The 57,671-nt window shown below is 31.1% G+C and carries 56 protein-coding genes, 1 other RNA gene and 1 riboswitch (1 of these 58 cut by a window edge); of the genes, 43 read left to right on the forward strand and 14 right to left on the reverse strand.

What is annotated here, in order from left to right; all coding sequences use genetic code 11:
• A protein-coding gene (hypF, locus tag bsdE14_RS18230) for a carbamoyltransferase HypF (RefSeq protein WP_264851424.1) crosses the window boundary here: on the reverse strand, nucleotides 1-932 show its beginning. It extends 1,375 nt beyond the left edge of the window; 932 of the gene's 2,307 nt are visible here — the first part of the coding sequence; it begins with the start codon at nucleotides 930-932; its stop codon lies beyond the left edge, outside the window.
• A 141-nt stretch (nucleotides 933-1,073) separates the two neighbouring features.
• Between hypF and bsdE14_RS18235 the strand changes: the two genes are divergently transcribed.
• Together bsdE14_RS18235 and bsdE14_RS18240 are read left to right on the forward strand one after the other, a co-directional pair.
• Nucleotides 1,074-1,973, forward strand: coding sequence for a DMT family transporter (locus tag bsdE14_RS18235; protein ID WP_264851425.1), 900 nt, complete (start codon nucleotides 1,074-1,076; stop codon nucleotides 1,971-1,973).
• Between the two features lie 117 nt (nucleotides 1,974-2,090).
• Nucleotides 2,091-3,218, forward strand: coding sequence for an aminopeptidase (locus bsdE14_RS18240; RefSeq protein ID WP_264851426.1), 1,128 nt, complete (start codon nucleotides 2,091-2,093; stop codon nucleotides 3,216-3,218).
• Between the two features lie 17 nt (nucleotides 3,219-3,235).
• Here bsdE14_RS18240 and bsdE14_RS18245 read toward each other — a convergent pair whose 3' ends face one another.
• A complete protein-coding gene (locus tag bsdE14_RS18245; RefSeq protein ID WP_264851427.1) occupies nucleotides 3,236-4,477 on the reverse strand; it encodes a D-alanyl-D-alanine carboxypeptidase family protein in 1,242 nt (413 codons plus the stop codon).
• Between the two features lie 142 nt (nucleotides 4,478-4,619).
• On the opposite strand from bsdE14_RS18245, the gene bsdE14_RS18250 reads away from it, so the two are divergent.
• On the forward strand, nucleotides 4,620-5,228 hold the full coding sequence (locus tag bsdE14_RS18250) for an NUDIX hydrolase (RefSeq protein ID WP_264851428.1): 609 nt from the start codon (nucleotides 4,620-4,622) through the stop codon (nucleotides 5,226-5,228).
• Here the strand turns inward: bsdE14_RS18250 and bsdE14_RS18255 are convergent.
• Complete coding sequence (locus bsdE14_RS18255; protein WP_264851429.1) at nucleotides 5,225-5,572, reverse strand: hypothetical protein; 348 nt, start codon at nucleotides 5,570-5,572, stop codon at nucleotides 5,225-5,227. The two genes, bsdE14_RS18250 and bsdE14_RS18255, sit on opposite strands and share 4 nt — an antisense overlap.
• Nucleotides 5,573-5,677: 105 nt before the next feature.
• Nucleotides 5,678-5,856: riboswitch (cobalamin riboswitch) on the forward strand.
• A 74-nt stretch (nucleotides 5,857-5,930) separates the two neighbouring features.
• Here bsdE14_RS18255 and bsdE14_RS18260 point away from each other — a divergent pair.
• From bsdE14_RS18260 to ndk, 7 genes are all read left to right on the forward strand, one after another.
• Nucleotides 5,931-6,797 carry an energy-coupling factor transporter transmembrane component T gene (locus tag bsdE14_RS18260; RefSeq protein ID WP_264851430.1) on the forward strand — a complete coding sequence of 289 codons (867 nt, stop codon included), beginning with the start codon at nucleotides 5,931-5,933 and terminating at the stop codon, nucleotides 6,795-6,797.
• Nucleotides 6,785-8,398, forward strand: coding sequence for an ABC transporter ATP-binding protein (locus tag bsdE14_RS18265; protein WP_264851431.1), 1,614 nt, complete (start codon nucleotides 6,785-6,787; stop codon nucleotides 8,396-8,398). The genes bsdE14_RS18260 and bsdE14_RS18265 overlap by 13 nt, the downstream gene beginning before the upstream one ends.
• Before the next feature lie 20 nt (nucleotides 8,399-8,418).
• Complete coding sequence (locus bsdE14_RS18270) at nucleotides 8,419-9,102, forward strand: ECF transporter S component (RefSeq protein ID WP_264851432.1); 684 nt, start codon at nucleotides 8,419-8,421, stop codon at nucleotides 9,100-9,102.
• A gap of 47 nt (nucleotides 9,103-9,149) precedes the next feature.
• Nucleotides 9,150-10,991 (forward strand): DUF4430 domain-containing protein, encoded by a 1,842-nt coding sequence (locus tag bsdE14_RS18275; protein WP_264851433.1) that lies wholly within the window; start codon nucleotides 9,150-9,152, stop codon nucleotides 10,989-10,991.
• 119 nt (nucleotides 10,992-11,110) lie between these two features.
• Nucleotides 11,111-11,839 (forward strand): DUF4430 domain-containing protein, encoded by a 729-nt coding sequence (locus bsdE14_RS18280; protein ID WP_264851434.1) that lies wholly within the window; start codon nucleotides 11,111-11,113, stop codon nucleotides 11,837-11,839.
• Nucleotides 11,840-12,027: 188 nt separating this feature from the next.
• Nucleotides 12,028-12,267 (forward strand): hypothetical protein, encoded by a 240-nt coding sequence (locus bsdE14_RS18285; protein WP_264851435.1) that lies wholly within the window; start codon nucleotides 12,028-12,030, stop codon nucleotides 12,265-12,267.
• 109 nt (nucleotides 12,268-12,376) lie between these two features.
• Nucleotides 12,377-12,793: a nucleoside-diphosphate kinase gene (gene ndk, locus bsdE14_RS18290; protein WP_264851436.1), complete on the forward strand. Its 417-nt coding sequence runs from the start codon at nucleotides 12,377-12,379 to the stop codon at nucleotides 12,791-12,793.
• 37 nt (nucleotides 12,794-12,830) lie between these two features.
• Here the strand turns inward: ndk and bsdE14_RS18295 are convergent, their stop codons facing one another.
• Nucleotides 12,831-13,235, reverse strand: coding sequence for a hypothetical protein (locus bsdE14_RS18295; protein ID WP_264851437.1), 405 nt, complete (start codon nucleotides 13,233-13,235; stop codon nucleotides 12,831-12,833).
• Nucleotides 13,235-14,725: a nicotinate phosphoribosyltransferase gene (locus bsdE14_RS18300; RefSeq protein ID WP_264851438.1), complete on the reverse strand. Its 1,491-nt coding sequence runs from the start codon at nucleotides 14,723-14,725 to the stop codon at nucleotides 13,235-13,237. The genes bsdE14_RS18295 and bsdE14_RS18300 overlap by 1 nt, the downstream gene beginning before the upstream one ends.
• Nucleotides 14,726-14,907: 182 nt before the next feature.
• On the opposite strand from bsdE14_RS18300, the gene bsdE14_RS18305 reads away from it, so the two are divergent.
• The 5 genes from bsdE14_RS18305 to bsdE14_RS18325 all read left to right on the forward strand — a co-directional run bounded on the left by bsdE14_RS18305 (nucleotide 14,908) and on the right by bsdE14_RS18325 (nucleotide 23,253).
• Nucleotides 14,908-17,103, forward strand: coding sequence for an ATP-dependent helicase (locus bsdE14_RS18305; protein ID WP_264851439.1), 2,196 nt, complete (start codon nucleotides 14,908-14,910; stop codon nucleotides 17,101-17,103).
• A gap of 153 nt (nucleotides 17,104-17,256) precedes the next feature.
• Entirely contained in the window at nucleotides 17,257-19,335 is a 2,079-nt protein-coding gene (locus tag bsdE14_RS18310; protein ID WP_264851440.1) for a cell division protein FtsA, read from the forward strand.
• Nucleotides 19,336-19,345: 10 nt separating this feature from the next.
• Nucleotides 19,346-20,515 carry a M20 metallopeptidase family protein gene (locus bsdE14_RS18315; RefSeq protein ID WP_264851441.1) on the forward strand — a complete coding sequence of 390 codons (1,170 nt, stop codon included), beginning with the start codon at nucleotides 19,346-19,348 and terminating at the stop codon, nucleotides 20,513-20,515.
• Nucleotides 20,516-20,623: 108 nt separating this feature from the next.
• On the forward strand, nucleotides 20,624-21,583 hold the full coding sequence (locus bsdE14_RS18320) for an RluA family pseudouridine synthase (protein WP_264851442.1): 960 nt from the start codon (nucleotides 20,624-20,626) through the stop codon (nucleotides 21,581-21,583).
• Nucleotides 21,584-21,639: 56 nt separating this feature from the next.
• A complete protein-coding gene (locus bsdE14_RS18325) occupies nucleotides 21,640-23,253 on the forward strand; it encodes a putative polysaccharide biosynthesis protein (protein ID WP_264851443.1) in 1,614 nt (537 codons plus the stop codon).
• Between the two features lie 14 nt (nucleotides 23,254-23,267).
• Here the strand turns inward: bsdE14_RS18325 and spoVB are convergent, their stop codons facing one another.
• The gene (spoVB, locus tag bsdE14_RS18330) at nucleotides 23,268-24,776 is read right to left on the reverse strand and encodes a stage V sporulation protein B (RefSeq protein WP_264851444.1); all 1,509 of its coding nucleotides are present in this window, start codon (nucleotides 24,774-24,776) and stop codon (nucleotides 23,268-23,270) included.
• Between the two features lie 76 nt (nucleotides 24,777-24,852).
• Entirely contained in the window at nucleotides 24,853-25,968 is a 1,116-nt protein-coding gene (locus bsdE14_RS18335; protein WP_264851445.1) for an aminopeptidase, read from the reverse strand.
• A gap of 368 nt (nucleotides 25,969-26,336) precedes the next feature.
• On the opposite strand from bsdE14_RS18335, the gene bsdE14_RS18340 reads away from it, so the two are divergent.
• The 7 genes from bsdE14_RS18340 (at nucleotide 26,337) to bsdE14_RS18370 (ending at nucleotide 32,641) form a co-directional block, all read left to right on the forward strand.
• Nucleotides 26,337-26,867: a ferritin-like domain-containing protein gene (locus bsdE14_RS18340; protein WP_264851446.1), complete on the forward strand. Its 531-nt coding sequence runs from the start codon at nucleotides 26,337-26,339 to the stop codon at nucleotides 26,865-26,867.
• A gap of 72 nt (nucleotides 26,868-26,939) precedes the next feature.
• Nucleotides 26,940-28,247: a PQQ-dependent sugar dehydrogenase gene (locus tag bsdE14_RS18345; protein ID WP_264851447.1), complete on the forward strand. Its 1,308-nt coding sequence runs from the start codon at nucleotides 26,940-26,942 to the stop codon at nucleotides 28,245-28,247.
• 38 nt (nucleotides 28,248-28,285) lie between these two features.
• Entirely contained in the window at nucleotides 28,286-29,011 is a 726-nt protein-coding gene (locus bsdE14_RS18350) for a zinc dependent phospholipase C family protein (RefSeq protein ID WP_264851448.1), read from the forward strand.
• Between the two features lie 86 nt (nucleotides 29,012-29,097).
• Nucleotides 29,098-29,667, forward strand: a complete 570-nt coding sequence (locus bsdE14_RS18355) for a class I SAM-dependent methyltransferase (RefSeq protein ID WP_264851449.1) — start codon at nucleotides 29,098-29,100, stop codon at nucleotides 29,665-29,667.
• Nucleotides 29,636-31,324 carry a B12-binding domain-containing radical SAM protein gene (locus tag bsdE14_RS18360; RefSeq protein ID WP_264851450.1) on the forward strand — a complete coding sequence of 563 codons (1,689 nt, stop codon included), beginning with the start codon at nucleotides 29,636-29,638 and terminating at the stop codon, nucleotides 31,322-31,324. Before bsdE14_RS18355 ends, bsdE14_RS18360 begins: the two co-directional genes overlap by 32 nt.
• Before the next feature lie 89 nt (nucleotides 31,325-31,413).
• The gene (gene def / locus bsdE14_RS18365) at nucleotides 31,414-31,881 is read left to right on the forward strand and encodes a peptide deformylase (protein ID WP_264851451.1); all 468 of its coding nucleotides are present in this window, start codon (nucleotides 31,414-31,416) and stop codon (nucleotides 31,879-31,881) included.
• Between the two features lie 229 nt (nucleotides 31,882-32,110).
• Nucleotides 32,111-32,641 (forward strand): ECF transporter S component, encoded by a 531-nt coding sequence (locus bsdE14_RS18370; RefSeq protein ID WP_264851452.1) that lies wholly within the window; start codon nucleotides 32,111-32,113, stop codon nucleotides 32,639-32,641.
• Between the two features lie 130 nt (nucleotides 32,642-32,771).
• Here the strand turns inward: bsdE14_RS18370 and bsdE14_RS18375 are convergent, their stop codons facing one another.
• Complete coding sequence (locus tag bsdE14_RS18375) at nucleotides 32,772-33,911, reverse strand: aldo/keto reductase (protein ID WP_264851453.1); 1,140 nt, start codon at nucleotides 33,909-33,911, stop codon at nucleotides 32,772-32,774.
• Between the two features lie 209 nt (nucleotides 33,912-34,120).
• Here bsdE14_RS18375 and bsdE14_RS18380 point away from each other — a divergent pair, with 209 nt between their 5' ends.
• The 4 genes from bsdE14_RS18380 to ssrS all read left to right on the forward strand — a co-directional run bounded on the left by bsdE14_RS18380 (nucleotide 34,121) and on the right by ssrS (nucleotide 36,405).
• Nucleotides 34,121-35,296: an FprA family A-type flavoprotein gene (locus tag bsdE14_RS18380; RefSeq protein WP_264851454.1), complete on the forward strand. Its 1,176-nt coding sequence runs from the start codon at nucleotides 34,121-34,123 to the stop codon at nucleotides 35,294-35,296.
• Nucleotides 35,297-35,366: 70 nt separating this feature from the next.
• Nucleotides 35,367-35,618, forward strand: a complete 252-nt coding sequence (locus bsdE14_RS18385; RefSeq protein ID WP_264851455.1) for a DUF1292 domain-containing protein — start codon at nucleotides 35,367-35,369, stop codon at nucleotides 35,616-35,618.
• 65 nt (nucleotides 35,619-35,683) lie between these two features.
• Nucleotides 35,684-36,082, forward strand: coding sequence for a hypothetical protein (locus tag bsdE14_RS18390; RefSeq protein ID WP_264851456.1), 399 nt, complete (start codon nucleotides 35,684-35,686; stop codon nucleotides 36,080-36,082).
• A gap of 129 nt (nucleotides 36,083-36,211) precedes the next feature.
• A non-coding RNA gene (gene ssrS / locus bsdE14_RS18395) (6S RNA) lies at nucleotides 36,212-36,405 on the forward strand.
• A gap of 146 nt (nucleotides 36,406-36,551) precedes the next feature.
• Here the strand turns inward: ssrS and bsdE14_RS18400 are convergent.
• Nucleotides 36,552-36,737: an aspartyl-phosphate phosphatase Spo0E family protein gene (locus bsdE14_RS18400; protein WP_264851457.1), complete on the reverse strand. Its 186-nt coding sequence runs from the start codon at nucleotides 36,735-36,737 to the stop codon at nucleotides 36,552-36,554.
• A 312-nt stretch (nucleotides 36,738-37,049) separates the two neighbouring features.
• Here bsdE14_RS18400 and bsdE14_RS18405 point away from each other — a divergent pair, with 312 nt between their 5' ends.
• The 5 genes from bsdE14_RS18405 to bsdE14_RS18425 all read left to right on the forward strand — a co-directional run bounded on the left by bsdE14_RS18405 (nucleotide 37,050) and on the right by bsdE14_RS18425 (nucleotide 41,198).
• Nucleotides 37,050-37,235, forward strand: coding sequence for a DUF896 domain-containing protein (locus tag bsdE14_RS18405; protein ID WP_264851458.1), 186 nt, complete (start codon nucleotides 37,050-37,052; stop codon nucleotides 37,233-37,235).
• Nucleotides 37,236-37,247: 12 nt separating this feature from the next.
• A complete protein-coding gene (hprK, locus tag bsdE14_RS18410) occupies nucleotides 37,248-38,150 on the forward strand; it encodes an HPr(Ser) kinase/phosphatase (protein WP_264851459.1) in 903 nt (300 codons plus the stop codon).
• On the forward strand, nucleotides 38,151-38,705 hold the full coding sequence (locus bsdE14_RS18415) for a 5-formyltetrahydrofolate cyclo-ligase (RefSeq protein WP_264851460.1): 555 nt from the start codon (nucleotides 38,151-38,153) through the stop codon (nucleotides 38,703-38,705).
• Between the two features lie 36 nt (nucleotides 38,706-38,741).
• Nucleotides 38,742-39,680, forward strand: a complete 939-nt coding sequence (locus bsdE14_RS18420) for a magnesium transporter CorA family protein (RefSeq protein ID WP_264851461.1) — start codon at nucleotides 38,742-38,744, stop codon at nucleotides 39,678-39,680.
• Nucleotides 39,681-39,791: 111 nt separating this feature from the next.
• Complete coding sequence (locus tag bsdE14_RS18425) at nucleotides 39,792-41,198, forward strand: aminopeptidase (protein ID WP_264851462.1); 1,407 nt, start codon at nucleotides 39,792-39,794, stop codon at nucleotides 41,196-41,198.
• A 24-nt stretch (nucleotides 41,199-41,222) separates the two neighbouring features.
• Here the strand turns inward: bsdE14_RS18425 and bsdE14_RS18430 are convergent, their stop codons facing one another.
• The 4 genes from bsdE14_RS18430 to bsdE14_RS18445 form a co-directional block, all read right to left on the reverse strand.
• A complete protein-coding gene (locus bsdE14_RS18430) occupies nucleotides 41,223-42,056 on the reverse strand; it encodes a PHP domain-containing protein (protein ID WP_264851463.1) in 834 nt (277 codons plus the stop codon).
• A gap of 144 nt (nucleotides 42,057-42,200) precedes the next feature.
• Nucleotides 42,201-43,442, reverse strand: coding sequence for a lactate/malate family dehydrogenase (locus bsdE14_RS18435; RefSeq protein WP_264851464.1), 1,242 nt, complete (start codon nucleotides 43,440-43,442; stop codon nucleotides 42,201-42,203).
• 14 nt (nucleotides 43,443-43,456) lie between these two features.
• Nucleotides 43,457-48,334 (reverse strand): cytidyltransferase, encoded by a 4,878-nt coding sequence (locus bsdE14_RS18440; protein ID WP_264851465.1) that lies wholly within the window; start codon nucleotides 48,332-48,334, stop codon nucleotides 43,457-43,459.
• A gap of 80 nt (nucleotides 48,335-48,414) precedes the next feature.
• On the reverse strand, nucleotides 48,415-48,924 hold the full coding sequence (locus bsdE14_RS18445) for a DUF4883 family protein (RefSeq protein ID WP_435382559.1): 510 nt from the start codon (nucleotides 48,922-48,924) through the stop codon (nucleotides 48,415-48,417).
• A 184-nt stretch (nucleotides 48,925-49,108) separates the two neighbouring features.
• Here bsdE14_RS18445 and bsdE14_RS18450 point away from each other — a divergent pair, with 184 nt between their 5' ends.
• Genes bsdE14_RS18450 through bsdE14_RS18460 form a run of 3 tightly spaced genes read left to right on the forward strand, consistent with a single transcriptional unit; the run spans nucleotide 49,109 to nucleotide 52,050 of the window.
• Entirely contained in the window at nucleotides 49,109-49,999 is an 891-nt protein-coding gene (locus bsdE14_RS18450) for an acyl-CoA dehydratase activase-related protein (protein WP_264851467.1), read from the forward strand.
• Between the two features lies 1 nt (nucleotide 50,000).
• Nucleotides 50,001-51,098, forward strand: coding sequence for a 2-hydroxyglutaryl-CoA dehydratase (locus tag bsdE14_RS18455; protein ID WP_264851468.1), 1,098 nt, complete (start codon nucleotides 50,001-50,003; stop codon nucleotides 51,096-51,098).
• Nucleotides 51,079-52,050 carry an acyl-CoA dehydratase activase gene (locus bsdE14_RS18460; protein ID WP_264851469.1) on the forward strand — a complete coding sequence of 324 codons (972 nt, stop codon included), beginning with the start codon at nucleotides 51,079-51,081 and terminating at the stop codon, nucleotides 52,048-52,050. Before bsdE14_RS18455 ends, bsdE14_RS18460 begins: the two co-directional genes overlap by 20 nt.
• Nucleotides 52,051-52,106: 56 nt before the next feature.
• Here the strand turns inward: bsdE14_RS18460 and bsdE14_RS18465 are convergent, their stop codons facing one another.
• Nucleotides 52,107-52,712, reverse strand: coding sequence for a hypothetical protein (locus tag bsdE14_RS18465; protein WP_264851470.1), 606 nt, complete (start codon nucleotides 52,710-52,712; stop codon nucleotides 52,107-52,109).
• A 248-nt stretch (nucleotides 52,713-52,960) separates the two neighbouring features.
• Between bsdE14_RS18465 and hydF the strand changes: the two genes are divergently transcribed.
• The 9 genes from hydF to bsdE14_RS18510 all read left to right on the forward strand — a co-directional run bounded on the left by hydF (nucleotide 52,961) and on the right by bsdE14_RS18510 (nucleotide 57,582).
• A complete protein-coding gene (gene hydF / locus bsdE14_RS18470; RefSeq protein ID WP_264851471.1) occupies nucleotides 52,961-54,160 on the forward strand; it encodes a [FeFe] hydrogenase H-cluster maturation GTPase HydF in 1,200 nt (399 codons plus the stop codon).
• Between the two features lie 109 nt (nucleotides 54,161-54,269).
• Nucleotides 54,270-54,419 (forward strand): polynucleotide phosphorylase, encoded by a 150-nt coding sequence (locus bsdE14_RS18475; protein WP_264851472.1) that lies wholly within the window; start codon nucleotides 54,270-54,272, stop codon nucleotides 54,417-54,419.
• Nucleotides 54,420-54,562: 143 nt separating this feature from the next.
• Nucleotides 54,563-54,976 carry a putative ABC transporter permease gene (locus bsdE14_RS18480; protein WP_264851473.1) on the forward strand — a complete coding sequence of 138 codons (414 nt, stop codon included), beginning with the start codon at nucleotides 54,563-54,565 and terminating at the stop codon, nucleotides 54,974-54,976.
• A 121-nt stretch (nucleotides 54,977-55,097) separates the two neighbouring features.
• Nucleotides 55,098-55,262: a hypothetical protein gene (locus bsdE14_RS18485; protein ID WP_264851474.1), complete on the forward strand. Its 165-nt coding sequence runs from the start codon at nucleotides 55,098-55,100 to the stop codon at nucleotides 55,260-55,262.
• Between the two features lie 17 nt (nucleotides 55,263-55,279).
• Nucleotides 55,280-55,417, forward strand: a complete 138-nt coding sequence (locus tag bsdE14_RS18490; RefSeq protein ID WP_264851475.1) for a hypothetical protein — start codon at nucleotides 55,280-55,282, stop codon at nucleotides 55,415-55,417.
• Between the two features lie 111 nt (nucleotides 55,418-55,528).
• Nucleotides 55,529-56,746: an MFS transporter gene (locus bsdE14_RS18495; protein WP_264851476.1), complete on the forward strand. Its 1,218-nt coding sequence runs from the start codon at nucleotides 55,529-55,531 to the stop codon at nucleotides 56,744-56,746.
• Nucleotides 56,747-56,855: 109 nt separating this feature from the next.
• Nucleotides 56,856-56,984 (forward strand): CPC_1213 family protein, encoded by a 129-nt coding sequence (locus bsdE14_RS18500; protein ID WP_435382613.1) that lies wholly within the window; start codon nucleotides 56,856-56,858, stop codon nucleotides 56,982-56,984.
• Nucleotides 56,985-57,085: 101 nt separating this feature from the next.
• A complete protein-coding gene (locus bsdE14_RS18505) occupies nucleotides 57,086-57,223 on the forward strand; it encodes a hypothetical protein (protein ID WP_264851478.1) in 138 nt (45 codons plus the stop codon).
• Between the two features lie 146 nt (nucleotides 57,224-57,369).
• The gene (locus bsdE14_RS18510; protein WP_264851479.1) at nucleotides 57,370-57,582 is read left to right on the forward strand and encodes a hypothetical protein; all 213 of its coding nucleotides are present in this window, start codon (nucleotides 57,370-57,372) and stop codon (nucleotides 57,580-57,582) included.
• Nucleotides 57,583-57,671 lie beyond the last annotated feature (89 nt).

The raw sequence follows: 57,671 nt of genomic DNA on the forward strand, positions 1-57,671 counted from the left end.
CCCAATGTATTTTGGTTAGGAGCGACGGCTTCTGGAAGGGTATAGCCTGAATTTCTTTCTAGAAGAACAATGGGCTTACGTATTCCGGTAAGAAGCTCTAATTCCTTTTGATTCACGTTACAATACTTTTTAACAGTATTGATGTCTTTCATCATTACTGCAAAGGGCTTGTGTGGTCTCCTTTTTCTTTCTCTTAGTTCACTTACTGCTTTGAAATTTGAAGCATCACAACAGAGATGAAAACCTGTTAGACCCTTAATAGCAAATATATTGCCAGCTCGTAGAAAACTTTGAGTTTGCTTTATCACAGCATACTCATTGCAGTGAGGAGAATCTTCTTTTATCACATTCCCATTGTGGTCTGCTAACCAAATATGAGGTCCACAATCCTTGCAAGCATTGGGCTGAGCATGAAATCTCCTATTAGTAGGATTTGTATATTCTTCGTTACAGATTCTGCACATAGGGAATTTCTTCATTGTTGTTTTATCCCTATCATACGGAATAGACTTTATTATGGAAAACCTTGGACCGCAGTTTGTGCAATTGGTAAATGGATATCCATATCTTCTATTATTAGGGTCAAGAATATCCGCTTTACAATCATCGCACATAGCTACATCAGGTGAAATTAAAGTAATGCTCTGTTCTACTTTCTCGCTTTCTTTAATAGAAAAATCTGTATAATCAAGCAGCTGCTTTTCTTCGATTTCAATATTATCTATATAAGAAAGAGTTGGGGGATTATTTTTTAAGTTGTAGATGAATCTCTCAAGGTCAGCCTCAGATCCCTGCAAATCTATATAAACTCCTTCTGAATTGTTGTTTACCCATCCTTTAAGTTTAAGAGAGGTTGCTAAGTTATAGACAAAAGGTCTAAAGCCGACCCCTTGAACAATTCCAGATACTTTAATAAAAATTCTTTTGTTCATAATTTATCCTCGCTTTAAAGTGTCAAATAGTATTTCAAGTACTATTATAATTAATTATGATAAAAACTTAAAGTATACCTGTATACTAATTTAGTATATAATTAAATGAATGATTAACTTAGTTGTAAAGGAGCATTAACAATGGGGGAAAAGAAACTTGCACATATTTTGGCTGTTATAATAATGCTTATTTGGGGGGTGTCTTATCTAAGTATTAAGGTTGTTGTTGCAGAGATAAATCCGGTATTGACTGCTTTTTATAGATTTTTAATAGCTTCCATAATCTTGTTTATTGTTATGAAGATAAGATATCCTGAGGAAAAGATATTGAAAGAGGATAGACTAAAGATGGCACTAGGAGGACTTACTGGAGTTGCCTTGTATTTTTTCTTTGAAAATTATTCAGTACTTTTTACATCAGCATCTAATGTAGCTATATTATTATCTTCCATTCCTGTTTTTACACTATTTGCACAGAAAATAGTTTTTAAGGAAAAGATGACTATACCAAAGGTTTTAGGAGCTGCACTAAGTTTTGTAGGAATAGTAATAATAATTGTGTCAAAAGAAAAAATAAGTTTATTTTCAAAGGGTACTATTGGTGACTTAATGGCATTGGCAGCTGCATTAACTTGGGTTGTTTATAATATAATAACTAGTAAATTTAAAGGAACATACAAGAGTATAACTATTACTACATATCAAGGCATATGGGGATGCGTATTTTTAGCACCATCTTTACTATTTAGCAAGTTTACAATTCCATCAACTAAAGCTTCTTTAAATTTGATTTTTTTAGCTATATTTTGCTCTTGTATTGCTTATGCGATGTATATATACTGTTTGGAGCATTTAGGCGCTACAGTTATCACTACATATATAAATCTTCAACCAATTGTAAGCTTAATTTCAGCAAAACTTTTAATTAATGAAATTATTTCGGTATGGCAGGTGGTTGGAAGTGCAATAATAATACTAGGTGTTTTTCTAGTGGGATTTGGTGAAAGGTTTAATCTAAAGAAGTTTGAGGATTTAGTTTAGTGAGAAAATTAAAACTTTTATTTCATTAGGGTGTAAATATTGAAATAAATATGTTGTATGAAATTTAAAAGTTTGATAAGATAACAGTGTACTAGTAAAATTTAGGAGGATACAATCATGGGGGATAGTAGATTAAATAAACTTGCAAAACTATTAGTAAATTACTCTACAGAAGTAAAACCAGGTGAATTTGTTTTTGTTATGAGTGACGAAGTTGCAACACCATGGATGGTAGAGGTAGTAAAAGAAGCAGTTAAAGCTGGAGCACATGTAGAAACAATGTTAAATTCCGGCGATGTAGCTGAAGTTAAATTAAAATATAGCACAGCTGAACAACTTCAGCAGGAAAACTTCATAATGAAAAACACCTTAGAAAAAGCTGATGTTTGGCTTTCAGCTTGGGGCTCAAGAAATACTAAGTCAAATTCAAATATACCATCTGAGAAGTTGCAATTAAATGCAAAAGGCGCAACTAGCTGGAGAACAATATACTCCTCAAAGATGGGAGACGGAAGCTTAAGATGGTGTGGAACTCAATACCCAACTTATGCAGATGCACAAGAAGCTTCAATGAGCTTTAGTGAATATGAAGATTTTGTTTATGGAGCAGGATTATTGGATGCTGAAGACCCAGTAGCAGAATGGAAGAGAGTAAGCGCAGAGCAAGAAAGATGGGTTAAATATCTTGATACAAAAAAAGAATTGCACTTTATATCAGAAGGGACAGATATAAAGGTTAACGTATCAGGGAGAAAGTGGATTAATTGTGATGGTAAGGTTAATTTTCCAGATGGGGAAGTATTTACTTCACCTGTAGAAGATGGTATTAATGGATATATAACCTTTAGCTTCCCAGGAATTTATGCTGGAAAAGAAATTGAAGGCATAAGACTAGAAATAGAAAAAGGTAAAGTTGTTAAAGCCACAGCAAAGAAGGGTGAAGATTTACTATTAGCTCTTTTAGCTACTGATGAAGGGTCCAGCAATTTTGGAGAAGTAGCTATTGGTACAAACTACGGAATTAAGAATTTCACAAGGAATATGCTGTTCGATGAAAAAATAGGTGGAACAATACATATGGCTATAGGTGATTCTATGCCTGAAGCAGGTGGATTAAATAGATCATCAATTCATTGGGATATGCTTTGCGACATGAGAAATGGCGGTAAAATTTATGCCGATGGAGAATTGTTCTACGAAAATGGACATTTTATAGAAGGAATTCTAGAAAAATATAATTTATAATATAAAAGAAGGACGTCTTATTTAGAGGTCCTTCTTTTTCTTTTAATAGCTAAAGCTAAAATAATTAAAAGCACAAATGAAATAATAGATATAGATGAAATAATAATAAATTTATTTATATAGCTTTTATCAAAGTTCTTTGTAGGGTATATATTGTATGAATATGTAGTATCTCTATCCCTAACTTCTAATTTTCCCACAGGTGTATTCACATCTAATTTTCTTGGATCAAATTTATTAATTTCAAAGGATGTCTCATATTCAACATCGTTTTTGTATCTTAGTATATCTTCTTTTACCGTAAAATCAATTTGTATTTTCTTAGACAGTTTATTAAACGGGCTTATGTTAAATTTTGTATCACTGTTTAAGAAAGGAATAATACAGTATTCAGTGTCGAGAGTCTTTATAATGGAATTCTTTTTTATAATCGGTTCTTTTGAAGCAGCATAACTCCAGCTAATTATTTTTTCCATATCTTTAAAAACTACGGTATCATTTTTATCATATTCAGATTTTAAAACCACACCTAAAATTCTTCTTCCATTTCTTTCATAAAGAGCAAGAAGACATCTTCCGGCATCTGAGGTATAACCGGTTTTTCCGCCAATACAACCATCTTTTCCAAGCAGTTTATTGGTATTTTTAATAGTAATTTCTTGGTTAGTCTCAGTTGTAAAAGTGCTGTTGCTCTTCTTTATTGTATCCATTATCCAAGGATAATTATATACTTCTCTGCCTATAACGGATAAATCGTAGGCAGTCGTATAGTGATTTGGATCATGAAGCCCGTTGGGAGTTACAAAATTTGTATTTTTTAAATTTAGGTTTTTTACTTTATCATTCATAAGAATGGAAAAGTTATTAATATTGCCACTGATGTTTTCTGCTATCATATATGCTATATCATTGGCTGAATATAAGAGCATAGCGTCCATAGCATTTTTGGCAGTGAGTTTATCCAAAGCAGGCAGATCTAAAGAAGATGGTTCCTGCATTTTAGCTTTTTCTGAATATGTAAGGATATCACCAGGCTTTTTATTCTCTGAAAGCAGCATAGCGGTTACTAGCTTAGTTATACTTGCGGGGTAAAGTCTAGTATCAATATTTTTTGAATAAATTATCTCTTTAGTATCTACATCAACAGTGATTGCGGAGGTGCCTATTATACTTGGCTCTGTTTGGGCGGCAACTGCATTTTCACAGAAAAGACACATTATTAATAATAAAAAAACAATTATTTTTTTCTTCAAAACCATCTCTCCAAATTATATATTTTTCATATATACAAAGTATATTATTAAATGGTAAAATTTACAATAAAAAAATTATTTTATTAGTTCTTTATTTAATATATATTATAAATGTAGGAGATACAATAACATTTTAGAGGTGATATTATTGAGTATTGACATAAATAAGATATTTAAGAACAGAAAAGCAGGAATCATAGGAAATTATAAAAAAAGTTCAGTGATGATTTTGATATATGAAGAAGAGGGAAAGGAATATTTAGTTTTTGAAGTCAGATCAAAACAACTGAAGAGTCAGCCAGGCGATATATGCTTGCCAGGAGGAAGGATAGAAGCAAATGAGGCTGCAAGGGATGCAGCGATTAGGGAAACAATGGAAGAACTTAATGTTGAAGAAAAGGATTTAGAATACATTGGTGAAATGGATTATTTTATAAGTCCCTATGGCTCTATTATGTATCCTTTTATAGCTAAGCTTAAAAGGATACCTGAAGAGCCAAGTAGGGACGAAGTTGATCATATTTTTAAAGTGCCCTTGGAGTTTTTTATAAATAATGAGCCCTTATTATATGAATTAGAAATAGGTCCAAATTTAAAAGATGATTTTCCTTACAACTATATTCAGGGGGGGAAGAATTATAAGTTTAGTAAGGGAAAATTAAAGCAGTATTTTTATAAGTATCAAGAATATATTATATGGGGATTTACGGCAATGATAGTTAAAAGCTTTATAGATATATTAAAAAATGAGCTTTAACTTGTTGCCTTTTTCCTTCCAATGCCAAAAAGTATCAAGGATAGAGCTACTGCAAATAAATATACAATTAAATAGATTATTGATATTAACCTTGAAGCCATAAAAAATTTAAGATATATGAAGGCTGCTAGTGAGACAATGGTCCAAAATAGAGATACATAGGACATTTTATTGTTTCTGCTTCTCCAAGCATCTGGATCTTTCATATTACCAATTATTTTGTCTCTGCTTTCATTTTCTTTTGAGGTTTTTATTACTAAAGTCTTAAAGTAAAATAAAAAGGCTAGGGCAATAATTGATACTCCTAGAAAATAATAAGATAAAGATAAACTTGTTATAGTCATATTAGTTACCTCCGTTTAAATTACTTGTTTATTTATTAATAGTATAACCATATATAAACTTAATATTTTTTATACAGGGTTAACTATTGAAAAAAGCAGTTAATAATGTTATGCTAGTATTGAAAATGAAATAAAAATTGCATGAGGGAATGTGGTTTGAATCCACAACAGCCCCCGCTACTGTAATCATAGACAAATGGTATATAACCACTTGATTTTATCAGGGAAGGTTACCAGGAGGATGAAATGTGAGTCAGGATATCTTATGCAATTTGTGTATAATCCACCTTCGGAGGGAAGGCTAGGTAATTTATTGCCGGGCTTTTTCTAGTTCGGTTTTTTATTTTTCGGAGGAAATATGAAAAAAGAAAACACTCTACATATATTAACTGTTGCTGTTATATGTTTCTCGCTGCTGATATTAACATTTTTAACTAATAATCCAGTGATTTTAGGAGCTGTTCTAATAACTTGTTTTATTATATTTTATTCTTGGAAAAGCATAGACAAGTTTAAGCTTGGAATTATTTACTTTATACCCTTCTTTATTGTTACGGTATCAATTAACTTTATTTTTGTAGATGAAGGAAAAAGTAAGCTTTTTTCAATTGGTAACAAAAGTTTTACTTTAGAAGCATTGATATATGGAAGTATACTAGCTTTTAAGCTGTTGCTTATTATCTACATTTTTATGATAATTTCAATTTTACTTAATTCCGATAGAGCTGTGTCTTATTTTTCAAGTAAAGTTCCAAAATCTACATTGATTTTAATGATATCCTTTAAGCTTTTTGCCATAATGAGACAGAGAATTAACAGCATTAAAGAAATTTATAGCTTAAGAGGAGTAAATTATGAAGGAAAGAGTTTAAAAGATAAAGTGAAAAGCTATGTTCCTATACTTTCTATACTTTTGGAAAGTTCATTAGATGGATCTTTTGATATAGGTGAGGCTGCATATATTAGAGGCTTTTTAAGTTCAAAAAGAAGCGTATATGAAAGACAAAAGTTTTTTCATAATGACTACTTTTTAATTGGCAATAGCCTATTACTTGTAGCATTATATTTGATTTTCGATATTCTTGGAAAAGTTAAGTATGATGTATATACGAATATGTCAATGTATAACGCATTAAGCATTTCAGCAGTATTTATAGCTGCACTTACAGTTTTAATTTCAATACAGCTTTTAATAAAATCAAGGAGTAAAAGATGGCATATATAGATATTGAAGGATTAAGTTATAAATATCCTGAAAGCAATAAAAATGTTTTAGATAGTATTAATTTATCTATTGAAAAAGGTGATGTTTTACTGTTATTAGGTAGTTCTGGTTCAGGAAAATCAACACTTGCTAAGTGTTTATGTGGTTCAATTCCAAATTTTTATGGTGGTACTATATCTGGCAAAGTATCTCTTGATAATACTGAGGTTGATAAAATAGAGCATAAAGACAGAGCTAAAGAAATAACTATGGTTTTTCAGGATCCTGAAAAACAACTAGTAATGAACACTGTACATAGAGAAATAGCTTTTGGACTTGAAAATGTTTCAGTACCAGAAGAACAGATAAAGAGAAGAGTTTGGGAATCGCTTCAATTTTCAAATATACTAGACTTAGCATATACAAAAATTAATACCCTTTCTGGGGGTCAAAAGCAAAAGGTATCAATAACTTCTGCAGTTGCATATATGCCTAAATGTATTATTTTAGATGAACCAACCTCTCAGCTTGATCCAGCTGCAGCTGAGGAAGTAGCTGCACTAATAAAAAAAATTAATGAAGAGCTTGGAATAACATTGATTATTATTGAACAGCGAATTGATAGATGGTTTGATTTGGCGGATAAAATAGCAGTTATTAAAGAAGGTAAAATCTCTTTTGCTGGTTCAAAGGAAGAAATGTACAACAGTAAGGATGAGTATCTATTAAGATTTCTTCCTGGATATTTAAAATTATTTAAGCATTTAAACATAGATAGGATGCCTAAGAGCTTTAAAGAGGCAAGAAAGGAGCTTAAGGCTGCAAATATAAAGATTAACCAACAGCAGAGCATAAGCTCAAATAATAAAGCCGTCATTAATATTAATAATCTTAACTGTGGTTATGAAGGAAATAATGTTTTAAGGGATACAGATTTAGAAATTAAAGAAGGAGAGTTTTTGGGTATATTAGGTGCTAATGGCGCTGGAAAAAGTACACTTCTAAAAGCGATTACAGGACTTTTAAAGTATTCAGGTAGCATAAAACTCTATGATAAGGAAGTTAAAAAAATGAAACTAAAGCAGGTTTCACAAACTATTGGCTATGTTTCACAAAACCCAAATGATTATTTATATAAAGATACTGTTTATGAAGAATTGAAGTTTACACTGGATAATCATGAGATTAAGGATTTATCTGTCATTGAAGAAACTTTAAATGCATTAGGGATTACTGAACTTAAAGACAGAAATCCTAGGGATTTAAGTGGCGGAGAAAAGCAGCGCGTTGCTATAGCAGCAATGTTAGTATTAAGGCCAAAAGTTTTATTATTAGATGAACCAACAAGAGGCTTGGATAGCGAAGTTAAGAAACTACTAGGAACGATTCTAAAGGATTTAAACAAAAATGGAACTACAATAATCCTTGTAACACACGATATGGAGTTTGCTTCACAATACTGTAATAGCTTTTGCCTTATGTTTAATGGAGAAATAGTTTCTAAGGGAAGTAAATACGATATATTTAAAGATGGAATATATTATACAACAACAATAAATAAATTGGTTAGGGATATTAACCCGGACTTATTTAATCTCAGCGATATATCGCAAATTTTATAGAATCAGTAAAGGAAATGATTATGAAAAAATTATATATTTATTTTACTTTCTTAGCATCACTGATTTTAATGATTTTGGCAATTAAGCTTGGAGGGAGTGAAAAATTTTCTCTTATAATAACAGTCTTTGTAATTATTATTCTAGCCGCTAGTTATTTTTATTTTGAAAATAGTAGTATGGGTACAAAAGAAATTGCAGTAATTGCAACCCTTAGTACTTTTGCTGCAGTTGCTAGAGCAGCATTTGCAGCTTTTCCCAATATAAAGCCAACTACATTTTTAGTGGCATTATCAGGGTTAGTTTTCGGACCTTATGAAGGTTTTTTAATTGGAAGTACTGCAGGATTCATTTCTAATATTTTTCTTGGCCAAGGACCATGGACGCCATGGCAGATGTTTGCCTGGGGGCTAGTTGGAGCAATATCAGGCTTAATAGGAAAAGGAAAAAAGCCTTCTGCTGAAAAATTTTCAGTAATTTGCTTTCTATATGGCTTCATGTTTGATTGGATAATGAACTTATGGCATGTGATTGGCTTTATAAGACCACTTAATATTAAAACCATTGCACTAGCTTATGCTACGGGTTTAACTTTTGATATAATGCATGCAGTCAGCAGCTTTATATTTTGTATTATATTCTACGACAGCTTCTATAAGGTAATGGACAGATTTAAAAAGAGACTTAAAGTTACATATTTGAAATAAAAGCTACTTTTATATAAATTATTATTACTTTTAAAGGGGGAAATATAATGAAAACAAAGAAAATATTTTTAAATAGTATTTTCACAATTACAATGGTTATTCTAATTACAGCTATGCAGCTTATGGGTGCTGGATTAAGAGTTAAAGCTGTAGAAAATCCAACAGCGCACTTAAGAATAGAAGGCTTAACATCAACTATGGTTTCTGGTGATATTAAGGGTTCCAACGCCTTTGAAATGGTGAAGACACTTCTTCAAAATAATAATATAAAGATGGAAACAGATCCTAAATATCCAACTTATATCACTACTATTGGAGATTTAACTGCCAAGTATCCAAGCGGATGGAACTATTATGTAAAAAATTCTACTAAGATAATAACACCAAATGTAGGTATGGACCAATATATTCCACAGGAAGGTGACTATATTGTTTTATATTATGGAACATATGAAACTCCATATATTAATAATATAAAGTTTACACCTAATATAGTTAAAGAAAATGAAAATATTACTATTACTTTTAGCTATGATTATGTAAAATACGATCCTGTAACTTATGTAGGTACTAATACAAATATGCCAATAGCAAATGCTGTTGTGGTTATAGATGACTTGCTTCCAATGGCAACTAATAATAAAGGTGAAATAAACTTACCTTTTGGACTTTCAAAGGGGCAGCATACATATAAGATAAGTGGGTATAGAACTAATGATATACCAACTGTTGTTATGGATAAAGGTACATTTACTATTGATGGAGTTAATTCACCAAGCATGAACTATTCTGATGCTGCTTATGCAAACAAAGTAGTAGAAATAGATAACACAAAGGTTGTAAAAAGCATTGATACTGAAACAGCTGCAACTTCAAATTATATAAAAAATACTTCTGATGCTTGGAGTGCTATAAGCTTAAGCAAGCTTGGTATTAAGCCAAATGAGCAATTTATTCAAGATTCAATGAAGGATATAAAAGAAAATGGAATAAAAGATTTATACAATACTGATGTTGAAAAGCTGATTATGGGTCTTGTTGCCTGTGGGTATAGTCCATATAATTTTGCTGGGCATGATTTAGTTGCAGAATTATTCAATAAGGATAAAAGCGAATTTTTCAGCAATGATATAATTTTTGGGTTAATAACAATGAACTACTTAAATATTGATGGCAAGAATTATAAGATAAACAGAGATACATTAGTAAAACAAATTTTAAGCAGCAAGTTAAGCTACAACATTGGAACAACTCCAGTTGTAGGATGGACATATTATGGAAGCACTATAGATCCAGATTTAACGGGTATAACCTTAAGTGCACTGGCACCTTATTATTCAACTAATAGTGATGTAAAAGCCACAGTTGATAATGTAGTAAAAACACTATCAGCTTTGCAAAATATAAGTGGCTATATTCCAAGCCAATACGGAAATGCTAGTGAGAGTATATCCTTTGTAATTATAGGACTAACTTCCTTAGGAATTAATCCTGAAGATGGCATGTTTAAAAAAGAAAAGGGCGATTTAGTTTCAGCATTACTATCTTTTAAAGGAACTGATGGGCAATATAAACATGAGTTAACTGGTACAAATAATAAAATTGCCACTGAAGAGGCTTTTAGAGCACTAGTATCTTTAGAGGAATTTAAAAAGTCAGGAAAGTTTAACTTATATTCTACTAATGTGGATTTATCAACTCTAAAGGTATATGGAACAGAGCAGACAACAGTAAATACAACTGCATCAAATACAGCACAAAATTCTTCTTCAAAAGAACTTCCACAAACAGGAACTTTTGTAGATTTTAATATTGAATTAACTTTTGGATTTATCTTAATAGCATTTGGAGCTTTTGGAGTGCTATTTAGAAATAAAAAGACTAACTAAGGATATAGGGCTGCCTGAGCAGATAGAGCTTAAGGCATTGCCCTATTCACTTATATTTTTAAAATAGTTACGTATAATTGAAGTTTAAAACTTCTTAGTAATATTATTTAGGAGGTAGTATGTTGAAGAAAAAAGGTATATTAATTTTTGTAGTTTTACTAATATCTGTAGCAGCAATATTCTTTGCAAATGAAATGCAAAAAAAGCTAGTTAGTAACGAAGTAGCAAGTAAAACTGGGTCAACAGTATTACAAGGTGATTTAAAAGAAAATACAAATGAAGATTCTAAAAAAGATGCTAATGCCAATACACAAAATACAGACAAAGCTAGTAATAATGAAGCTAAAAACGAAGAAACGAAAGATGCCAGCAAAACTACTCAGCAGAATAGTTCGGATAAAGTTAATGAAACTAGTAAGCAAAGTACATCAAAAACCGTAGCACCAAAGAGCAGCAATACAAATACTGCAGCAAGCACAAATAGTTCTACAAGTACAAATGCTTCACAAACTTCGAATGGTGGCACTAATTCAAATCAAAGCCCAAACTTTATTGTTATGGATGAAGTTAATAATAAAGTTATTTGTTCAACAAGAGTTAATTTTCAAGGAAGAAATGTAGCAGATATAACTAAAGATACTTTGACTAAATTTAATATTAATTATTCTTATGTATCAGGATATTTTAGATCAATTAATGGAATTAGAGAAAGATCTTTAAACCCAAGTACTGATGGATGGTGTTATTATATAAAAGATAAAAAACCATCTATAGGCTCCAGTGATTTTACTCCAGAAGACAATGCTACAATTACGTGGAAGTATGTTAAGGATGGAACAAAACCATAACTATATCGAAGAATAAAAATGGTAAATTTATTTTTATTACAAAAGTATAGATTATTAAAAAATTGGACAAATAATTAGTTTAATTTAAAAGAATAATTAAAAATTAGTAAACAATTGAAAATACTCTTTATTTTCCATTAAATGTAGTATATAATATTACCTATACTGCCGGGGGAGAGGGTGTTGAGATGTCATTATGTACTTTTTTATCAAGCAATGATAATGAAGTTCAATGCTTCGAGGAATGTGTTTTCTTTAATTGGGAAGAAAATGGAGGAATATGTCCATTTAAAACACTTACTGGTCATAGGAGAGCTAAAACTGAAGAGTTTTATAAATATGATGACTATGAAGAAGAAGAAGAGAAATATGACTCTATTGATAAAACCTATGTAAATTATGATTATATTAAGTCAAGTGATATTTAAACTTTAAGGGACATTCTCTTAAAGTTTTATTTTTATTCAATATTATTGTTTACAACATAAAATATTGAATATAATACTAATATTAGAAAAGTGGAAGAGGAGGTCAATCTTGGAAAATACATTAGTACTAATAAAACCTGATGGTGTTAAAAGAAAATTAGTAGGAGATATAATTAATTGCTATGAAGAAAAGGCTTTAAATATTGAAGCCCTAGAACTTATCATGCCATCTCGCGAACTTGCTGAAGCACATTATGAAGAACATAAGGGAAGACCATATTTTGAAGAACTGATTAAGTATATAACAGAAGGACCAATTTGTGCTATGGTACTTAGCGGAAAAGATGCTGTAGCTATAGTTCGAAGATTAAATGGAGATAAGGATCCTGAAAAGGCAGAACTGGGGAGCATAAGAGGCAGATTTGCTTTTGATAAAACAAGAAACTTAGTTCATGCCTCAGATAGTATAGAACATGCTGAGAGAGAAATTAAAATATGGTTTAAGAATTATAAAACCAATAGATAAAAGTTTAAAAACATCGCAAGTAAACTTGCGATGTTTTTTAGAATTTCGAGCATCCTTTACAATTTTTCTCGCTGCCGCAATTATTTCCATTACCATGACAGGAACCGCTGTTATTTCCGCAGCCTTTAGTACAGGTGCTACAATTTTTGTACAAAGGCTTAATAGGCTCAGTCTTTATCATAAAATTACCTTCTCTATATACTAAGGTTATTTCTTTTATATTTTCACTTACTTCACTATCATAAATAACTGGAAGTTCATCAATCATACATATTGTATCTTTAGGTGCAGCATTATCAAGATACAATTCAATCTTATTACTTCCGCAGCAGCCATCTTTGTATGAAAAGCGAAGATGGGAAAATTCTTTTACTTCATCTAGTATTTCAATTGCTCTAACATAGGCTTCTTCTGAGATTTTAATTTTAACTTTTGTATTCATCATTTTTCATCCGATTCTTCAAATATATCTGTGTACTGGTGAAGTAAGTTTTGCTTTAAGTTCCACAGGTTTGTTGATAAATCAACATAATAAGTATGAGGATTTTCAAGTCTTAAAACCTCTGGCCACAGCTTTTCTACTTCCTGTTTTGCATAATCTCTTATTTCCATAACTTCAGGACTTTCATACACTGGTACTCCGTTATCAAATATTTTAACCATTAATTCCTTTGCATAAAAGTTTTTAACCCTTTTTCTCTTCCAGGTATATACTGGATTAAATAGTTCAAGGGATTTTGATTCATTTATATTTTCATCATTAAGTGTAATTAGGTCTGCTATTGCTTTATCTGAATTTTTATCAAATATTCTATAAATCTTTTTAAAGCCAGGATTAGTGATTTTTTCTTCATTCTCACTTATTTTAATTTTAGGAATAATTTCGTTATCATCTTCGATTGCTACAAGCTTATAAACACCACCAAAAACAGGCTCTGATTTAGCAGTAATAAGCCTTTCACCTACACCAAAGGCATCAATTTTAGCTCCTTGAGATAATACATCTCTTATTATATACTCATCTAGTGAATTTGATATAACAATATTAACATCTTCATAGCCAGCAGCATCCAACATTTCTCTACATTTTTTAGTAAGATAAGTAATATCGCCGCTGTCTATTCTCACACCCTTTGGTCTGTGACCTAAGGGTTTAAGAATTTCATCAAAAACTTTTATCGCATTAGGTAGTCCAGATTTAAGTACATTATAAGTATCTATTAGTAATGTACAATTATCTGGGTAGGTTTTTGCCCAAGCTGCGAAGGCTTCATATTCATTTGGGAATAATTGAACCCAACTGTGTGCCATAGTTCCTGCAGCTGGTATACCAAACATCTCTTCCGCAATTGTACAAGCAGAAGAAGAACAGCCTCCAATCATTGCAGCTCTTGCACCATATATTGCACCATCATAACCCTGGGCCCTTCTTGAACCAAATTCCATAACAGGCTTTCCTTCGGCTGAACGGCATATTCTATTAGCTTTAGTTGCAATAAGAGTTTGATGATTTATTGTAAGAAGTATCATGGTTTCAACAAATTGTGCTTGAATAATAGGCCCACGAACTATTACTAGAGGTTCATTTGGCAACACGGGATTACCTTCAGGAATTGCCCAAACATCGCAAGTAAACTTAAAGTTTTCTAGGTAGTTTAAGAACTTTTCAGAAAATGAATTTTTACTTCTTAAATACTCTATATCATCTTCTGTAAAGGTTAATGAGGATAAATATTCTATAAGCTGTTGAACTCCCGCCATAATGCAGTATCCACCGCCATCAGGAACTCTTCTAAAGAACATATCAAAATAGGCGATTTTTTCACCTACATTGTTATCTAAATAACCATTTGCCATGGTTAATTCATAAAAATCTACCAACATGGTAAGATTTCTTCCATTTCTTATATTGAAATTTTTATTATATTCCATGTTCGTCTCTCCTAAACCTGTAATATTTTTTATCATCTTTATTTTAAACCTGGATGCTAATTATTACAACCATTTTTATTATATGAATATCAACAGATAATAATTATTTTAACATTAAAATTTTGATTAGATATTTGTTTTGATGGTATAATGTTTTAATGTGAAACAGAGGTGAGCAGCAGATGTCCAAAGGACTTTTAAAAAGTGAATTTTGTGAACTTAGAGATAAAATAATTGAATCTAAATTTAAACATTTAAATAATGAGCAGAGAACTGCTGTGTTAACAAGCAGTAGAAATTTATTATTAATTGCGTGTCCTGGGTCTGGCAAAACCACTGTATTAGTGAATAGACTTCTGTACCTTACTAAATTTGGAGAAGTTTATAATAAGAATGAGGCACCAGAAAATTTAACTATAGACGATATAAAACTGTTAAAGGCTTTTATAAGGGATAATAGGGGCAGCGCAAATATAACAGGAAGATTGCAGCAGCTTCTTGAATATAGAGCAGTAAATCCTGGCAACATAATTGTAATTACATTTACTAAAGCTGCAGCGCTGAATATGAAACAAAGGTATGAAAAGATGAATAGCAACAATAGATTACCTTTCTTTGGTACCTTTCATGGATTATTTTACAAAATATTGTTGAAAGGCTTTGGTGAAATTAAGATATTGGAACCATCAGAAGCCTATAGGCTAATCTTTAATACACTTACAGAATATTTAGATGATATTAGTGAAGAAAAGGTTAAGGAAGTGCTAAACAATATTTCACTAATAAAAAGTAGTGGTACTCCTATAGAAAATTTTGATTCAGGAATGGATAAAAACATTTTTATTGGTTGCTATAATAATTATGAAAGCTACAAGACAGAAAAAGGGCTTATGGATTTTGATGATCTTCAAATAAATTGTAAAAAGTTATTCATAGAAAATCCAGAGGTTTTAGACTTTTATAGAAGAGGCTTTAAATACATGCTTGTAGATGAATTCCAAGATTGTGATATACTTCAAATCCAGCTGTTAAGGCTTTTAAATGAAAAAAATTCTATTTTTGCAGTAGGTGACGAGGATCAGTGCATATACGGGTTTAGAGGTTCCAGACCAGATTGTATGGTGGATTTCAATTATTATTTTAAAGATAGCAATAAACTAGAGCTTTCAACAAATTATAGAAGTCATGAAAATGTTATTACTAGTGCTCTAAATTTAATTGAAAATAATAAGATTCGATATAAAAAAAGTATGGTAGCTAGTAAAAATAATTCTAAACTTATTAGAGTTTCAGGCTGCAGTGATGAAAGCAGTGAGAGTGATGAAATTGCCTTGGAAATACAAAAACTCAAGGAAATAGGAAGTTATAATTATAGCGATAGTGCAGTGCTTTACAGAACTAATATGGAAAGCAGAAGTATAATTGATGCATTTATTAGAAAAAAGGTACCTTTTAAGCTGCTTGATAAAGAATATAATTTTTTTGAACATTTCATAAGTAAAGATATTATAGCTTATTTGAAACTAAGCATTGATAAAACAGATAGAGATAGCTTTATGAAAATTATTAATAAACCCTTTAGATATGTTAGTAAGATTACACTGGATAAGCTAAAAGCTTGTACAGTACAAGAAGATTGCTTTGAGTTTATAAAAGGTTTAGAATCAACACCTGTATTTCAAATTAAAAGTTTGGATACCTTAAGAAAGGATATTCATAATTTAAATAAAATGTCACTTGCAGGGGCTATTAATTATATAATTACTGATTTGGGATATCATGATTATATAGTTCAGTATTGCTCAAAATTTAAAACTGATGTATCTGAACTTGAGGAAATTTTAGAAGAATTTAAACAGGCGGCATCAGAATTTAATACAATAATAACGTTCCTTGTACATGTAGATAAGGTAAAAGAGGAACTACAAAAAAATAAGAAAAAGCATAATGAAGATAGTGTTATTTTAAGCACAATTCATGGTGTAAAAGGAATGGAATTCAAAAATGTTTTTATAATAAATTGTAACGAAGAAAACATACCTCATGCTAATAGTATTCCGGATAATGAAGAAGAGGAGAGAAGGTTGTTTTATGTTGGAATCACAAGAACAATTGATAACTTGTTCTTGTTTGCTCCAAGAATGGTTAGAGGTAAGCTCAAAGAGCCTTCTAGATTTATTGGTGAATGTAAATTTCAGCTTCACACACTGAAACATGAGTTTGGGATAGGAGATAAGGTAATTCATAATACATTTGGTGAAGGTGAAGTAATTAATATTAATAATAAAGAAATAGATATAAAGTTTAGTGATGATATTATAAGAAAGTTTGATATATATGTAGTCTATAATAATAGACTTTTAAAAAAGGTAGGATAAATGTGGGATATTCTCATAAAATATCGTGTTTTGTTGAATCTTAGGATGTAATAATATATAATTTATTATATAGCTCATATTCTAAGAATATGGGCTTTTGAAATATTTGTAGTAGAGAGTCAATTGCTTTTATATATAAAAGGGGGAATAAATGTGGAACTAACAAATATTAATCTTCAAGATGTAATATTTGCTTTAGATATTGGAACTAGAAGTGTAATAGGAACCTTAGGAATAGTTAAAGATAAAAAGTTTGTAGTTATTTCTGAAAGCTACGTTGAGCATCAGGAAAGATCAATGATAGATGGTCAGATACACGATATCTCTTTGGTGGCTTCTGCTGTTATGCAAGTAAAAAAAGAACTTGAAGCAGATACAGGAATTAAGTTGAAAAATGTGTCAATTGCAGCAGCTGGAAGGTTCTTAAGGACTACAGTGGCTAAGGTTGAAATAGACTTAGATAAGAATAGAGAAATCGACAAAGAAGTGATAAGAAGTATTGAGTTAACTGCTGTTAAGAAAGCTGAAGAACAAATTAACAAACAGACAGAGGGAAAACTTTACTGTGTAGGATACAGCGTAAAAAATTACTATCTTAATGAATATGTTATATCAAATCTACAATCTCATAAAGGTGAAAGCGCAGGGGTGGAAATAATTGCAACCTTTCTACCAAGATCCGTTGTGGATAGTCTTTATGCAGTAATAGATAAGGTAAATCTTTCAGTAATTAATCTAACTCTAGAGCCAATAGCAGCTATGGAGGCAGCCATACCACAAAGTCTTAGACTGCTTAATTTAGCCTTAGTGGATATTGGAGCTGGAACTTCTGATATAGCTATAAGCAGTAAGGATAGTATAAGCGCATATGGAATGGTGCCAATAGCTGGAGATGAAGTAACAGAAGCTATTGCTCAAGGCTATTTGGTGGATTTTAATACTGCTGAAAAAATAAAAAGAGAATGTTCATTAAAGGAAACTGTTGTGTATACTGATGTATTAGGGTTTGAAAATGAGATTTCCTCTGAAGAAATAATTAAAGTAATATTACCTATAGTTGAAAAAATTTCAGCAGAGGTAAGTTCACGTATAATAGAGCTCAATGGAGGTAAGGCTCCTAATGCTGTTTTTTTGGTTGGAGGTGGAGCACATACACCTAAGCTAAAAGAATTTATAGGTGAAAAGCTTAATTTACCTGCACAAAGGCTTGCTATAAAAGGCAGGGATGCAGTTCAGGATTGTGTCTGTCTTGATAATGAGCTTGGAAGCACTGGTGTAACAGTACTTGGTATTGCTCTTACTAGTATTAAAAAATTAGGACACGATTTCATTGATGTAAATTTAAATGGCAGCGTTATAAGCCTATTTAATTCACATAAGCATACTGTAATGGATGTTATGGTTCAAGGTGGAATAAATCCAAAAATTCTTCTAGGGAAGAACGGCAAAAATATCAAGTTTGTATTAAATGATATTAAAAGAATAGCATTTGGTTCTTTAGCAACAAATGCTATAGTTACAATAAATGGGGTGGAGGCCAGCATAGATTCTGAAATAAAAGAAGGAGATAATATTGACCTAGTTTATGCAAAAGATGGTGCTGATGCAAATCCTAAAATATATGAATATGTAAGAAAAATAGATTCTATAAGCTTTTATATAGATGACATAATAAGAAATATGGAACCAGTTGCTTTAATAAATGGAAATAGAGTGGCTCTTAAAGAAGAAATTTCAGAGGGAGATTCTGTGGAAATTAAATATATTGAAACCCTAGGAGATTATTTGAAATATTTTGATGATAACCAGGAAAACTATAGATTCTTTTTGAAGGATAGTGAAATTAATAATGATTATATTATAAAAGAAGGAGACAGAATATATAGGACAGTTAAAGAAAAGCAGATAGATGAAGCAGTAATAGAAGATGATAGTAATGGTATTAAATATGAAGAGATGGAAAGTGAAGTAAAGGCAATAGTAGAAAATAAAGAAAAAGACACACTGGTGATAAAAAATGAAGAAGACAGCAATGAAATGGCTATTAGTGTAAATGGTAAAAATGTAATTTTGAAAGGTAAAAAAGAATATATTTTTGTAGACATATTTGACTATATAAACTTTGATTTGACGGTAGCTAAGGGAACCTTAGTGCTAAAGCTTAATGAAAATAAAGCAGCATATTATGATAGGCTTAATAAAGGTGACCAAATAGAAGTTTATTGGGAATAGGGGTGAAGGAATGATAAATTTTTTGGAAAAAGCTCTAGAGATACAATCTGAGTTAGTTGCATGGAGAAGAGACTTTCATGAGAATCCAGAACTTGGTTTTGAGGAATATAGAACTTCAGAAAAAATAAAAGAATTTTTGAAGAGTGAGGGGATAGAATATAAGGAGCTTGCAAACACGGGAATTTGCGCAATTATAAAAGGAAATGGCACTAAAACTATTGCTTTAAGAGGAGATATAGATGCACTTCCACTTGAAGACAAAAAGGCTGCAGATTATTCTTCAAAAATACATGGAAAAATGCATGCTTGTGGACATGATGCTCACACTACTATATTAATGGGCGCGGCAAAAATACTTAATAGTATAAAAGATAAGCTTAATGGTAATGTGAAACTAATCTTTGAACCTGCTGAAGAAACAGTTGGTGGAGCAAGGTTTATGATTAAAGAAGGAGCACTAAATAATCCTTCTGTGGATGCTGTAATAGGACTTCATGTAAATGAGGAGATTAAAGCTGGTCATATTGGGGTTAAGAGGGGTGTAGTGAATGCTGCTTCTAATCCTTTTACAATTATTATAAAAGGAAAGGGTGCACATGGTGCACATCCAGACACAGGCATTGACCCTGTAGTAATTGCAAGTAATGTAATAATGGCACTGCAGACAATTGTGAGTAGGGAGATACCTCCCACAGATCCAGCTGTAATTACTGTAGGAACAATACATGGGGGAACAGCACAGAATATAATACCTGAGGAGGTTACTATTTCTGGTGTTATTAGAACATTAAGAACTGAACATAGAGCTTATGTTAAGCAAAGACTTGTTGAAGTTGTTAATGGTATAACATCTTCCATGAGAGGCAGCTGTGAAATTAAAATAGAAGAAAGCTATCCTTGCTTATACAATGACGATTACATGATAACTCTTGTTGAAAGTTCAGCAAAAGAAATAATAGGTCCTGAAGCCATAGAAACTTTGGATAAGCCTAGTATGGGAGTAGAGAGCTTTGCATACTTTTCTATGGAGGTGCCTTCTGCATTTTATTTTTTAGGTGTGCGTAACGAAGAAAAGGGAATTATTCATCCAGCTCATGGATGCTTATTTGATATTGATGAAGAGGCACTACCTATAGGAGTTGCAATACAGTGCAAGGCAGCTTTTGATTTTTTATCTTAAAAAAGTTAATTTAAGCATTAACAGAAAGTTATTAGTCTAAAGCATTGCTTTAGGAGATAATAATGATATATAATTAGTTGTTAAATTATTGCTAGGAGTGAACAACATATGAGAATAGAAATTGGAGCTAATGAAGCTGGTCAGAGATTAGATAAATTTACGAGAAAATGGATGAAGGATGTACCACTAAGTGCTATTTATAAAGCAATACGAAAAGGGGATATAAAGATAAATGGAAAGAAGTCAAAGGAAAAGTATTTTCTTCAAGAAGGAGATGTGCTTGAAACCAGGGATATAACTTCTTCTGTTAAAAAAGAAAAATTCCAAAGGATAAATAATAATGATAAATTAAAAATAATCTATGAGGACGACAATATGCTCCTTGTAGAAAAATGGCCGGGGGTTTTAGTGCATTCCGATAAAAACAATGGTGAGCCAACACTTACGGACTATGTACTGTCTTACTTGTATGACAAAGGAGATTATACTCCTGAGAAAGAAATTACATTTACACCAGCACCATGCAATAGACTAGATAGAAACACTTCGGGCATGGTTATATTTGGCAAAAATTTTGAAAGCTTAAAGCTTCTTAACGAAATGATTAGAGAGAGAAAAATAAAAAAATATTATTCGGCTTTAGTTAAGGGAAGAATAAGCGATGGTGTTTATGAAGCTTATATATCAAAAGATGAAGACTCTAATACTTCTAAGATATATGACAGTAAAAAACCAAATACTAAAAGAATTGCTATGGAAGTAAAAACTGCTCAAAGCTGCGGAACTTTTTCATTAATAGAAATTGATCTTATTACTGGAAGAAGCCATCAGTTAAGAGCCCATCTATCACATTTAGGAAACCCTATTGTAGGAGACCCTAAATATGGAGAATCAAAAATAAATAGTTTTTTCTTTAATAAATATGGAGTAAACTACCAATTTTTATATGCATTTAAATTAATCTTCAAGGATTGCCCTGATAAGTTTAGTTACTTGGAGAATAAAACTATTGCAGAAGCACTTCCTCCAGTACTAAAAAAGATGAAAACAGATGTATTTAAATTTTAACACTGACAGTGCTTGCTTTTGCAGGCACTGTCCTTTGAGTTGAAAAGGAGAAATCTATGAAAGACCAGTCAACCACTAAAGGCTTTGCTATTCTGTCCATAGCAAGTATGGCAGTAAAGCTTTTATCATTAGTTTATATGCCTTTGCTGCTTGTCATAATTGGTGAGGAAGGGTATGCACCTTATTATGCTGCTTATACTGTCTTTGTTTTTATATATGTATTAACTAATACTGGGATGTCTTCAGCTATCTCTAAGCTTGTTTCTGAGCTTATTGCACTAAAAAATTATAAGGATGCTGTTAAGACCTTTAAAATATCAAGGATTATTATGTTGCTTGTAGGTACTATAATGGCTGTTTTTATGATTATACTGGCAAAGCCTTTAGCTAATGGAATTCACTTTCCAAAGGCGTATCTTGCTATTAAGGCACTAGCTCCAGCAGTTTTATTTACTTCAATTGCATCTGCTTATAGGGGATATTTCCAAGGAAGAGGGAATATGGGACCTACCGCTGTATCACAGGTTATTGAGCAGATAGCCAATGTTGCTTTCTCACTTCTATTTGCATTTCTTTGGTTGAAACATGGAATAGAAGCAGCCTGTGCTGGTGGAACTGTAGGAACAACTCTTGGAGCACTTATAGCAGCAATATACCTTATGAGGAAGTATGAAAAAAATAAAAAGTTTAGAGTTTCTAAAGATTATAATGAAACTGATATTATTAGATATTCTAATAATGATTTGCTAAAGAAAATACTATTTTATGCTCTGCCACTAACAATAAGTAGTGGGTTACAATATGCTGGTAACGTGGTGGACGCTGCAAATACAAAGGGGAGACTTTTAGCCTCAGGTTTAGATGATAAAAAGGCAGATACAAAATATAGCTATCTTGGAAAATTTCAAACATTAATAGGGGTTCCTATTGCTATTATATCAGCACTATGTACTGCTATACTTCCATTAATATCTAGTTCAGCGGCCTTGAATGATAAAAAGGAAGTTAAAAAGGGTATAGATTATGCATTTAAATTAACTTTTTTAATTTCAATTCCTTCTGCTGTTGGACTTGCAGTACTTAGTACACCAGTATTTAATATGATTTATCCAAAGTATTCTAATGGTGCGATACTAATGCAGGTAGGGTCAGTAGTGCTTGTACTCATGGCATTGGTTCAAATACAGTCAACTATACTTCAAAGTATAGGAAAGCTGTATCTTTCAACCTTCTATATAGTATTAGGTATTTTGGGGAAAATCATAACTAATTATATATTAGTTGCAAAACCTAGTATAAATATTTTAGGAACAATATTTGGAAGTATTGTAGGGTTTTTAATCCCTCTTTTATTGAACCACAGACTTATTGAAAAGTCCTTAAGAATAAGATTTAATTTATTTAAAAGCGCAATAAGACCTGCAGTAGCGTCTGCTTTAATGGGCGTAGTTGCATATTTGTGTCAGATTAATTTATATCACTTGTTATCACTTTTACATAAGGGATATATAGCTAATGCTATAAGTACTATTCTTGCTATATTTATAGGTGGAATAGTGTATATATATGCTTTAGCTTTAATTGGTGGAATAACAAAAAGAGATATTAATTCTATGCCTAGAAAGGTTACTAAATTAATTCCAAGATTTATATTAACAAGAATAAGATAAATGAAAGGAAAGCATTATTTATTTATGCTTTCCTTATTTATAATGGATATAAAGAAGAAAAAGCTTATATATCCTGCAGCAATTATAATTATATTTTTTAAAATAAATGCTGAGGAAGGAAGTACGTTATTTAATATGGCTAAAATTAAGTAAACAAATACGCTGAGTAGCAGGTAAATAAATAGTTCACTTGGTGAGAAGGAAATATAGCAATGCTTCCTTATTTCATGCATATTAAGAGCTAATATAGTAGATGAAGTTATTATAAGGCTTATACCATATCCGTATATGTTAATGCTGGGTATTCCAGTTAATAAATATAGAAGCATAACTTCTTCTAGAGAAACTAGAAGGGAATTCCTTAGCAGAATTCCTTGTTTTCCAAGTCCATTAAGTATACCATAAGTAGTAGATGCGGTATATGTAAGAGGGGCAGAAAATGCTGCAAATCTTATATAAGAGCCTAAATCATCTCTTGAGAAAAAAAGCTTGCCTAAGGAGTCTGGAATGCTTGTACTTATTATAAGAGTGCTTAAGCTTAGAAGAAAGGCTATCTTTAAAACTTCTGTTATTCGTCCCTCTAATGCAAAGTAATCCTTTTTGCTAAGACTTTGAGATAAATCAGGTACTAAAACTGTAGTTATTGAGTTTACTACAATAATAGGAAAATATGTTATTGAAAGAGCCATGCCTGAAAATTTACCAATCAGTGATAAAGCTAAGCTGTAATCAAAACCAGCACTAACCAATCGCCTTGGAACTATAAGAGTGGATACAGTACCCAGAGCAGTAGACAAAAATCCATTTAGGCATAGAGGAAAAGAAATTACTAAAATGTCAAATAGCAGTTGTGCTCTGCCTTCAGCTTTAATAGTGGTATATACTTGTTTTGATTTGCTAATCCTGTAAAAAATAAAAAGAAGCAGTAGACTTACAAGCTCGCCTACGCATAGAGCAGTATATGCAATTGTTACAGTTCCTTCAACATTTGAGGCTGATAACAAATTTATTAGGGTTACGATAACACCTATCCTAATAGCCTTCTCAAATATGTCTATAAATGCGGGTATTTTAACCTTTGAGATACCGTAAAAGTAGCCTTTTAGAATTGAGGATAATGCTACAAATATAAGAGCTGGTGCTACAATTTTAAGTGGATAAAGAGTTCTACTATCTTTTATAATATGTGTACTTATAAAGGAGGCTGCTGCAAAAAATATAGTTGCAACTATTAAACCCCAAATTAGATCAAAGGATAAAGCAGTCTTAATAGATTTATTTAAGTTTTTATGATCATTTTTGCTAAAGAAAACTGCTGCTACCTTTGAGATAGCAGTCACCATGCCACCACAGATTAAGCAAATAAAAAGATTGTATATAGGCATAACTAGTCCATATAATCCCATGCCCTCAGGACCAAGCTCTCTAGATAAAATAATAGAAAACATAAAGCTAAGGATGCCAGTGGCAAGATTAGATATAGTTAATATCAATGATTCCTTAAAAAAATTATCTCTTTTCATAAATTAACCCCACATAATTAGTAACAGTAATAATTATGTGGGGGTTATCTATTATATTCTTTAAATTTTTATTATATTATTTTAAATTCTCAGGGTTTAAACCTTTAAGCTCATCAATAACAAATAAACCATCTTTTCTTATTAGTACATCATCAAAGTATATTTCTCCACCGCCATATTCTGGTCTTTGGATAAATACTAAATCCCAGTGCACAGAAGATTTATTTCCATTAAATGCATCATCATAACTTGCACCTGGAGTAAAGTGAATTGAACCAGCTATTTTTTCATCAAATAGAGTATCTTTCATTGGCTTTAAGATGTATGGGTTAACGCCTATTGCAAATTCACCTACATACCTTGCACCTTCATCTGCGTCAAATACCTTATTTATTCTTTCAGTATCATTAGCTGTTGCATTTACGATCTTTCCATCTTTAAATTCAAGTCTTATATTTTCAAAGGTAAAGCCTTGATATACAGCTGGAGTATTGTAACTAATATATCCATTTACAGAGTTTTTAACTGGAGCAGTATAAACTTCGCCATCAGGTATATTTAATTTTCCATCACATTTAATTGCTGGAATTCCTTTTATAGAGAAGGAAAGGTCAGTGCCTTCTCCTACTAGTCTAACTCTATCAGTTCTTTCCATTAAAGATACAAGAGAATCCATAGCCTTTGACATCTTGCTATAATCAAGATTACATACATTAAAATAGAAGTCTTCAAATGCCTCAGTGCTTGTTCCTGCTGCTTGAGCCATTGAATAGTTTGGATATCTTAATACAACCCATTTTGTATTAGGAACTCTTATTCCACCATGAACAGGACTCCAAAAGTTTTTCATATATGTGGACATCTTATCTCCTGGTACATCAGAAGTTTCGGTGTTATTGTTACCTGCTCTTACTCCTATGTAAGCGTCCATATCTGACATTCTTGCAGCCTCATATTTAGCCATCATATTCATTTGCTCTTCGGTACAGTTCATTAAAAGAGCTCTATCTACTTCTTTATCTTTTATTGTAACAAAAGGAATACCACCAGCTAGATAAGTTTGCTTTACTAATTCTGTTATTAGTGGTGTTTCTAGTCCTATTGCTTCAATAAGAACTTTTTCTCCCTTTTTGATACTGCAGGAGTAATTAATTAAATTTTGTGCTAATGTAATTATTCTAGGGTCTTTCATAATAATAACTTCCTCCTTAGGTTATAAAATTAATAGTATAAACATTTTATATTAGTAATATAATCAATAATTAATATGCCTATACTGATAATATAATATTAACAAAATTTAGCTAATTAAGCAAAGATATTTTGCAAAAATTAATAGAAAAATTGCAATATTAAATCGATACTAATATTTAAATGTCAACTCTTTGAAAAACTATGTCTAATTTGGGTGTTAATAAAATATTTAATAGAAAATTAATAAGGAAAATGTTTTCTAAAATGCTTAGATGTAGAAATTTATGCAATTTTGAATTAAAATATATTATAAATAGAGCTTTGAAAGGAAGAATGAGATAAAGAATGAAATGTTTAATTTGTGGGATGGAAATAAGTTTAAAAAGTATAAATGTAAATAAAAGTGCATTTTTAAAATCAAACTCTGACAGTATAATTTACTATTGTCCATTTTGTGGAGCTATTAATGAGTATATAGTAGATGGAGATAAAATGGATTTATTAAGTAATAATAAATTAAATGATGTAGAATTAAAAATAATCGAACATGCTATGAAGCTAGAAATATTTAACGGGGACTTTTATAAACAAGCTTCTGAGCTTGCAAGTTCAAAGGAAATTAAGGATATGTTTTCTGCGCTGTCAAGAATTGAATATACTCATGCGAGAATTCATCAAAAACTATGTGAATATGGCGAATTACCATTATTGAATAAAATAGATTATAAGAGATATCAAAATGATGAGGAGCTTTTGCAGCAGGCCAAATTGAGGGAAATACATGCAATACATTATTATAATAAGTACGAGGGGAATATTGAAAATCCAAATGTTAAAGTTATTTTAAAAGAACTAAAACGAGTAGAAGAGGAACATATATCCTTAATTGAAAAATAGCAGGGTAAATCCATTCATATACTTGTACAATTAAAAATATAAATAGATATAAGTATTTGATTTGGAGGAAAAATGAAAAGAAGTTTTAAAATAGTACTAGCTATTTGTTTTGCTGCAGTAATAATTGTTTTATTAAAAAATTACTACAAAGTGTATAATATTGAAGTAAAAGATGACACAAAAAGTGGACGGGTAGTTCAAAAGGGAATTAAGGGTGCTAGAGATTTTGTGTTTGATACTAAGGGAAACTTATTTATTGCATACAAGGATAAAATTCAGTTTATAGGCTTAGATGGAAAAAGCTATGACATTTACAAAGATAATAGCATGAATATTTTTAGCTTAGATTATAAGGAAAATGTGCTTTATTTTTCGTCTAATACAAAAGTGTTCAGCTATGATTTAAATAATAAAACAATTAAAGAGCTTGTAAAAGATTTACCTAATTTGGGAGATTATAAACAAAGTATAATTAGAATTAAAGGCAATGAACTATATATTTCTATCGGAGTTTCTACAAATTCAGGAGTAGTAGGCAAAGATAATGTTTGGCTTGCTGACTCACCATTTACTTACGATATTTCTCCAAAGGATATCACCGTTAATGGAAAGCTGTTTGGTACTGAAAAGACTGGTGCATTTGTACCTTACAGAACTAAAAATACAAATGGACAGGTTATACCAGGGCATTTTCCAGGGAATGGCTCCATTGTTGCCTACAATTTGAATAGTGGCAACTTAGAGAATTTTGCTTGGGGAATAAGAAATGTAAAAGGCATGGATTTTAATAGTGAAGGAAAGCTTCTTGCTTCAGTTGGAGGCATGGAGGATAGAGGATATAGACCAGTAAAAGGAGATTTAGATTATATTTTCGAAATTAAAAAAGGGGGCTGGTACGGCTGGCCTGACTATAGTGGGGGAGATCCAATAACTTCACCAAGATTCAAAGGGGAAAATAATACAAAAATAACCTTTATATTAGATAATCATCCAACAACTAATCCACCAGCGCCTCTGTACCAACATAAGCAGCTTTCAACTTTAGGGTGTTTAGCAGTTGATGGAAAGGGAATTTTAGGGGAAAAAGATTGCATATATTTTTATGAATCCAAGGATAATAAAGTATATGGACTAGATAAAAGAGGTATACTAAAGGAAAAAGTTCAATTAAACACAGATAGTAAAGTCTCTTCTTTAAAAATCGATAATAATGGACTTAATATTTTAGATGGTAGTGGAGGCTTCTTGTATCACATCAATAAAAATAATGGCAGTGCCAGCCAGAATTTTCAAAAGGCTACTATCTATTATCTAATAATTTTGTCGCTATTAGGAATAACAATTGCATTATGGAAGTTTGGTGTGAATAATAAGCAGTAATTTGAAAGATTTTATTACAGGAAGGGAAAGTGTTTCAAATGAAGAAAAGTATTGAAAAAACCTACGGTTCAGCTCTTAGAGGAGTAATGTCGGCTGTGAACCCGCTTAAAAAGAAGGTGCTTAAAACACATTGCACAATCCATAAGTTTATAAACATACAAGCTATAGATATTATGAAAAATGAGGGGTATGAAGAGCAATATAATTTTTTTAGAGATAAAATCTTACCCCTAAATGAAGGCGTAACCTGGGCAGACCAGGATTTCAAGAGCTCCAATCATTTTTATCATTTTAGTTCTGGAAAAGGATTGTATGGATTTTCTAATGCTCTAGCAGAGTGTAAAAAGTATTATAATAAAGCTCTTTCATATGTAAAGGTGGGAGATATTAACAAAGCTATGTTTTATTTTGGAGCTGCTTGTCACTTGATTCAGGACTCTACAGTACCTCATCATGTGAATAATAAGCTTCTAAATAGCCATAGAAATTTTGAAGTCTGGATAATAAAAAAGTTTTTGTCAGATTATTCATTTATAAATGAAAAAGGAATCTTGAGATATAATGGGCTTGAGCAGTATATTAAAAACAATGCTTTAATAGCAAACAACATACATTTAAAGCATATCAATATAGTTGAGAGAGAAGAAAGATATGCTAAAGTAGCTGCTGCGATTTTAAAGGAAGCCCAGAGTACTACGGCAGGATTTATGTTGGATTTTTATGATAAGCTTAAAGAATTGAATGCAATAAAAAATGAAAAGTAATTCCTCCACCTAAGGAGGAATTATTTTTTATTTGTAGAAATAAATGGTAATGAAGTTTGGGAAGAGGGGTAACCTAGGAGGAGATTATGAGTAAGAGTACTTTATTAAAAGTAGAGAAGCAAGAAATATTTATTAATATGGAACAAGAGATTTTTAAAGGAAACCTTTTAGATATAGGAAATGATAATTATGGAATAATATATAGCTTATATAAACAATATAATGCGGATAATAATTTAGATTACATATATGGCAGAGAAAAAAAGAAAAAAATAGAGCAAGAGTTTTATGACAATTGTGTAATGCTTTTTTCATTAAGCAGTATTTGGACAAAATACAATAAAAAACATATGTTTAAAGAAATTAATAAGTATCTAAAAGAAGATGGAACAATACACATATGGGATATAGATAAAGGGTATGGAAAGCTTTTTAATGCTAAAATTAAAATTCTTCTTCCTAATAGAAAAATAAAAACAATAGAAATTAAAGATTACAATATTTTAAAAGACACCTCAAAAGAAAATCTAATAAAATTACTGCAGCATTATTTTGAAATAATTGATTTAAGGGCATCGGATAATATATACTATATAAAGGGAAGAAAGAAAGGAAGAAATAAAGATGAAAGTATTATTGACGGCAGTAAACTCTAAATTTATTCATAGCAATTTAGCAGTTAGATATTTGAAAGAATATACAAAGGATTTAAATTATGAATGTAAAATAAGAGAATTCACTATAAATGATAGAATTGAAAGGGTTTTAGAAGAAATAATTTTTGAAAAGCCAGATATAGTGGCTTTTTCTTGTTATATATGGAATCATCAATTTATTGATATGCTATCTCAGCTTATAAAGAGAGTAGATAACAATATTGAAATCCTTTATGGTGGTCCTGAAGTTTCATATGATTGCGAGCAATTTTTAAAAAATTCTTATGGGGAATATTTGATTGAAGGAGAAGGAGAAGAGACCTATAGAGAGTTTATTAAAATGAAACTAGATGAAAATGAGATAGCACCAATTAAGGGACTCTACATTAAAGACAATGATAAGGTATACTATGGTGGCAGAAGATGTGATATAGATATGAATAGGCTAGCATTTCCATATACTTCTGATGATGATTTAGTAAACAAAATTGTATACTATGAAGCATCTAGGGGATGTCCATTTAAATGTAAATATTGTTTATCTTCTACTATGCATGGAGTAAGATTTCTAGATATTGAAAGGGTAAAAAAAGAACTGAAATTTTTAATGGATAAGAAAGTAAGGCTTGTAAAGTTTGTTGATAGAACTTTTAATTGTAATCCAAAATTTTCTTGTGAAATATGGAACTTTATTATTGCAGAGGATACTGAAACCACTTTTCACTTTGAAGTGTCAGCAGACATTCTAAAAGATGAAGAAATAAAAGTGCTTTCCAGGGCCCCTAAGGGAAGAATTCAATTAGAGGTCGGTGTACAAACAACTAATAATCAAGTACTTTTAAATATTGATAGATATGTTGAATTTGAAGAGATTAAACAGAGGGTAAATGCAATTAAAGCTATAGGAACTGTTAAGCAGCATTTGGATTTAATTGCCGGCCTGCCTGGAGAAGATTTTAATTCCTTTAAAAATTCTTTTAATGATGTATACAGTCTTGAACCCGAAGAAGTTCAATTAGGATTTTTAAAACTTCTTAAAGGCTCTAAAATGAGGGATGAAGCTGAGAAGTGGGGCATGAGCTATTCTCCATTTTCACCATATGAAATTTTAAAAACTAGTGATATATCCTTTGAGGAATTAATAAAATTAAAAAGAGTAGAGGAAATGGTTGATAAATATTATAACTCACAAAAGTTTGGAACCATTTTAAAGTATTTCTTAGATAAGTTTCCTACAGCTTTTGATTTTTATTTTAGTTTGGGGGAATTTTTTCATAAGAAGGGATATTTTAATAGAAGCATAGCATCTTATGAGTATTATAGGGTTTTCCTAGAATTTAATAAAGAAAATAGAGAGGTTGAAGACTATAGCCTATATGAAATAGTGAAATACGATTACTTAAGATTTAATAAGAAAAAATGGTTGCCTGAGTTTTTACCAAGATATATTGATAAAAGTGTAGAAAATACTATAAAGGAAATGGTGAAAGGTAACGAATTATATATGGTAAATAAAAAATATCATGTTGAACTCTTTAAACTTGACATAAATGCTTTTATTAAGAAAAGCACAATAAATTATGGAAGCAACTTTTATTTTATTTTTGAGGAAAATATGCCTAATAATATTATTGATATTACTGAAAAGTTAAAATAGAAAATTATATGTGAAAGGTCCACTAGAAGTGGGGTATAAATTATAATTTATTTATTATAAATATATAATTTATTTCGGGAAGTTTAATTATGGCAATAAGACAAATATTACAGCTTGGAAATCCAGTATTGAGAAGGGTTAGCAAAAAAGTTGATAAAATAGATGAACCAACTCTTAATCTAATTCAAGATATGAAGGATACACTATACAGCACTACTGGAATTGGTCTTGCAGCTCCACAAATTGGTGTGTTAAAAAAAATAATACTAATTGATTTAAGGGAAGGCGACGGACCAATAATATTGATTAATCCGGTGATTGTTGCAAAAGTTGGACAAGAAGAGAGTGTTGAAGGCTGTCTTAGTTATGTTGGTCATGAAGGAAAGCTAGTAAGGCCAAAAAAGGTTACTGTTACAGGACTAAATGTGAAAGGTGAAAAAGTTGAATATACTGCTGATGGGTTATTAGCAAAGGCATTTTGCCACGAAATTGATCACCTTGAAGGTATTATGTATGTTGATAGAGCTAAAAAGGTTTATAAACTGGAAGAAGAATAAATTTAATTTATCTAAAAACTCCTTTTGTATAATTTACAAAAGGAGTTTTTTTGTCATCACATAGCAAAGGCTATGCCTACCCCCTAATGTTTGTTATTTATATTTAAGCATTTATTTAAAAGGTCATATAACTTTACAATTAGTGAATTATAGTGTAAACTGGTGTATATACATTAGTGAACATATTAAGCATGTTGAACAATATTATATACTTACAGGGGGATTTAATATGAATAATACGAAGAAATTAACATTTACTGCATTATTAACAGCTTTAGCTATGATTATACCAATAGCATTTGGTTTCATGAGGGTAGTAATTGGACCTTTTACTGCTACATTAACATCACACGTACCTATGTTTCTAGCTATGCTTTTTGGCCCTAGTGTGGCAATCATGGTGGGACTTGGTTCAGCATTAGGTTTCTTTATGGCTGCAGGCCCAATTGTTGGAGCAAGGGCCTTAATGCACGTAATAGTGGGAGTAATGGGTGCAGTTTTAATAAATAAAGGTGTTTCCTTTAAAAAAGTAATTGCCTTCACTGCTCCAGTACACGGAATACTAGAGGCATTAGTTGTAGCTTTATTCATATCAGGTGGTATGGTACCAAAGTATAGTGGAACAATGTTGTATTACATTCTAGTTGTTGTGGGAATAGGAACTATATTACATCATACCGCTGACGGATTAATATCAGGTGTGTTAATAAAAGCTATGAGCAAAGTGTCAAATTATGAATTCATAAAGCAAGCTCGTTAATGGCAAGCAAAAGGGCTGTATCAAGGCGTTTTTAAATCTCCTTGATACAGCCCTTATATTTTTACCATCTAGATAAGTAGGAAATTATATGGTTAGCTATACAGCTCTATAGTTTCAAATTTATTTAAAGCTATAGAGAAGTAAAATACTGATGAACTTCTTTAAGATGCTTTCTTATAGGAAGTTTTTGAGGACATTTTGCTTCACAGGCACCACACTCCTTGCAGCTGCCTGCACGATTATTTTCTGGGGTGTTTTCTTTGTAAAGCTTTGAGAGATTCTTGGCATCATTGTACATATGTGCACTATTATAAAGTGAAAAGTTTCCTGGAATATTTACATTAAAAGGACATGGCATACAGTACTGACAAGCTGTGCAGTCCACCTTTATAAGCTTATTATATTTTGCTTTAGCTATGTCAACTAATTCAAGTTCATGTGATGTTAGAGAATTAGCTATAGCCGTATCAGCTATATTTATATTTTCTACAACTTGGTCCATAGTGCTCATGCCACTTAAAATTGTTGTTACTTCAGGATGGTTCCATATCCACTTTAAGGCCCATTCAGCAGGTGATCTTTTTATATCATTACTGTTCCATACTTCTTGAACTTCTTTTGGAGGAGTCTTTGCTAGCTTACCTCCTTTAAGTGGTTCCATAATTACTACTGCTAAATCCTTAGAAGCAGCATATTTAAGTCCCTGGCTGCCTGCTTGGTAATTAGTATCCATAAAGTTATATTGAATCTGACAAAAGCTCCAAGAATAACTATCTACTATTTCTTTGAATACATCTAATTCATCGTGGAAAGAAAAACCAGCATATTTTATTCTGCCATCTGATATAGCTTTATCAAGAAATTTATCAAATTGCAAATTTTTTAAAGTGTTGAAGCGCTCTTTACTTAATGCATGGAGTAAATACATGTCTATATGGTCTGTTTGCAGCTTTTCTAGTTGTTCATTGAGATATGTATCAAAGTCATCCTGTGTTTTAATGAGCCATACAGGGCATTTAGTAGCAAGCATAACCTTATCTCTATAGCCATCTTTTAGGGCCTTTCCTACAGTTATTTCACTAGTACCTTTATGATATGGATAAGCAGTGTCTATATAATTTACACCATTATCAATAGCATAACGAAGCATTGAAATAGCTTTATCTTCATCTATTCTTCCTTCATCGCCATCTATGGTTGGAAATCTCATGCATCCAAAACCAAGGGCAGAGATTTCAAAATTATATTTGCCAAACTTTCTATATTTCATAGTATTCCTCCTATATTACCAACATTTTCAATATAATACATTATAACATTTAATCTTAATTAATGTATAATGTATATACTATTTAATAAAAATTTATTTTTTAAAGCTTAATTAATAGGAGTTATTTAAAAAAAACATATATTATGGTAGAATAATCTAGAAATGTTTCCCTGTGAAAAAGTTTTTATATAATAATAGGAGGTACAAATATGAGTGCTATTAAATTGAGAAATAACATTTATTGGGTTGGTGTAAAGAATCCAGAATTAAGAGTTTTTGATATAATTATGGAGACCAAAAAGGGAACCACCTATAACGCTTATTTAATAGATGATGAAAAAGTTGCTGTTGTAGATAATGTAAAGAATGGATATTTTGATGAGTATCTTGACAACATAAAGAGTATAATAGGTGATAGAAAAGTAGATTACATAATTGTACAGCATACTGAATTAGATCACAGTGGTACAATGGCAAAGCTTCTTGAAGTATATCCAGATGCAGTTGTAGTAGCATCAAAAGCTGCTATTATGTACAGTAAAAACATAGTGAATAAAGAATTTAAAAGTCAAGAGGCAGTAGGTGAACTAGACTTAGGTAAAACAAAATTAAAGTTTATTTCTGCTCCAAATCTACATTGGCCAGATACAATATTTACTTATGCTTCAGATAGTAATTTACTATTTACATGTGATGTTACAGGATGTCATTATTGTCCCGAGGGAGATGTAACTGAAAACTTTGGTGATGACTATTTTGAAGAGATGAAATACTATTTTGATGTAATAATGGGACCATTTAAGAAATTTGTTATAATGGCTTTAGATAGAATAAAGGATTTAAAAATTGATATTATAGCTCCAAGTCACGGCCCAATACATATTGAAGATGCTGATAAGTATTTGAAGCTATATAGGGAATGGGCAATTACCGAAGGTATTAAGGAAAAGAATGTTCAAATTTTTTATGTTTCAGCATATGGGAATACAGAACGAATGGCAAAATATATTTCGGAAAAAATCAGTGAAAGGGGAATAAAAACTGAAACCCATGAAATTACTTCAAAATCACCAGATGATCTAATTGCTTTAGTAGAAAAAGCGTCTGGAATTATTATTGGATCACCTACAATAAATCAGGATGCGGTTAAACCAGTGTGGGATATGCTTTCATTAGTATGTGCTATAACCAATAGAGGAAAGGTTGCAGGTGCATTTGGGTCTTATGGTTGGAGCGGAGAAGGGGTACAAATGATAACAGAGAGACTTAGATCTCTTAAATTTAAGGTTGTAGAAGAGGGCTTTAAGTTTAACTTTGTCCCAAGCGAAGATGATTTATTCAGAGCTGGCGAATTTGTTGATGAATATTTAGAATTACTTAAATAGAAGTGTGCTGAAATAGTCATGTAGATTAGCAGTATTATAAATAAATATTGATAAGGAGGATTGTGTAAAGATGGAAGAAAGGGAAGTAATGTCATTCTTAGATGAACAGGGGAATAAAGTTGATTTTGAACCTGTTGCGGAGATATATTTAGATGAACAAAAGTATCTTATTTTAGCACCAATTGATGGGGATGATGAAGATGCTTACGTATTTAGAGTAGATATGGAAGATGAGAAAGAAGTGCTGAATTTAGTAGAGGATGATGCAGAGTTCTTAAAGGTTAAAAAAGAGTATAGCAAGTTATTATATAATGAAGAATAAGATTCATAATTTTAGGGAAATAAACTTATTGAAATATATAAATATTTTTTAAAGGAGGAACAAAAGTGAATAAAAAAGGTATACAAGAACATTTAGCAAACAACGGTCTTACTGAAATCGAGGAGATTGAATATAAGAATGATGCTTATGTATTAAGGTTTTTCTATGATTTTGACAAAGATGAGATTAATGCTGCAAGAGCATATGCTAATGACGAAAGTGAAGATGAGGAAAACGGGGACATTTGGTATGAAGAGTTTTTCTTGCCTTATTTAAGTGATGTAGCTGTTGATAATGTTGGTGACATGATGGAAGAGATAATGGAAGAATTTGATATTGATGCTCAATTTGTTTCATATGAAATGGATGAAGAGGAATATAGCTATAATGAATTCATTGCAGCCTTCTTTAAAAAAGGTGAAGAGAAGGATATTGAACAAATACTAGAAGAACTAGAAATATAATTTAAAATGTTTATTATTTACAGTACCTATATATAATATTTAAGGTTTACATAAAGAGTTATAAATTTATTATACTGAATTAATGAAGTGGTTGAATATTTTGAAAAATCTGATATAATTAAATTATAAACAATCCTGAGATGTTCGCAAGACTTATAATTGTTCAACCACAGTTATTTAAAGGGATTTATAACAGCTTTATTGGATGTCAGGCTTCATTAGGTTTAGCCTAATTATAGAAGTAGACAGAAGATAAATGAGTAAAACCCACCTGCGGGAGTGCGGGTATGAACAGATAAGTGCAGCGGCATGTTGGGAATAATAAAACAAATACCACAGTTATAACTGTGGTTTCTTTTTTTATTAGCCTTATTAAACTTTATCTAGCTAAATATGAAATGGTATACAAGCTAGAAAATTCTCATGAAAAATAAGTAAAGTGCATGATAAATATATGAAAAGCAATGAACTAGGCAGCATCTCTTGGAGACGTATTATTTCTGTACTTTTCATATTCAACTAAAAGCCTGTCTAATTGTTGACTGCAATCAACTACTTTTTCATCGGTTAAACGATTATTAGATGTTAATAAATTATATAATAAATTTCTAAGTTTTTCGATATTATCTATTAGAATTTGAAGTTTATATTCCATATATATTACCTCTTAAAATTTATTTGGACAAGTTTGTTGTATATATATTTTATCAGATTTTGAAAAGTAATAAATATAAAGTATTAGTCAATAAATATCACAAACCTACAAATAGTACAAAATAACTACCATATTAGTTGATTTATTTAAATTAATTGATTACTATACTAGTAGGCAAATGTTGAAAAAAGCCATATGGAATAATATGTAAATGACGAAACTAGTCACAATATTTTTATTCTTTAAATATGAAGAAAAATAGAATATAATTGGAGTGTATAATTAAAATTGCCGAAAAGGAAGTGTACACTTATGGATTTTGATGAAATGGTTAAGAGAATAAATTTTTTATATAAAAAAAGTCAGAACGAGGGCTTAACTGATGAAGAAAAGTCTGAGCAGAAAGAACTAAGACAAAGATATGTTGATAATGTTAAGAGAAACTTTAGGGCTCAATTAGAAACTGTAGAAAGAAAAAGTACAAAGCCTTTAAATTAGGGGGAATAGAATATGGCTGTTAGTGTAGAAAATTTAATTGAAGATTTAAGATTAGAAATTCTTGTTCAAGGAAAAGCAAATAATGAGATAAGCCTAAGTGATATGAATAGACCAGGACTACAGTTTGCTGGATTTTATAATTATTTTGCTAATGAAAGAGTACAAATCGTAGGAATGGCTGAATGGAGTTTTTTAGATGCAATGCAGCCAGAGCTAAGAAGAAAAAGGCTAAAAAAGTTTTTTCAATTTGATACTCCATGCATTATTATGAGTAGAGGACTTGAACCTCATGAAGAGTTTATAGAAAGTGCTAAGGAGAATAATAGATGGGTGCTTAGAACTAATACTATTACAACAAAATTTATAAGTAAGCTAACTAATTATTTAGATGATAAGTTAGCTCCAGAAACTAGACTTCATGGTGTATTAGTTGATGTATATGGAATTGGAATTTTAATAACTGGAGAGAGTGGTATTGGTAAGAGTGAGACAGCTCTAGAACTTATCAAGAGAGGGCACAGATTGGTGGCTGATGATGCAGTAGACATTAAGCAAATAGATGGAATTCTCCATGGTAGAGCACCTTATATTACATCAGGAATGATGGAAGTTAGGGGAATGGGAATTATAGATGTACCTGCATTATATGGATTAAGTTCTGTACTAAATGAAAAAACTATAGATTTAGTTATCCATTTAGATCAATGGAAAGAAGATGAAAACTATGACAGATTAGGTATAGATAAAGAATATTTGGATATACTTAATGTGCCAATTAGAAACATGGTAGTCCCAATAAGACCAGGACGTAACCTTGCTGTTATTATAGAAGCTGCTGCAGCAAACTTTAGATATAGCTTAACATCTAATATTTCTCCAGTTGAAACAATTAATAATAGGATAGGATTGAGTTAAATGAACAATTTAGATAAAAAACAAATAAGGAATAATATGAAGACTATGCGTAGCAATTTGCATTGGAATGATAAAGCAAAGATGGATACAATCATTTTTGAAAAGGTTATCAATAGTGATGCTTATCAAAGGAGCAAGGTTATATTTATATATGTGAGCTATAATAATGAGGTAGCTACCCATAGAATAATTGAACACGGTTTATCTAATAATAAGGTTATATGTGTTCCCAAAATTATTTCACTAGAGCAAGGAATGAAGTCAATTAGAATTAACAGTTTTGATGAACTAAGAGAAAATAGTATGGGAATACTAGAGCCACTTTACAATGGCATAGAAGTTAAACCTAACGAAGTTGATTTGCTGTTAATGCCTGGACTTGCTTTTGATTCAAAAGGAGGCAGACTTGGTTATGGTGGAGGCTTTTATGACAAATATTTAAGAAAATGCCGACAAGATTCTGTTAAAATAGGCTTGTGCTATGATTTTCAATTAATAGATTCAGTACCAACTAGTGAATTAGATGAATTAGTAGATGAAGTTATAACAAATTAATATAAATAGAACTATTTAGTATAGCTGGTGATATTTGTGAGGGTATTCGATATATTAAACAATTTTAAAGAAGTGGATAAAAACGTAGATTTAACTAAGAGCAACTATTGGATACTGGTTGCTGTTGAGGAGCTAGAAAATATAAAAGATCTTCTTTTGCTTGATGAAGAAATTATATATGAATGTATTGATTTACAGCAGCTTCCAAAAATTAGTTTTTTCGATGGATATGTATTTATTGTGTTTAATATATTGGAGTACAAAGACAAAGAGGTAATTTCAAAGGAATTAAACATTATTTTGAGTGAGGACTATATAATAACAGTATGTAAAGAGGATTTATCTATAATTGAGGAGCTAATAGAGGATATAAAAGATTCTAAAAACTGTTTTATTCTAAAGGAAAAACCAATTCCTTGTATTCTACTTTATTATATTTTAGATAGGATTATAGTAAGAAATTATGACGTAATATCTTCACTTGAGGCACAAGCAGATAAAATAGAGATAAGTATCTTGAAAAATCCAAAGCAAGTTCAAATAGATGAACTAATTCACTTAAGAAGACAGGTTTATAAAATAAGAAAATTTTTAAATCCGCTTAGGTATATTGGAGACAGTTTGATTAGCAACGATAATTCAATAATAAAACAAGATAGTTTAAAATTTTTTAAAAACCTTAATAATAAGCTTGATAAACTTATGATGGCATTAGAAAGTCTTATTCAGAACTTAGCATTAGTAAGAGAGGCTTTTGAATCTGAAATTGCAAATAAGACAAATGACCTAATGAAAGTATTTACAATAATAGCTACAATTTTTTTACCTCTTAATCTAATAACAAGCATGTATGGAATGAATGTAAAACATATTCCTCTAGTTGGAATAGATTATGGCTATTACTATATTGTGCTAATAATGATATTAGTTTCCATATTTATGATTTTTTTATTTAAAAAAAAGAAATGGTTATAATTTGTGTTTTTTTGAAAAGTTTAGTATTATAGTATTGTGTAAACATTATAATAAAAAATTGTTGTTTACATAGTTTAAAACTAAGGCAAAGAAAGCGGAGGGGGAAAGAAAATGTCAGAAAAAGAATTATTAACTAAAAAATATGAGTATGCTTGGGAAAAGTATTCTAAGGAAGAATTAGACAAAGTATTCGAATTATCTAACAGATATAAGGATTTTATGTCTAAATGCAAAACTGAAAGGGAATGTGTAAACGAATTCATCGATCTTGCTGAGAAAAAAGGTTATAAGAATTTAGACACAATAATTAAGGAAAATGGAACACTTAAAGCTGGAGACAAAGTTTATGTTAATAATATGGGAAAAACTCTTGCGCTATTTTTAATTGGTTCAGAACCATTTGAAAGAGGAATGAAAATATTAGGTGCACACGTAGACTCTCCAAGACTTGATTTAAAGCAAAATCCATTATATGAGGATACTGATTTAGCTATGATGGAAACTCACTATTATGGCGGAATAAAGAAATATCAATGGGTAACTCTACCACTAGCAATTCACGGAGTAATGGTTAAAAAAGATGGTACTGTAGTTAATGTTGTTGTTGGTGAAGATGACAACGACCCAGTAGTAGGAATTTCAGATCTTCTAATACACTTATCTGCAGATCAAATGCAAAAGAAACTTGATAAAGGCATAGAAGGAGAAGACTTAAACGTTTTAGTTGGAAGTATGCCTATAGAAGATAAAGAGGCAAAAGATAGAGTTAAGCAAAATATTTTAAGATTATTAAACGAAAAGTATGGAATAGTAGAAGAAGATTTTGTTTCTGCTGAACTTGAAGTTGTACCTGCAGGAAAAGCAAGAGATTATGGACTTGATAGAAGTATGGTTATGGCTTATGGACATGACGACAGAGTTTGTTCATTTACTTCTTTTGAAGCTCTTATGAATATTGAAAGTACTGACAAAACTTGCGTTGCTCTTTTAGTAGATAAAGAAGAAATAGGTAGTGTAGGTGCTACTGGAATGCAGTCAAGATTCTTTGAAAATACTGTAGCAGAAGTAATGAATTTAGCAGGTCAATATAGTGAACTTAAGGTAAGAAGAGCTCTTAGCAACTCAAAGATGCTTTCTTCAGACGTAAGTGCTGCATTTGATCCTAATTTCCCTTCAGTAATGGAGAAGAAGAATACTGCTTACTTTGGAAAAGGAATAGTATTTAACAAATATACTGGAGCTAGAGGAAAAGGTGGATGCAACGATGCAAACCCAGAATACATAGCAGAATTAAGAGCTATAATGGAAAAACACGGAGTTTCATGGCAAACAGCTGAACTTGGAAAGGTTGACCAGGGAGGCGGAGGAACAATAGCTTATATACTTGCTGAATACAATATGCAAGTAATTGATTGCGGTGTTGCACTTCATAATATGCATGCACCATGGGAAGTAGCAAGTAAGGCTGATATTTACGAAGCAGAAAAAGCTTACAAAGCATTCTTAATTGAAGCATAAAAAATAAGGCAGATTAATTCTGCCTTATTTTTTTAACCTATCTAAAAAAGTTTCAATATCATTGTTTGAAAGGAAAACACATCCCAGATCTCCATGACCATTATCACGTTCGCTAATACCATGAAAATCTGAGCCCCCTGTAATTATTTTATTGTATTCTGCAGCAATAGCCTTTAGCATAGCTGTTTGCTCAATACTATTGGAATGATAAATAGCTTCAACACCATCGAAATCATAATTTAACAATTCCCTTATAGAATTCTTTCTTAATAATACAGGATGAGCTAAAACTGCAAGAGCGTTAACAGATTTTAAAAGACTTATACCTTCTTCTACAGATAGATTCTTTTTTGGAACATAGGCAGGACTGTCCTCATTAATGATATTTTTGAAAATATGTTCATAGCTGTATGGATATCCTGCATCAACTATAGCTTTTGCAATATGAGGTCTTGCAATAACACCTTTAGCATTTTGTATAATATCTTTATAATTTATTTCAATACCAAAATAGTGTTTTAAATTATCAACTATTTTTTCTCCTCTATAGATTCTGTAATTAATCATGTCAGTTAAAACTTTTTTGAAATCCTGAGATTTGTAGCTATTATCTTTAAAATATCCAAGAACATGTACACTTTCTCCGTTATGAGTGGTTGAGAGTTCTATTCCTGGTATTACACTAATATTACAAATAACTCCTTCTTCAATTGCTGCTTCAACAGAAGATATTGTATCATGGTCTGTTACTGCCATAATATCTACATGTCTTTCTCTTGCTAGGTGAACTAATTCCTGTGGAGAAAGTTTACCATCTGATGCATTTGTATGTAAATGAAAATCCCCCTTAAAAAACATAATTTACCTCGCAGTTTATTTTTTTATACTTTTAATAATTATATAATATTTTTATAATATAATAAAGGATAAGCTGGTATTTTTATTATATATTTATTACCATACAAAGATATAAAAATCGCTGCAGTAATCTGCAGCGACTTCCTACACTAATTTTTCAAGATAGTCATAGGTATTTTGAAGTTTTGAATATAACTTTTCAGGAAAATCATAAGTTTCAAGTTCCACTCCAGAAGGTAAAAGTCTATTTTTTGCTCCTATGAAAATACCACCCATGAAAGTTGCACTATAGTGCCATTCTTTTTTTATGGTTTCTATAAAAGCAAGAGTACCAGAACCTAGTGCAGGAGCAACAAAAGGCTTAAAGCCAAAGGCACGTACATCTAGATTTGCTTTTTTAGTTCTTATTGTCAAATAGTCAGATAGCTCTTCATTATAGTTTGAAATACTATCAGCTACTACTACGCCTTCTCCATGTGGACCGAAAATTCTTCCTTCTTTTAAATATTGAGATGCACCTTTTTCTTCTGCAAAGTAAGCAGCTCTTCCATGCATAACTCCTAAACCATACCCTCTAATTTGTTCTGGTGCTAGTCCTCTAAAGTCCATTATTCCATTTTCGTCTTTGTTACTTTCATTAAAAGCTACTTTACAAAGCATATCAACAGGATCTGATACTACTATAAATAATCCATTAAAGTTCTTATCCCTAGCCATTTTAACATACTGCTTAAGAATTTTCGCATTTCCTTCAAATTGTGCTATTCTCACATCTTCAGGTTCTTTGCCTACCTCAGGCACACCAACAGAAACGCAAAAGGCAAATATTTCGCAATCAAATAATTCTTCTTCTTTTAATGGGTGAATTTCAGGGTGTATAGCACTGTCATCAGGAGATAATATTTGAGCTGCCTCATAGTGCCATCTTTTAATCCTGTTTTCTTCTACATCATAAATACCAACCCTTGATACGTAATCTCCGCCCATAAGTCTAAGGCCGGCTACAAGAGTCCCTCCTACATCACCTAGACCCACTATATTAATTCTCCATTTATCAGGATAGTTAATACTTAGAACCTTTTCCCAATAAGGATAAGTGGCATTTATAGAAGTAACCTGCCTTTTATTTATTTTATCAATTAGCCAGTTAGGTATATCAGTTACATTGTCAACGGGCTTTTTAAGTATAGACAAATCCTCTTTTTCCATAAAAAGCTCTGAAGGATGTGTAACACAAAAACTCCTTCTGCTCTTTCGTGGATCAATATTTGTTAAAGCATAGATTATGCCTTGTTCTTTTTTTGCTTCCTCTTCAGATACTATTTCGTAACTGTCTCTAGGAATTTTCGAAAGTACAATCTTATTATTAATTCTGTAATAAATCATTTTTTTCTCCTCCGTTACTTTAAATTAATTATATTTTCAAACCTGTTTAGCAGTTCAAAATCATTTTTCAGATATAAGGAAGGACTTAAATTTAGATCATATTCCATATCTTTCCCATGATCAGGACATCGAGGTATGGTGAATACTTGACCTAAATAATGCAAGCTTAGATTTTTTTCGTTTATTTTATGATACTCATCTTCTAAGCAAGTAATGATTTCAATTGCATTTTCAATACACACCTTAGATAAATTATATACAGCAGTAATATTTGAATTCCTTATAAATGTTGGAGAAGTGTAGGGCATAATTAAATTTATGGATGGTAGAAGATTTCTCTCAGGGAATTGTCCTCTCCAAAGAGAATCGCCACCTATAAAGGGATAAAGAGAATTTTCATTAAACCATAATTTAAGCCTTGGAATAAAGTATACACTATCAACTTCTCTATTTTGCATATCCATTAAGTCTTTTCCCCTACCGGATAATATTCCAGCAAGTATTTTTTGTACCCTTATGTTTTCATTTTTGAAAAGTGGGTCTAGAGCCTTCATCCTATATCCTTTGTGAAGTATATTATCTACTAGTATTACAGGCCTATTAAAGGATCTCAACATTTTTACCTGAGTTTCCAAATTTAAATAATATGGAGATTCTGCAATTCTAAAACCTTTAATATCAGGATTAAAGTATTTTTCAGTGTGCAAAGCTTTAGTAACTGTATTTGGTATAACGTATCTATCTAATATGTCACCATAAGGAACGCACATAGAAGGTCCAAGTTTTTTGGGCTCAGTTATAGTAGTTGAAACTTCATTTTCGCTGCATATTTTTCTTATCATTGACTGATGCAGCATACTACTATCAAATATTAATAGAAGTTCCCCAGGATAGAGTCTTATAAGTGCTTCCTGAAGCTTTTTTCTAGTACTAATAATAGTTTGCTTAATTTTTAAATTGCTCCTAAATGGTTCCTTTATGATATTTTCTAGGTCTAGATTTAAAATGCATGGTGAACTCATATCTACAATATATGTAGATAAATCATCATTGAAGTTGTCTAACTCAATGAAACCTTGGAGCTTTAAGAGCTCACTCATGGATGAACTGTTCCTCTGCATTCTTGTATTTCTTACTATTGTATATTGATAATCCTTTCCTATGCAGAAGGCAAGGGTTTCTGTCAATAAAATTTGCTCAAGATAGCTGGTTTTATCACTTGAGTTAACAAAAAAGCTGTTTAGAAGAACAATTCTGCCAAAACTATTATCTCTAATGTATTGGGATAGTTTATCATTTTGAATTTCTTCATATAGTTTTCCAGAACGAATCCAATAAAAAGTAGAAAAGCCCAATATCTCGTCATTATTATAACTGTTTTTTAATAATATAATTCTTCCAGATGGCTTAGAAAAAAGCTGTTTCAATTCATTTGAAAGTATTTTATCCTCCTCATTAGTTAACTTGGATAGAGCTTTTACTAGACCATCACTATACTCTTCAATTACTTCAACCTTAAGCCATAAAGATGAAAGCATAGATTTATCTTGAGGCTCCTTTTGATAAAAACCATTTTCATATATATATTGCTGTGATAATTCATCAATAAGGCTAGAAATATCCCTGTTCTCATCTATATATTTCCTTATTTGTGTAGAGCTAATATCAGAATACTTACTTGGAAGCATGAGCCATTCAACTTTGCCGTCAATGTTTTTGGTACATTCATGGACTTTTTTACTTCTGCCTCTCTCAAAAATAATATGATTAAAACTATGAATAGAGTCGGAGGTTTTTTCAGATTTATAGCTTGATGCATTAAGTACTACATCACTACCAACTGCAATATATACCTCTGAATCTGGAAAATTTCCCTTTAGGGTTTTTAAGTCATCTATACTAGCAATATTAGTTGGATATATATCTGGATATATGTAGATATTTAGTTCACTTGCTATAGACATATTAAGTATGTTTCTTCTTAATAAGTTAGGTAGTGTCTTTTTAGACCAAGAGAATTCATCCACTGCAAGATATACCTCAAATCCCATATCACGTATGGCTTTACAAATTTCCTTATGACTCAGTGAAAATGGATCAAAGGTTCCTGGGAAAAAGGCAACTTTTTTTGGTGCTTCAATTTTAATATTTCCGTAAAAGAAACTGTAATCAGAAATAAATCTATAAATATGATTTAATGCAGCTGAGTTAGTTAAAAACAAAAGCTCCTCGTTTTTACTATCTGTAATAAGGGTTAGTATTTTTTTACCTATTAAAGTAAATATACTTTCCTTTTGGATTAAATTCAAGTACTTTGTGCCAAATATATCTTTACCGATAACGCTAAAAGCTGATTGTTTAGTTTTTAGATTATAGTCGCTTAAACCATTTAGCAATATACCAAGCATATTAATTAATCTAGTATTATAGGCTGTTTCGGGCTCACTAAATCTTTCCTTATAATTTGGATAATTAGAAATTGAAATTCCAATTGTTTTAAGTATTAAGGATTTTACATTAGGAGTAGAACTTTTTATCTTTCCAAACAAATCATCTATTATCTCGTTAAGTTCCTTAGGTTGAAGATAAAGAATTATTTGACCAACATAGTGAGGTATGTATTCTGTAAACCTATTACCCTCAATTTCTAATGCCCTTAAAAGTTCTACAGCTACTTCATTCCTCTGAGCCAATGAAATATAAGGAAGAATCCTTAGTATGGCTGATCCAGCTTCGTTTCTAACCTTTTCAATGGCACTAACCTTTAATATATTGCAAAAGTGTATTGCTGTATGCAATCCATTTGATTTTGGGTCTTTTAAAGCATATTCTAAAAGTAGTGTAATCTGACTCTGTTTTTTAACCCATTCTGTATCAGTTTTTAAGTTACTAAGAAAAATATCTTGAATATATTTTTCGTCATGAATACAGTATTTACTTAGAATATCAACTGAAATCTTTTCTGAAAGCTGTGTAGCAAGTTTTAATTTTAATAAATTTTCAGAAGGCTGCTTACTTCTGTTTAAATTAAGTGAAATAAATTCCCTTAGTGAACTTAAAAATCCACTTTCCTCAGGAACCTTTGGAACAATTTCAATACAATTTTCAAGTGCTGACAAACGTATTATGCTATTACGTTTCTTAAGCATATGTAAAATATAATTGAAAATTGGATATAGTTCTTCTTCATATGGCGTCAAAGGAATATACTTTGCACTTTCCAATAGAAATATATGATTATCAAAATTTGTGTACATAGATTCATCATAAAATTCAGCTATTACTTTTCGATAGCCTGGCATAGACTTTTCACTGCAGTTTGAAAATAAAGCACTAATCATAAAGCTTAAGTTATAACCTAACCAGAATTTATGAGTAGCAATTACTTTATGTCCAGGGTATAACAATTCATTAATATAATATTTGAGAAGTTCAAAGCTAGTAATTTCCGGGCTTTCTAGAGTAGCCTCCAGTGGAAGTTCTTTACCATAATCCTCATCAAATATTGCTATAAGTGTACCTAAGAGCTCCGCACAGTGTCTTCTTATATCGTCTTCAGGGTGTACAAAGTTTTCAAATAAAAACTTTATGGTTTGAAGTTTTTGGCTTTGAGTTAAGTAAGTGGAGTATTCTTCAAGTGTTCTAATATATTCTCTAAAGTTTTTCCAGTCCTTTTCACTTCTTGCTCTCTCTAATATTTCTTCGAGCGAATTTTCATCTCTTAATTGATACATCAAGTTGATATTATGATTAATTGATAAATATTTCAAATTTTGAACTATTAAGCTTCCTTGAGATAGAGCATAATTTTTACGAATATTTACGGAAGTTTGAAGCCTAGCCTGCTCTGAAACTTCTAGTGAAGTTGTTACACCTAGATTTATTAAATAGTCCTCAAAGTCCTTTAACTTTTCATATACACGCTTATATCTTTTTTCTTTTTTTGCATCTACATTATCCAGTTTTTCAAGTATTACATTAAAAGAGTCCTTTAATGAGAAAATGTGCATCTCTATTCCGGAATCAGTTGTTCTGTTTTTTACCCTAAAATCAGCATAAATAAGAATTAACGATTCAAGGGATAAGTTTTCAAGCTCTAAGTCCCAGGTAGAATGCTTAACTGCTATATTCCTTATATAATTTATTCCTAGTTTTTTAAACCATTGATCGGTGTAATAATAATGAAGGTAAGGTACTCTTTTTAACTCTGCTTGTTTGCATCCATATTTCCCAATATCATGACCAGCAGCAGCTCCAGAGACTCTGCCTAAATCTACAGCTAATCCAAGGGCTTTTAGCTGGCGGGCAATATAAAGAGCTAAATAGTGTACACCACAAATATGGTCAAGGGTATTAAATTTAAAAATTTCTCCATTTAGCTTCATCATTTCATAAATATAGTTTCGCTTATAGGTTCTGATAAATTTTTTAAATTCTTCTGTAGATTCTAAGGTCTCTTCTTCTTCGTCAGTTAGAAAGGTGATTGGATATTTACTTTGCCAACTATTATCAGAGGATTTTTTTTGTGCTTCATTAACTATTTTTAAAACTTTAAGATAGAACTCACAGGCGGTGTCCAAGCTATTATTAAGACTAATAGTAACAGCATCTGGAAAGGTTTTATTCAGCGCATATTGATAAATATAAAAAAGCCAATCTTCAGGCTGTGGCTCAGGGGAAAGAAGTTCCATAAAACCTTTACATATATTCAGAACTTTAGTGCAGCTAAAGTCATTAGCTTCAATTATACTTTTAATTTGTTTAGAAAAATTATCACTAGAAATATATTCTTCTAGCATAGATCTTTTAATTTTGATTTTATTTAGCCACTTAATATTTAATAGTTTTCTTGTTAAATTGCTATATAGTTCTTCATATAGTTTAGTATTCATTTGTATCCTCCCTAAAAATAGTAGGTATCTTTAAATATATATTATAGTGTTTTTCATGAATAAGGGCAATAAAAAGTACCTTATCTTGGAATAAGGTACTTGCATAAGGAGTTTATGTTATTAGAAGGCGAGATACTATTCATATCAATGTAATCCATAGGATAGCTTCCGTCCCATGGGTATATTGAAAGATATCTCTCGTTATATACATTTATAATATATTTTTCTTTATCAAAGGTAAAATACAATTTATATATTGGTTTAGCTGGAAGGTCACTAGGCTTATCCACAAAATTTTGTTTATTAAGCTCTTTAGTAAACTTTTTAATGGTATCAACATCTTCTTTTACTAAATCTTTTTCTTTATAGAAGTTAGTATCTAATACTATGGCTTTACAGCTTGAAGATAGAGTTAAATTCTTTGCTAATAGATTTGTATAATAAAAATTATTTGGTTTCTTTTTAGAAACAGATAGATTATCAACCTTATAGTTTCCAATAGCAAAACTACAGCCAGCTAGAGAAAAAATAAGTACAAGAATTGTTATTATTAATACAAAATAATTGAATTTCTTTTTCAAAAGCACCATCCTCAAATTCTTACTCTCTAACTAAGCATATGATAAATGAAGCTTAATTTATTACTGATGCATGAATTTTAGATAATTAAAATTACCCATTTATAAGATACTTAAAAAAATAAGTTAAAAAAGGAATAGATGTGTGAAATTATGGCAGAATAAATAAATGTGATTTTAAAAGGATGGTGTTTTTATGAAGGTTGGGATTCCTAAAGGACTTTTATATTACAAGTACTACCCTTTTTTCGAAAACTTTTTTTATGAACTTGGAGCAGAAGTGATAAATTCACCTGATACTAGCAAAAAAGTACTCGATGAAGGCGTAAAATATTGTGTTGATGAGGCTTGTCTACCTGTAAAAGTATTTCATGGGCATGTTGCTTCTATAAAGGATAGCTGCGATGTTATGTTAATACCAAGAATAATGCAGTTGAGAAGTAGGGAATATATTTGCCCTAAGTTTTGTGGGCTTCCAGAAATGGTTTGTAATAGCATTCCTAATATGCCTCAGGTAATAGGTACTCCTATTTATGGTTATAGTACAAAAAAACTATATAATTTTGCAAAAGAATCAGGAAAACTCTTAAAATGCAACGGCAAGAAAATAAATTATGCATTTGAAAAAGCGTTAAATGCTCAGAAGAATTACTTTTGCGGTATAAAAACTGATGGAATGAAGCTAAATGTAGCTTTAGTAGGGCACCCTTACAACATATTTGATAACTATACTAATATGAATTTAGTAAAAAAACTTAACAAGTTAAAAGTGGGGGTTATTACAGAGGAATATATAGATAGTTTACATATAGACAATGAGGTTAAGCAACTATTTAAGAGACCATTTTGGAGTTTTGCTAGAAATTCATTTGGTTTTGCAAGCTTTATGGCAAAATCTAATAAGGTAGATGGAGTTATATATATTTCATCCTTTGCTTGTGGAATAGATTCAGTAGTTATTGAACTTATTCAAAATAATATAGGTGACTTTCCAATGCTTATATTAAAGATTGATGAGCAAACCGGAGAAGCAGGACTAGATACAAGAATTGAAGCGTTTGTGGATATGCTCGCAAGGAGGGGTTGATATGAAAATTACTTTTCCGCATATGGGTAATGTTTGTATTGCAGCTAAGGCACTTTTTTCTGATTTAGGAATTGAATTTGTAATGCCTCCGCTAAATAGTAAAACTTCACTAGAAATTGGAGCACTATATTCTCCAGAAGAGATGTGTTTACCCTTCAAAATAATGATTGGCAATTACATACAAAGTATAGAACAAGGGGCCGATACTGTTATTATAACTGGAAGCTGTGGCCCGTGCAGATTTGGGGAATATTGTGAACTTCAAGTCAATTTATTGAGAAAGTTAGGTTACGATTTGGAGTTTATAGTGCTAGATCAGCCTGGGGAAATCGGAATTAAGGAGCTACTGAATAGGATAGGTATAATTTCAAAACAGAGCGCTATATCAAATGCTCAAAAAATAAAAGCATTTAATAATGCCCTTAAGGTCATAAATCTAATTGACGAAATTGAGTCAAGAGCACACTTTCTGGCGGGTTATGAAAAAACAAAAGGACAGTGTAAAATGCTGCTAAATAGGTGTAAAAAAGAGGCATTAAGCTGCAGTACAGGAAAGCAAATTTTAGATACATTGAAATTATATAAAAAAATACTAGAGGGCATAGAAATAGATAAAAGCAAAGACCCTATTAAGATTGCAATTATTGGAGAGATATATACTATAATTGAACCGTTTTCAAATTTATACATTGAAGATAAGCTTATGGATTATGGAGTTAGTACAAAAAGAAGGCTTTCTCCTAGTTGGTGGGTAAAAGATGCTGCACTTTCACCTTTAGGATTAAATTCTATTGAAATAAGAAAATCAGCAAAAGAATATCTTTCACTAGGAATAGGCGGGCATGGAGTAGAGTGTATTGGCGAAGCTGTTCTTGCAGAAAAGGAAGGCTTCCATGGGGCAATACAGATTTTCCCCATGGGATGTATGCCTGAAATTGTATCAAAAGCTATACTCCCCAAAATAGCAAAAGATAAGGATTTTCCTATCATGACCTTAGTAGTGGATGAAATGACAGGAGAAGCAGGGTATAGCACTAGGATTGAAGCATTTATAGATTTGCTTGAAAGGAGGAAAAAGAATGTATTATTTGGGAGTTGATGTTGGATCGGTAAGTACTGATTTGGCTCTACTGGATGGGAAACTGAAAGTAGTAGAAAAACTCTATTTGAGAACTAAGGGAAAGCCAATAAAAGCAATTCAAGAAGGATTTAAATTTTTAAAAGAAAAGTATGGTGAATTGGATATAAAAGCTGCAGGAACCACAGGCAGTGGAAGACACATATGTTCAGCAATTATTGGAGCAGATGCTGTTAAGAATGAAATCACAGCTCATGCAGTGGCTGCACTTCACTTTGATAAGGAAGTAAAAACAATAATTGAAATAGGTGGCCAAGATTCTAAAGTAATTACTTTAAGCAATGGTATAGTCACTGATTTTGCTATGAATACTGTATGTGCTGCAGGTACAGGTTCCTTTCTTGACAGGCAGGCGGAAAGGTTGGATATCGCAATTGAGGATTTTGGGAAATATGCACTGATGGCTAAGGCACCAGTGAGGATAGCAGGAAGATGTGCAGTATTTGCAGAGTCAGATATGATACACAAACAACAGCTTGGGTATAATGAAGGGGATATAATTAAAGGTCTATGTGAAGCTTTAGTTAGAAATTATCTAGCAAATGTAGGAAAAGGAAAGGAAATAAGACCTAAGGTATTCTTTCAGGGTGGTGTAGCAGCAAATGAAGGTATGAAAAAAGCTTTCGAGGATGCTCTTGGCTTTGAAGTTATTGTACCAGAACATTACAATATGATGGGGGCAATTGGTGCTGCAATTATAGCAATGGAAGCAATTGAAGTACAAGGAAAATCTAATTTTAAAGGGTTAAGCATAGCAGATAGCAATTTTATTTCCACTAGTTTTGAGTGTGACGGTTGTTCAAATAAATGTGAAATTGCAAAGATTAAGGATAAAGATAAGTTAGTTGGCTGCTTTGGAGATAGGTGTGGAAAATGGAGTAATTCCAACATTGAATTTACAAAAGGAGCATAATGGAAAAGAATATATAAGTTCTTAAAAACAATAAGAACTTATATATTCTTATTATGCTATCTACAATAATCCAAAGTTAAGCAGATTATTCTCCTAATTATTCTTCGAGCAGTATCATAAGGTATCCCGTAAACCATTAGCTTGCGCAAAATTCCAGGATTAAAGGTTTCAATATTCCTAAGTATTTCGTTTATATCACTAGGAATTTTTGGGCTCGAATAATCATTATGGGCTCTTGAATTATCTTGATTTATAAAACTGTAGTCATTAATATTTTCTAAATTATTATTACAATTTGTTTCTTCATTTTGGCTAACCATATCTGTTATTGAGTCCCAGGGTTCAAACATTTCACTAAATTCCATATTATCGAAATTATACACATCATAGTCTATATCCATTTCAGTATACATAGGATAATCATACATATAAGCACTGTTATAATCTAAATTAAGTATATCCTCCATGGGCACTTGTTCAATAGGTGCACTATTGTTACTATAAATTTCAATAGGTTCAATAGGTGCAGTGGCGCTAGGAAATGGCATCATTTCCATATTATCAAAGTCATCTGTATCACTAAATTCATCTATAGAAATATCCTCGGTTTCAAAAGCAGTCGCATTAGATAGGCCATATTTTTCAGTCCCGTAGGAATTCATTTTTTTACCTCCATTTATTACTTTCAATATTATTTTATGTTTATTAATTTAAAGTGATACTAAATAATATTGATGAATACTTGTGAATGTAGTTTTTAATACTAAATAATGTTGTGTTTTTAAGAAAAATGTGAGTATAATAAACTCAATAAAGATTATTATATGGTAGAATAATCATGATATAATAAAATTGCGAAAAAATTAATGAAAATATATAAATTTAAAATTTGTTTTAACGGAGGAAGAATATGTTAGATACACCTAGAGCTAATAGACTTCATATTGCAATATTTGGAAGAAGGAATGCTGGAAAATCTAGCTTAATAAATGCTATAACAGGACAAAAAATTGCATTGGTATCTGAGCATGCGGGAACAACTACTGATCCAGTATATAAAGCTATGGAACTTTTACCAATAGGCCCAATTGTTATGATAGACACTGCCGGACTTGATGATGAAGGAGCTTTGGGAGAACTTAGAGTACAAAAAACAAAAGAAGTAATGGACAAAACTGATTTGGCACTGCTTGTGTTTACTCCCGAAAATATGAGTTTTAGTCTGGAAAATGAATGGTATAATGAGTTAAAACTTAGAAAAATACCCACTATTGGGGTAATTAATAAGTGTGAAGGACAAAATATAAACCTCCAGACTTACGAAGAGAAATTTCAAATTCCTTTTGTTAAAGTAAGTGCAAGGGAAGGTATAAATGTTGGAAAGTTAAAAGAAAAGATACAAGAAAATGCTCCATTAGACTTTGAAAGAGAAACAATTTTAGGTGACATTATTAAGCAAAAGGATCTTGTGTTGCTTGTTGCGCCACAGGATATTCAAGCACCAAAAGGCAGATTAATTCTTCCTCAAGTACAAGTATTAAGAGATGTATTAGATAATCACGCACAAGCATTTACTGTAACTGATGCTGAACTTAAGGATGCATTAGGCATATTAAATAAAAAACCAGATTTGGTTGTAACTGATTCTCAAGTATTCAAAAAAGTAAATGAAATATTGCCATCTGATGTGGAACTTACATCTTTCTCAATTCTAATGGCAAGGTATAAAGGAGAATTAGAGATATTTGTGAAAGGTGCAAAGGCTATAGATGATCTAAAGCCTGGAGATAAGGTGTTGATAGCTGAAGCATGTACACATCATGCCTTAAAGGGTGATATAGGAAGAGAAAAACTTCCAAATTGGCTCGAAGGTAAAGTTGGAGGTAAGCTTGATATAACAGTAAATTCTGGAGTGGATTTTCCTGAAAATTTAAGTGAGTATAAGCTTATTGTTCATTGCGGTGCTTGTATGTTTAATCGTAAACAGCTAATGACAAGAATTATGAGAGCTATGGATCAAAATGTACCGATAACTAATTATGGTACAGCAATTGCCCATATTAATGGTATATTAGATAGGACTACAAAAATGTTTAAATTTAATGATTAATAGAAAAGGAACCAGCAGGTTCCTTTTCTATTTGAAAATAAAAAGAATAAAAAATTGTTTAATAGAAAAAACTAATATTGATAATTTTGAGCAGGGAGGATGAAATGCAGTGGATAAAAAATATTTAAAATCATTTGAGAGTATAGATTTGGCGAACCTAAATAAGGAACAGGAAGAAAAGCTTAGACAATTGGAAATTCAATTCAATACTGAGTTTGGAAAAGATTTTTATTTCATGGTTATGGATAAAAATGACTGATAAAATGAATTAAATATGATTATCAAGTTCTCTTGTGCTTTTAAGAGAACTTTTTTTATAATTTTTAGTCCTGTAAGTTTCTTGAAGAGGAATTGCTAATAATATCCTAATATATATAATAAGCATTTGAGAATACTAAAAATATGTTAAAGAGATTTATGATTTATGGACTATTAGGTTGGTGTATTGAGGTGTTCTGGACTGGCATGGGTTCATTATTTACTGGTGATGTTAAATTAACAAGTACAACTTACATATGGATGTTTTTCATATATGGATTAGCTGTACTACTTGAACCTATACATAATAGTATAAGGAGCTGGCCAATAGCACTGAGAGGAGGTATTTACACAATTGTGATTTTTGCTATAGAATACTCAACTGGATTACTATTAAGAATATTAATAGGAGTATGTCCATGGGATTATAGCAGCAGCCCATTTTCTATAAGCGGAATCATTCGGCTAGATTATGCTCCAGCTTGGTTTGCAGCAGGATTGCTGTTTGAAAGAGCACATGACAGTTTAACAAGTGAAACTATGAGAAAAATAATTTGATTATTAAAAGGGGACAGCTATCAGTATAGTGTGCAGTTCCATTTTGTATTATTACAGCTATTTTTAAAACATAAATTTAAAATATTTTGGAGAAAATAAGACTAAGGGAGTTGATTTTTAAATGAGTGACTCTAAAAAAGATAATATACCAAGAATTCAATCAAAGTACTTAGGAGCATCGGATATAGTTAATGGTACTCCTTCACTTTATGAACCAAGGGAAAAAGAGATGGAATCTGCATTGGATGAAATATTAAAGGAAATAGATGAGAGAACTCTATATTAAAGGAAGAGGTGTATTTAATGACTAATATTAAGGGGTCAAGTAAAAGAAATAGAAAAGATAACAAGAAGAATGATATAAACAGACCAACAAAGCATATGGAAAATAAAAAAACACCTCCAAGATACGAAAATTTTGATGGGGTGCCTATGGAATAGAGAGAGCCAATGGGCTCTCTGTTTTGTTATAATTCAAAGTTTTCTGACTTTACCTTGATTTTGTATTATAATTACTAATGAGTACGAAATTTGGGGAAGGCGGGATAATAATTGAAATTTAGGAAAATAGAAGTTTCTAAAAATGCTTTGCTTTATCTAATTGCTATAATATTTTTTTATTTATCTTCAGGAGCCTTTAGTATGCTGCAAGGTATATACATAAAGGAACTGAAAATTGGAGAGGATTTTTTAGGTTTTATATTAAGTTTAAGAATATTTGCTGTAGCAATTTTTTCAATTCCATGCGCTATATTTGTTAATAAATATGGAAGAAAGAAGGGAATAATGGTAGCGCTGCTTTTCGTTCCAATAAGTGGTGCACTGCAGGGTTACTTTCAGGATAAATGGTTACTTTCAATTTTTGCAGTAATTCAAGGGTTTTCAAATGCTTTTTTACTTGTGTCAGAAGGACCCTTCCTGATGGAAAATAGTAATGAAAAAAACAGGTTGAAACTTTTCAGCTATGCTTTTTCAGATAATGTATTTTCGACTATGGTAGGATATTACGTTTTTGGACATATATCTAATATATTTCATAATTTTTTTGGAATAGTAAATGCTCTTAGATATTCAATTATAATTTCGGGGTTAATTGGAGTAATAGGTTGTGTATTTATTATTTTTATAGAGGAGGCTAAGGCTCCGGTTATTGGTGAAAATAACATTTTTTATAAAAAAGCCTTCAGTGTTATAAAGCAAAGACATCCAAGAAATTTTCTTGTATACAATTTTATAATAGGTTTCGGTGCTGGTTTAGTAGTGCCATATTTTAACGTGTATTTAAAATATAAAGTAAATGCTACTACAGACCAAATCGGTCTAATCTTAGCTTTGGCAATGGGTGCTATGGGAATAGGAGGGCTAATTACTCCATATATGGCGATAAAGTTTGGAAAAGTAAAAACCATTATTATCTGTCAGGTGATTTCTATACCATTTCTTATGTTAATAGCACTTCCACCATCCTTAATAGTTGTTTCCTTTGCACTATTTATGCGTAATGCATTAATGAATATGGCTGGACCTATAGTGGGCAATCTATCCATGGAGATTATTAAGGAAGGTGAGAGATCAATATTTGCAAGTATAAATAATATATCGGGAAATTTGAGCAGAGCAGTAAGCGCAGTAGTAGCTGGATTTATTATGAAAAACTTTAGTAATGGCTATGAGATACCTTATTTTATTACAGCTATTCTATATTTAGCAGCTACAATATACTTTTATAAGTCTTTTAGTACCTTAGAACTTAAAAGAAAAATGGCGTAATTTAGTTGTCTTTTTTATCCTGTAATGCTTTAAAGGACATAGCATAAAACCACCTGCTATGGTTAACCTAATAATAGAAAGGGGAGTAATAGCTATGTCAAATAACAAAATGAAAAATACACCTGAAAATCGAAAAGAAAATGGTGAATTTAAAAAGAAGAATATAAAACATAATCCAAGTGCTGAAAGTACTAGAGCAGTTTTTAATAAGCCAAGCATCTATGAAGAGATCGATTAAGGAGTATATTGGGGTAAATGACCTTTAATGGGTGACTTTGCAGGCAGCAAACGGAATGAATAAGTTGCCGGGTAGTCTAAGTGATAAGGAGGAATGACTAAATGACACGAAGAGAAAGTAAAAAGTATTCAAAACAAAGGGACAACCATAGGAACAAGCCTGCTATAACAAATAATGATGAAATGAAAAAACATCAAACAAAGGGTCTGTGGCAGGGAACTGAATTTCAAAATGAATAAGTCTTAATAAATATTAAATCCACTCTTATTTGAGTGGATTTTTTTTGTCACAAAATTAATTTTTATTGCATATAATGTGAAAGCAATGTGTCTTTGAAAGAAATTAAGGATAATGCATAATGAAAAGAACTAATCAGGAGGGTATCATGTTTAACTATTATAGTAGAATTGCATCTTTAGCAAGGGAAATGGAGATGGATGGTAGGAAAGAAAAGGCTGAATGGATGAGATTAATCCTTAAATCAGAGAATAGGTGCATTTTTTGTGGTTGTGATTTGAAATGCAAGCTAGATGAAGAATATGAAGATAAAAAATATTGTTTTGTCTGCAGTACACTTTGTGAAAAAAATTCAATTTAATTCTGTTATTTTTAATATTTAAGGTCAAGTTTCCCTTCTTCACATAGTATAATAGTATAAAGTAAATAATTTTTATACAGCCATCAGGT

It is taken from the genome of Clostridium omnivorum (assembly GCF_026012015.1).
Lineage (GTDB): Bacteria > Bacillota > Clostridia > Clostridiales > Clostridiaceae > Clostridium_AX > Clostridium_AX omnivorum.

Excerpts from the sequence above, each read along its gene's own strand:
- bsdE14_RS18375 (WP_264851453.1), bottom strand. The coding sequence starts at position 33,911 with ATGAAATATAGAAAGTTTGGCAAATATAATTTTGAAATCTCTGCCCTT.
- bsdE14_RS18485 (WP_264851474.1), top strand. The coding sequence starts at position 55,098 with ATGAGTGACTCTAAAAAAGATAATATACCAAGAATTCAATCAAAGTAC.
- bsdE14_RS18370 (WP_264851452.1), top strand. The coding sequence starts at position 32,111 with ATGAATAATACGAAGAAATTAACATTTACTGCATTATTAACAGCTTTA.
- bsdE14_RS18320 (WP_264851442.1), top strand. The coding sequence starts at position 20,624 with ATGAGAATAGAAATTGGAGCTAATGAAGCTGGTCAGAGATTAGATAAA.
- bsdE14_RS18400 (WP_264851457.1), bottom strand. The coding sequence starts at position 36,737 with ATGGAATATAAACTTCAAATTCTAATAGATAATATCGAAAAACTTAGA.
- bsdE14_RS18300 (WP_264851438.1), bottom strand. The coding sequence starts at position 14,725 with ATGGAATATAATAAAAATTTCAATATAAGAAATGGAAGAAATCTTACC.
- bsdE14_RS18500 (WP_435382613.1), top strand. The coding sequence starts at position 56,856 with ATGAAAAATACACCTGAAAATCGAAAAGAAAATGGTGAATTTAAAAAG.
- bsdE14_RS18435 (WP_264851464.1), bottom strand. The coding sequence starts at position 43,442 with ATGATTTATTACAGAATTAATAATAAGATTGTACTTTCGAAAATTCCT.
- bsdE14_RS18295 (WP_264851437.1), bottom strand. The coding sequence starts at position 13,235 with ATGAATACAAAAGTTAAAATTAAAATCTCAGAAGAAGCCTATGTTAGA.
- bsdE14_RS18245 (WP_264851427.1), bottom strand. The coding sequence starts at position 4,477 with ATGGTTTTGAAGAAAAAAATAATTGTTTTTTTATTATTAATAATGTGT.
- bsdE14_RS18345 (WP_264851447.1), top strand. The coding sequence starts at position 26,940 with ATGAAAAGAAGTTTTAAAATAGTACTAGCTATTTGTTTTGCTGCAGTA.
- def (WP_264851451.1), top strand. The coding sequence starts at position 31,414 with ATGGCAATAAGACAAATATTACAGCTTGGAAATCCAGTATTGAGAAGG.
- bsdE14_RS18425 (WP_264851462.1), top strand. The coding sequence starts at position 39,792 with ATGTCAGAAAAAGAATTATTAACTAAAAAATATGAGTATGCTTGGGAA.
- bsdE14_RS18235 (WP_264851425.1), top strand. The coding sequence starts at position 1,074 with ATGGGGGAAAAGAAACTTGCACATATTTTGGCTGTTATAATAATGCTT.
- bsdE14_RS18445 (WP_435382559.1), bottom strand. The coding sequence starts at position 48,924 with ATGGTGCTTTTGAAAAAGAAATTCAATTATTTTGTATTAATAATAACA.
- bsdE14_RS18240 (WP_264851426.1), top strand. The coding sequence starts at position 2,091 with ATGGGGGATAGTAGATTAAATAAACTTGCAAAACTATTAGTAAATTAC.
- bsdE14_RS18315 (WP_264851441.1), top strand. The coding sequence starts at position 19,346 with ATGATAAATTTTTTGGAAAAAGCTCTAGAGATACAATCTGAGTTAGTT.
- bsdE14_RS18510 (WP_264851479.1), top strand. The coding sequence starts at position 57,370 with ATGTTTAACTATTATAGTAGAATTGCATCTTTAGCAAGGGAAATGGAG.
- bsdE14_RS18280 (WP_264851434.1), top strand. The coding sequence starts at position 11,111 with ATGTTGAAGAAAAAAGGTATATTAATTTTTGTAGTTTTACTAATATCT.
- bsdE14_RS18350 (WP_264851448.1), top strand. The coding sequence starts at position 28,286 with ATGAAGAAAAGTATTGAAAAAACCTACGGTTCAGCTCTTAGAGGAGTA.
- bsdE14_RS18305 (WP_264851439.1), top strand. The coding sequence starts at position 14,908 with ATGTCCAAAGGACTTTTAAAAAGTGAATTTTGTGAACTTAGAGATAAA.
- bsdE14_RS18335 (WP_264851445.1), bottom strand. The coding sequence starts at position 25,968 with ATGAAAGACCCTAGAATAATTACATTAGCACAAAATTTAATTAATTAC.
- hydF (WP_264851471.1), top strand. The coding sequence starts at position 52,961 with ATGTTAGATACACCTAGAGCTAATAGACTTCATATTGCAATATTTGGA.
- bsdE14_RS18355 (WP_264851449.1), top strand. The coding sequence starts at position 29,098 with ATGAGTAAGAGTACTTTATTAAAAGTAGAGAAGCAAGAAATATTTATT.
- spoVB (WP_264851444.1), bottom strand. The coding sequence starts at position 24,776 with ATGAAAAGAGATAATTTTTTTAAGGAATCATTGATATTAACTATATCT.
- bsdE14_RS18385 (WP_264851455.1), top strand. The coding sequence starts at position 35,367 with ATGGAAGAAAGGGAAGTAATGTCATTCTTAGATGAACAGGGGAATAAA.
- bsdE14_RS18360 (WP_264851450.1), top strand. The coding sequence starts at position 29,636 with ATGAAAGTATTATTGACGGCAGTAAACTCTAAATTTATTCATAGCAAT.
- bsdE14_RS18490 (WP_264851475.1), top strand. The coding sequence starts at position 55,280 with ATGACTAATATTAAGGGGTCAAGTAAAAGAAATAGAAAAGATAACAAG.
- bsdE14_RS18460 (WP_264851469.1), top strand. The coding sequence starts at position 51,079 with ATGTATTATTTGGGAGTTGATGTTGGATCGGTAAGTACTGATTTGGCT.
- bsdE14_RS18340 (WP_264851446.1), top strand. The coding sequence starts at position 26,337 with ATGGAAATAAGTTTAAAAAGTATAAATGTAAATAAAAGTGCATTTTTA.
- bsdE14_RS18450 (WP_264851467.1), top strand. The coding sequence starts at position 49,109 with ATGAAGGTTGGGATTCCTAAAGGACTTTTATATTACAAGTACTACCCT.
- bsdE14_RS18505 (WP_264851478.1), top strand. The coding sequence starts at position 57,086 with ATGACACGAAGAGAAAGTAAAAAGTATTCAAAACAAAGGGACAACCAT.
- bsdE14_RS18260 (WP_264851430.1), top strand. The coding sequence starts at position 5,931 with ATGAAAAAAGAAAACACTCTACATATATTAACTGTTGCTGTTATATGT.
- bsdE14_RS18285 (WP_264851435.1), top strand. The coding sequence starts at position 12,028 with ATGTCATTATGTACTTTTTTATCAAGCAATGATAATGAAGTTCAATGC.
- bsdE14_RS18440 (WP_264851465.1), bottom strand. The coding sequence starts at position 48,334 with ATGAATACTAAACTATATGAAGAACTATATAGCAATTTAACAAGAAAA.
- bsdE14_RS18275 (WP_264851433.1), top strand. The coding sequence starts at position 9,150 with ATGAAAACAAAGAAAATATTTTTAAATAGTATTTTCACAATTACAATG.
- bsdE14_RS18430 (WP_264851463.1), bottom strand. The coding sequence starts at position 42,056 with ATGTTTTTTAAGGGGGATTTTCATTTACATACAAATGCATCAGATGGT.
- bsdE14_RS18265 (WP_264851431.1), top strand. The coding sequence starts at position 6,785 with ATGGCATATATAGATATTGAAGGATTAAGTTATAAATATCCTGAAAGC.
- bsdE14_RS18480 (WP_264851473.1), top strand. The coding sequence starts at position 54,563 with ATGTTAAAGAGATTTATGATTTATGGACTATTAGGTTGGTGTATTGAG.
- bsdE14_RS18380 (WP_264851454.1), top strand. The coding sequence starts at position 34,121 with ATGAGTGCTATTAAATTGAGAAATAACATTTATTGGGTTGGTGTAAAG.
- bsdE14_RS18270 (WP_264851432.1), top strand. The coding sequence starts at position 8,419 with ATGAAAAAATTATATATTTATTTTACTTTCTTAGCATCACTGATTTTA.
- bsdE14_RS18325 (WP_264851443.1), top strand. The coding sequence starts at position 21,640 with ATGAAAGACCAGTCAACCACTAAAGGCTTTGCTATTCTGTCCATAGCA.
- bsdE14_RS18255 (WP_264851429.1), bottom strand. The coding sequence starts at position 5,572 with ATGACTATAACAAGTTTATCTTTATCTTATTATTTTCTAGGAGTATCA.
- bsdE14_RS18415 (WP_264851460.1), top strand. The coding sequence starts at position 38,151 with ATGAACAATTTAGATAAAAAACAAATAAGGAATAATATGAAGACTATG.
- hprK (WP_264851459.1), top strand. The coding sequence starts at position 37,248 with ATGGCTGTTAGTGTAGAAAATTTAATTGAAGATTTAAGATTAGAAATT.
- bsdE14_RS18405 (WP_264851458.1), top strand. The coding sequence starts at position 37,050 with ATGGATTTTGATGAAATGGTTAAGAGAATAAATTTTTTATATAAAAAA.
- bsdE14_RS18455 (WP_264851468.1), top strand. The coding sequence starts at position 50,001 with ATGAAAATTACTTTTCCGCATATGGGTAATGTTTGTATTGCAGCTAAG.
- bsdE14_RS18465 (WP_264851470.1), bottom strand. The coding sequence starts at position 52,712 with ATGAATTCCTACGGGACTGAAAAATATGGCCTATCTAATGCGACTGCT.